The organism is Blautia sp. Marseille-P3087, assembly GCF_900120195.1.
Lineage (GTDB): Bacteria > Bacillota > Clostridia > Lachnospirales > Lachnospiraceae > Blautia_A.
Genome location: NZ_LT635539.1, coordinates 1,682,320 through 1,739,990 on the forward strand (window position 1 = coordinate 1,682,320; position 57,671 = coordinate 1,739,990).

Annotated in this window: 50 protein-coding genes and 1 pseudogene (2 of these 51 only partly in view); 13 read left to right on the top strand and 38 right to left on the bottom strand. The window is 43.3% G+C overall.

The window, feature by feature from the left end:
* The 5 genes from BQ7344_RS08040 to BQ7344_RS08060 all read right to left on the bottom strand — a co-directional run.
* On the bottom strand, positions 1 to 250 hold the 5' portion of the coding sequence (locus BQ7344_RS08040; protein ID WP_072522159.1) for an ACT domain-containing protein. Its footprint begins 203 nt before the window's first position; 250 of the gene's 453 nt are visible here — the first part of the coding sequence; it begins with the start codon at positions 248 to 250; the stop codon falls past the left edge of the window.
* A gap of 169 nt (positions 251 to 419) precedes the next feature.
* Positions 420 to 1,545, bottom strand: a protein-coding gene (gene prfB, locus BQ7344_RS08045; protein ID WP_143143545.1) for a peptide chain release factor 2 whose coding sequence is annotated in 2 segments (ribosomal slippage) — positions 420 to 1,469 and positions 1,471 to 1,545 — 1,125 coding nt in all. Because the reading frame shifts where the segments join, the coding sequence is not laid out codon by codon here.
* Between the two features lie 87 nt (positions 1,546 to 1,632).
* Positions 1,633 to 2,433, bottom strand: coding sequence for an MBL fold metallo-hydrolase (locus BQ7344_RS08050; protein WP_072522161.1), 801 nt, complete (start codon positions 2,431 to 2,433; stop codon positions 1,633 to 1,635).
* A 128-nt stretch (positions 2,434 to 2,561) separates the two neighbouring features.
* Positions 2,562 to 3,410, bottom strand: a complete 849-nt coding sequence (dapF, locus tag BQ7344_RS08055) for a diaminopimelate epimerase (RefSeq protein WP_072522162.1) — start codon at positions 3,408 to 3,410, stop codon at positions 2,562 to 2,564.
* A gap of 151 nt (positions 3,411 to 3,561) precedes the next feature.
* Positions 3,562 to 4,257: a transglutaminase-like domain-containing protein gene (locus BQ7344_RS08060; RefSeq protein WP_072522163.1), complete on the bottom strand. Its 696-nt coding sequence runs from the start codon at positions 4,255 to 4,257 to the stop codon at positions 3,562 to 3,564.
* A gap of 135 nt (positions 4,258 to 4,392) precedes the next feature.
* Here BQ7344_RS08060 and BQ7344_RS08065 point away from each other — a divergent pair, with 135 nt between their 5' ends.
* The 6 genes from BQ7344_RS08065 to BQ7344_RS08090 all read left to right on the top strand — a co-directional run bounded on the left by BQ7344_RS08065 (position 4,393) and on the right by BQ7344_RS08090 (position 9,386).
* The gene (locus BQ7344_RS08065) at positions 4,393 to 5,220 is read left to right on the top strand and encodes a helix-turn-helix domain-containing protein (RefSeq protein ID WP_072522164.1); all 828 of its coding nucleotides are present in this window, start codon (positions 4,393 to 4,395) and stop codon (positions 5,218 to 5,220) included.
* Between the two features lie 110 nt (positions 5,221 to 5,330).
* Positions 5,331 to 6,062, top strand: a complete 732-nt coding sequence (locus BQ7344_RS08070; protein ID WP_072522165.1) for a LytR/AlgR family response regulator transcription factor — start codon at positions 5,331 to 5,333, stop codon at positions 6,060 to 6,062.
* Positions 6,055 to 6,471, top strand: coding sequence for a hypothetical protein (locus BQ7344_RS08075; RefSeq protein WP_072522166.1), 417 nt, complete (start codon positions 6,055 to 6,057; stop codon positions 6,469 to 6,471). Before BQ7344_RS08070 ends, BQ7344_RS08075 begins: the two co-directional genes overlap by 8 nt.
* A gap of 120 nt (positions 6,472 to 6,591) precedes the next feature.
* Positions 6,592 to 7,503: a type IV pilin protein gene (locus BQ7344_RS08080; RefSeq protein ID WP_072522167.1), complete on the top strand. Its 912-nt coding sequence runs from the start codon at positions 6,592 to 6,594 to the stop codon at positions 7,501 to 7,503.
* 244 nt (positions 7,504 to 7,747) lie between these two features.
* On the top strand, positions 7,748 to 8,665 hold the full coding sequence (locus BQ7344_RS08085) for a calcium/sodium antiporter (protein ID WP_072522168.1): 918 nt from the start codon (positions 7,748 to 7,750) through the stop codon (positions 8,663 to 8,665).
* A gap of 181 nt (positions 8,666 to 8,846) precedes the next feature.
* Positions 8,847 to 9,386 carry a nitroreductase family protein gene (locus tag BQ7344_RS08090; protein WP_072522169.1) on the top strand — a complete coding sequence of 180 codons (540 nt, stop codon included), beginning with the start codon at positions 8,847 to 8,849 and terminating at the stop codon, positions 9,384 to 9,386.
* A 358-nt stretch (positions 9,387 to 9,744) separates the two neighbouring features.
* On the opposite strand, the gene secA is transcribed toward BQ7344_RS08090, so the two are convergent.
* Positions 9,745 to 12,321, bottom strand: a complete 2,577-nt coding sequence (gene secA, locus BQ7344_RS08095; RefSeq protein WP_072522170.1) for a preprotein translocase subunit SecA — start codon at positions 12,319 to 12,321, stop codon at positions 9,745 to 9,747.
* A 291-nt stretch (positions 12,322 to 12,612) separates the two neighbouring features.
* Between secA and BQ7344_RS08100 the strand changes: the two genes are divergently transcribed.
* Complete coding sequence (locus tag BQ7344_RS08100) at positions 12,613 to 12,984, top strand: NusG domain II-containing protein (protein ID WP_072522171.1); 372 nt, start codon at positions 12,613 to 12,615, stop codon at positions 12,982 to 12,984.
* Positions 12,985 to 13,070: 86 nt separating this feature from the next.
* Positions 13,071 to 13,556, top strand: coding sequence for a Gx transporter family protein (locus tag BQ7344_RS08105; protein WP_072522172.1), 486 nt, complete (start codon positions 13,071 to 13,073; stop codon positions 13,554 to 13,556).
* Between the two features lie 60 nt (positions 13,557 to 13,616).
* Here the strand turns inward: BQ7344_RS08105 and BQ7344_RS08110 are convergent, their stop codons facing one another.
* From BQ7344_RS08110 to BQ7344_RS08190, 17 genes are all read right to left on the bottom strand, one after another.
* Positions 13,617 to 14,660 (bottom strand): FAD:protein FMN transferase, encoded by a 1,044-nt coding sequence (locus BQ7344_RS08110; RefSeq protein ID WP_072522173.1) that lies wholly within the window; start codon positions 14,658 to 14,660, stop codon positions 13,617 to 13,619.
* Positions 14,650 to 15,444, bottom strand: a complete 795-nt coding sequence (locus BQ7344_RS08115; protein ID WP_072522174.1) for a 4Fe-4S binding protein — start codon at positions 15,442 to 15,444, stop codon at positions 14,650 to 14,652. Before BQ7344_RS08115 ends, BQ7344_RS08110 begins: the two co-directional genes overlap by 11 nt.
* Positions 15,441 to 16,016: an FMN-binding protein gene (locus BQ7344_RS08120; protein ID WP_072522175.1), complete on the bottom strand. Its 576-nt coding sequence runs from the start codon at positions 16,014 to 16,016 to the stop codon at positions 15,441 to 15,443. The genes BQ7344_RS08115 and BQ7344_RS08120 overlap by 4 nt, the downstream gene beginning before the upstream one ends.
* Before the next feature lie 35 nt (positions 16,017 to 16,051).
* Positions 16,052 to 17,872, bottom strand: a complete 1,821-nt coding sequence (locus BQ7344_RS08125; protein WP_143143546.1) for an FMN-binding protein — start codon at positions 17,870 to 17,872, stop codon at positions 16,052 to 16,054.
* A gap of 81 nt (positions 17,873 to 17,953) precedes the next feature.
* Positions 17,954 to 21,799: a penicillin-binding Tp47 domain C-containing protein gene (locus BQ7344_RS08130; RefSeq protein ID WP_072522176.1), complete on the bottom strand. Its 3,846-nt coding sequence runs from the start codon at positions 21,797 to 21,799 to the stop codon at positions 17,954 to 17,956.
* Positions 21,800 to 22,118: 319 nt separating this feature from the next.
* Entirely contained in the window at positions 22,119 to 22,928 is an 810-nt protein-coding gene (locus BQ7344_RS08135) for a DNA-3-methyladenine glycosylase family protein (RefSeq protein ID WP_072522177.1), read from the bottom strand.
* An 18-nt stretch (positions 22,929 to 22,946) separates the two neighbouring features.
* Positions 22,947 to 23,132, bottom strand: coding sequence for a DUF6472 family protein (locus BQ7344_RS08140; RefSeq protein ID WP_072522178.1), 186 nt, complete (start codon positions 23,130 to 23,132; stop codon positions 22,947 to 22,949).
* A gap of 21 nt (positions 23,133 to 23,153) precedes the next feature.
* Entirely contained in the window at positions 23,154 to 23,930 is a 777-nt protein-coding gene (gene rfbF, locus BQ7344_RS08145; protein ID WP_072522179.1) for a glucose-1-phosphate cytidylyltransferase, read from the bottom strand.
* A gap of 144 nt (positions 23,931 to 24,074) precedes the next feature.
* Entirely contained in the window at positions 24,075 to 24,314 is a 240-nt protein-coding gene (locus BQ7344_RS08150; protein ID WP_083585510.1) for an Ig-like domain-containing protein, read from the bottom strand.
* Positions 24,315 to 24,341: 27 nt separating this feature from the next.
* Positions 24,342 to 25,733: a radical SAM protein gene (locus BQ7344_RS08155; protein WP_072522180.1), complete on the bottom strand. Its 1,392-nt coding sequence runs from the start codon at positions 25,731 to 25,733 to the stop codon at positions 24,342 to 24,344.
* Between the two features lie 147 nt (positions 25,734 to 25,880).
* Positions 25,881 to 26,402 carry a nitroreductase gene (locus BQ7344_RS08160; protein ID WP_072522181.1) on the bottom strand — a complete coding sequence of 174 codons (522 nt, stop codon included), beginning with the start codon at positions 26,400 to 26,402 and terminating at the stop codon, positions 25,881 to 25,883.
* Positions 26,403 to 26,421: 19 nt separating this feature from the next.
* Positions 26,422 to 27,189, bottom strand: a complete 768-nt coding sequence (gene hisA, locus BQ7344_RS08165; protein WP_072522182.1) for a phosphoribosylformimino-5-aminoimidazole carboxamide ribotide isomerase — start codon at positions 27,187 to 27,189, stop codon at positions 26,422 to 26,424.
* Between the two features lie 182 nt (positions 27,190 to 27,371).
* Positions 27,372 to 27,818 carry a hypothetical protein gene (locus tag BQ7344_RS08170; protein ID WP_072522183.1) on the bottom strand — a complete coding sequence of 149 codons (447 nt, stop codon included), beginning with the start codon at positions 27,816 to 27,818 and terminating at the stop codon, positions 27,372 to 27,374.
* A gap of 204 nt (positions 27,819 to 28,022) precedes the next feature.
* Positions 28,023 to 28,781: a 4-hydroxy-tetrahydrodipicolinate reductase gene (dapB, locus tag BQ7344_RS08175; RefSeq protein ID WP_072522184.1), complete on the bottom strand. Its 759-nt coding sequence runs from the start codon at positions 28,779 to 28,781 to the stop codon at positions 28,023 to 28,025.
* Between the two features lie 26 nt (positions 28,782 to 28,807).
* The gene (gene dapA / locus BQ7344_RS08180; RefSeq protein ID WP_072522185.1) at positions 28,808 to 29,701 is read right to left on the bottom strand and encodes a 4-hydroxy-tetrahydrodipicolinate synthase; all 894 of its coding nucleotides are present in this window, start codon (positions 29,699 to 29,701) and stop codon (positions 28,808 to 28,810) included.
* Positions 29,702 to 29,738: 37 nt separating this feature from the next.
* Positions 29,739 to 30,248 (bottom strand): cob(I)yrinic acid a,c-diamide adenosyltransferase, encoded by a 510-nt coding sequence (locus BQ7344_RS08185; RefSeq protein WP_072522186.1) that lies wholly within the window; start codon positions 30,246 to 30,248, stop codon positions 29,739 to 29,741.
* 133 nt (positions 30,249 to 30,381) lie between these two features.
* Positions 30,382 to 31,008 carry a single-stranded DNA-binding protein gene (locus tag BQ7344_RS08190; protein ID WP_072522187.1) on the bottom strand — a complete coding sequence of 209 codons (627 nt, stop codon included), beginning with the start codon at positions 31,006 to 31,008 and terminating at the stop codon, positions 30,382 to 30,384.
* A gap of 198 nt (positions 31,009 to 31,206) precedes the next feature.
* Here BQ7344_RS08190 and typA point away from each other — a divergent pair, with 198 nt between their 5' ends.
* A complete protein-coding gene (gene typA, locus BQ7344_RS08195; protein ID WP_015541778.1) occupies positions 31,207 to 33,039 on the top strand; it encodes a translational GTPase TypA in 1,833 nt (610 codons plus the stop codon).
* A gap of 85 nt (positions 33,040 to 33,124) precedes the next feature.
* Here typA and BQ7344_RS08200 read toward each other — a convergent pair whose 3' ends face one another.
* Positions 33,125 to 34,426, bottom strand: coding sequence for an AI-2E family transporter (locus BQ7344_RS08200; protein WP_083585511.1), 1,302 nt, complete (start codon positions 34,424 to 34,426; stop codon positions 33,125 to 33,127).
* A 263-nt stretch (positions 34,427 to 34,689) separates the two neighbouring features.
* A complete protein-coding gene (gene adhE, locus BQ7344_RS08205) occupies positions 34,690 to 37,299 on the bottom strand; it encodes a bifunctional acetaldehyde-CoA/alcohol dehydrogenase (protein WP_072522188.1) in 2,610 nt (869 codons plus the stop codon).
* Between the two features lie 500 nt (positions 37,300 to 37,799).
* On the opposite strand from adhE, the gene BQ7344_RS08210 reads away from it, so the two are divergent.
* A complete protein-coding gene (locus BQ7344_RS08210) occupies positions 37,800 to 38,423 on the top strand; it encodes a GTP pyrophosphokinase (RefSeq protein WP_235816077.1) in 624 nt (207 codons plus the stop codon).
* A gap of 123 nt (positions 38,424 to 38,546) precedes the next feature.
* On the opposite strand, the pseudogene BQ7344_RS16800 reads toward BQ7344_RS08210, so the two are convergent.
* The 6 genes and pseudogenes from BQ7344_RS16800 to BQ7344_RS08240 all read right to left on the bottom strand — a co-directional run.
* Positions 38,547 to 38,774 (bottom strand): annotated as a pseudogene (locus BQ7344_RS16800) (GH36 C-terminal domain-containing protein); the annotation flags it as partial.
* 34 nt (positions 38,775 to 38,808) lie between these two features.
* The gene (locus BQ7344_RS08220) at positions 38,809 to 39,999 is read right to left on the bottom strand and encodes a pyridoxal phosphate-dependent aminotransferase (RefSeq protein WP_072522189.1); all 1,191 of its coding nucleotides are present in this window, start codon (positions 39,997 to 39,999) and stop codon (positions 38,809 to 38,811) included.
* A gap of 19 nt (positions 40,000 to 40,018) precedes the next feature.
* Positions 40,019 to 41,515: a sodium-dependent transporter gene (locus BQ7344_RS08225; RefSeq protein ID WP_072522190.1), complete on the bottom strand. Its 1,497-nt coding sequence runs from the start codon at positions 41,513 to 41,515 to the stop codon at positions 40,019 to 40,021.
* A gap of 143 nt (positions 41,516 to 41,658) precedes the next feature.
* The gene (locus tag BQ7344_RS08230) at positions 41,659 to 42,783 is read right to left on the bottom strand and encodes a substrate-binding domain-containing protein (protein WP_072522191.1); all 1,125 of its coding nucleotides are present in this window, start codon (positions 42,781 to 42,783) and stop codon (positions 41,659 to 41,661) included.
* 141 nt (positions 42,784 to 42,924) lie between these two features.
* Positions 42,925 to 43,626 carry an RluA family pseudouridine synthase gene (locus BQ7344_RS08235; RefSeq protein WP_072522192.1) on the bottom strand — a complete coding sequence of 234 codons (702 nt, stop codon included), beginning with the start codon at positions 43,624 to 43,626 and terminating at the stop codon, positions 42,925 to 42,927.
* Positions 43,627 to 45,013: 1,387 nt separating this feature from the next.
* Positions 45,014 to 47,272, bottom strand: coding sequence for a hydratase (locus tag BQ7344_RS08240; RefSeq protein WP_072522193.1), 2,259 nt, complete (start codon positions 47,270 to 47,272; stop codon positions 45,014 to 45,016).
* 210 nt (positions 47,273 to 47,482) lie between these two features.
* Here BQ7344_RS08240 and BQ7344_RS08245 point away from each other — a divergent pair, with 210 nt between their 5' ends.
* On the top strand, positions 47,483 to 47,749 hold the full coding sequence (locus BQ7344_RS08245) for a hypothetical protein (protein ID WP_072522194.1): 267 nt from the start codon (positions 47,483 to 47,485) through the stop codon (positions 47,747 to 47,749).
* On the opposite strand, the gene BQ7344_RS08250 is transcribed toward BQ7344_RS08245, so the two are convergent.
* From BQ7344_RS08250 to BQ7344_RS08275, 6 genes are all read right to left on the bottom strand, one after another.
* Entirely contained in the window at positions 47,750 to 48,820 is a 1,071-nt protein-coding gene (locus BQ7344_RS08250; protein ID WP_072522195.1) for an acyltransferase, read from the bottom strand.
* 24 nt (positions 48,821 to 48,844) lie between these two features.
* Complete coding sequence (locus tag BQ7344_RS08255) at positions 48,845 to 49,513, bottom strand: hypothetical protein (protein ID WP_235816078.1); 669 nt, start codon at positions 49,511 to 49,513, stop codon at positions 48,845 to 48,847.
* Positions 49,514 to 49,571: 58 nt separating this feature from the next.
* Positions 49,572 to 50,942: a UDP-N-acetylmuramoyl-tripeptide--D-alanyl-D-alanine ligase gene (locus tag BQ7344_RS08260; protein WP_072522197.1), complete on the bottom strand. Its 1,371-nt coding sequence runs from the start codon at positions 50,940 to 50,942 to the stop codon at positions 49,572 to 49,574.
* A 10-nt stretch (positions 50,943 to 50,952) separates the two neighbouring features.
* On the bottom strand, positions 50,953 to 51,987 hold the full coding sequence (locus BQ7344_RS08265; protein WP_072522198.1) for a D-alanine--D-alanine ligase family protein: 1,035 nt from the start codon (positions 51,985 to 51,987) through the stop codon (positions 50,953 to 50,955).
* Positions 51,988 to 52,094: 107 nt separating this feature from the next.
* The gene (locus BQ7344_RS08270; protein ID WP_072522199.1) at positions 52,095 to 53,528 is read right to left on the bottom strand and encodes a L,D-transpeptidase family protein; all 1,434 of its coding nucleotides are present in this window, start codon (positions 53,526 to 53,528) and stop codon (positions 52,095 to 52,097) included.
* A 58-nt stretch (positions 53,529 to 53,586) separates the two neighbouring features.
* Positions 53,587 to 54,876 (bottom strand): aspartate aminotransferase type Ic, encoded by a 1,290-nt coding sequence (locus BQ7344_RS08275; protein ID WP_072522200.1) that lies wholly within the window; start codon positions 54,874 to 54,876, stop codon positions 53,587 to 53,589.
* A gap of 323 nt (positions 54,877 to 55,199) precedes the next feature.
* Here BQ7344_RS08275 and BQ7344_RS08280 point away from each other — a divergent pair, with 323 nt between their 5' ends.
* Together BQ7344_RS08280 and BQ7344_RS08285 are read left to right on the top strand one after the other, a co-directional pair.
* Positions 55,200 to 56,060: a class I SAM-dependent methyltransferase gene (locus tag BQ7344_RS08280; protein WP_072522201.1), complete on the top strand. Its 861-nt coding sequence runs from the start codon at positions 55,200 to 55,202 to the stop codon at positions 56,058 to 56,060.
* A gap of 111 nt (positions 56,061 to 56,171) precedes the next feature.
* Complete coding sequence (locus BQ7344_RS08285) at positions 56,172 to 56,360, top strand: hypothetical protein (protein ID WP_072522202.1); 189 nt, start codon at positions 56,172 to 56,174, stop codon at positions 56,358 to 56,360.
* Positions 56,361 to 56,413: 53 nt separating this feature from the next.
* Here the strand turns inward: BQ7344_RS08285 and BQ7344_RS08290 are convergent, their stop codons facing one another.
* Positions 56,414 to 57,671, bottom strand: the 3' portion of a protein-coding gene (locus tag BQ7344_RS08290; protein ID WP_072522203.1) for a sensor histidine kinase. Its footprint extends 413 nt past the window's final position; only the last 1,258 of its 1,671 coding nucleotides appear in the window; the start codon falls outside the window, past its right edge; its stop codon occupies positions 56,414 to 56,416.

The window sequence follows — 57,671 nt, forward strand, 5'->3', positions numbered from 1 at the left end:
CCGGCTCATCATCCATCTGAATGATAAAGGTTATCGTCTTTCCTCTCGTTTCTTCATGGAAAGGAAAAATATCATCCTTATATTTATAAAAGGAGCTTCGACTGATCCCGGTCTGCTCTGCTGCTTCCTGTACCGTACTTACCTTCTCGGAATCCAGTAATTTCTTTGCCTGTACAACTTTCAGCAATACCTCCGGAACTGCCCGCTCCCTGACTACAAAATACTTTTTCTTCTGTGTTATTTTTTCCATGTCTGATTTCCTGCTCCTGTTGAATCCACATTCTTTACAGTATATACCCTCGCGGAGATATGTCCGTTTATAAGAGACACGTGTTCTCCTACGAGGGATATCTTACCATATTATGCCCGCTTCTGCAATGGCTTTTATGAATCCTGACAGGCTCCAAGGCTGAATTATGTTACTGTTCAGCCGGTTTCTTTGACAGTGCGATCCATTTCAGATATGCGTTGATAAACGGATCGATTTCTCCGTCCATAACAGCATCTACATTACCGGTTTCTTCACCTGTTCTGTGATCCTTCACCATCGTGTAAGGCTGCATTACATAGGATCTGATCTGATTACCCCATCCGATATCTGTCACTTCACCACGGATACCGGAAAGTTTGGCTTCTGCTTCCTGCTGTTTCAGAAGGAACAGCTTTGCTTTCAGCATCTGCATAGCTTTGTCTTTGTTCATATGCTGTGAACGTTCATTCTGGCACTGTACTACGATTCCTGTCGGGAAATGCGTAATACGGATTGCAGATGAAGTCTTGTTGATATGCTGACCACCGGCACCACTGCTTCGATAAGTATCAATGCGAATATCGTCGTCATTAATCTCTACATCCAGGTCTTTCTTGATATCCGGCATAACATCGCAGGATACAAATGAGGTCTGGCGTTTACCGGCTGCATTAAACGGTGAAATACGTACAAGACGATGTACACCCTTTTCGGATTTCAGATAGCCGTAGGCATTTTCACCATTTACCTGGAAAGTAACGGACTTAATGCCTGCTTCATCACCATCCAGATAATCCAGTACTTCCATCGTAAATCCCTTGCTGTCTACCCAGCGGCTGTACATACGATAAAGCATACCACACCAGTCACAGGCCTCTGTACCGCCTGCTCCGGCATTCAGCTTGATGATCGCATTTTCGCTGTCGTATTCTCCGGACAATAATGTCTTAACACGGATGCTGTCAAAGTTTTTCTCAAATTCATCCAGCATCTCCTGAATCTCCGGAATGATCTCCGGATCATTTTCCTCATAGCCCATCTCGATCATGGTTTCCATATCTTCCATCTGGCTTTCCAGACTGTGATAAATCTCCATGTCATCTTTCATGCTTTTGAGTTCTTTCATTTTTTTCTGGGAAACTTCTGCGTCATCCCAGAAATCAGGCGCTTCCATCTCACGCTCTAATTCTTCAACCCGCTGCTCTTTGTTAGCGAGGTCAAAGTGAATCCCTCACTTCCACTAATGGTTCTGTGTATGTTGCAAGAATGCTCTTGAACTGATCTAATTCAACCACAGCTTCACCTTCTTTCTATAATAATCATAGTAACTGTGCAGTGCTTTCTGCTGAACAGTTACCAGAAATACAATAACATAAAATCCATTATAATTCAATCTTTTCGAGGTCTTCCGGCACATACAGATTGCCGCGGAAATACTTCCGTCCTTCTTCTGTATATAATTGTTTACGACATGCAATATTTTTATCCTCGGTATGATAAAGTATCAGATTTTTTACGCCAAGCAGTTCTGCAAGTTCACTGGCATCCTTTGCTGTGGAATGATGTTTTTCATATGGGTGAAATTCATCTGCCTGATCATACAGGCAAAAAGCTTCGTGAAGCAGCCATTTGCTGTTTTCGGCATATTTTTTCTCACATTCATTGTATGGTTCGTCACCGCAACAGGTAAGTTTCTCGCCATTTCCCATATCCATACAGAATCCATATTGTTTGGCCTTTGTGGACTGAATGTCAAAAAATGTCACCTTATGTCCCATGAGAGTACGCTCTTCGCCGTCATTTACCACTACCATATGAAGTCTGTCACCGATAAAGTCTGTCTGTTTCTTTGGATAAAGCTTCTCTGCCATTTCTTTCAGCAGGCTGATCACTTCATCGTGTCCATAGATCCAGGCTTCCCCCTCATACTGTCCCTGTTTCATATTCTGGCAGATCATGCGGATCATCCAGATAATTCCCATCAGATGGTCGACATGCTTGTGTGTCACAAAAATCTCCCGCATGTCCTTCCAGTCGAAACCAGCCTGTTTTAACTGACGAAGCAGAGTGTTTCCACCTCCGCCGTCGACCAGCAGGTGTTTCTCCCCATCCTGCAGTACAAAGCAGGTGTTGTAGCATTCCGTCACCATTGCATTTCCCGTTCCGAGCATTGTTATATTCACGGAAATTCCTCCTGTGCTTGTTGTGTTGTAGTGTCGCGCTAAAAGCCTCCATTATGATATCATAATATAGAAAGAAAAGGAACAGCCAGCGCTGCTCCCTCTTTCCATTTATTTTATATGAAATTTTATTATGAGAAAAAGCTCTCTGCCACGCTCATATCAGCTACATATCCAACACTTCCGGTCATGTAGATCGTGTCATCGTCTTTAATATCGATCTGGATTATGCCGCCCGGCTGATTTACATTGATTCGGCTCTCAGTCAGTCCCAGTCTGTATGCTGCAACAGCTGCTGCACAGCTTCCTGTACCGGAAGCTTTGGTGTATCCGGAACCTCTTTCCCAGATTTCGATGTCCAGATTTCCGCTGTCGATCCGTCTGCAGATCTGGAGATTCATTCTTTCAGGAAATTCATCCGCATTCTCCACATACGGTCCGAGACCTTTTGCAATCTCAGGGCTGACTTCATCCATAAAAATAATGCAGTGCGGATTTCCGATAGTCAGACAGGTTGCCCTGTAATCTTTCTTATTGAAAGTGAAGGTTTCATTAATGACTTCACGGACTTCGCCGGTAACCGGAATTTCTCTGGAAATAAAGGACGCTTTGCCCATGTTTACACGAAATTCTGTCGCACGGCTGTTCAGGCATTCTACCTCAACCGGACCGGACAGCGTTTCAATGCTGAACTTCTGCTCTTTCACATATTCATGATCCATCAGATATTTCGCAAAAATCCGAACACCGTTTCCGCTGATCGCAGCTTCGCTTCCATCGGAATTATAGATATGAACGCCCATTTTTCCGTTGATCTCGACCGGTCCGTAAAGCACACCGTCCGCGCCAAGTCCGAATCCTCTCTGACACAGGAGAGCAATCTTTTTTCCCTGAAGCTGTACACGGTTTTTATTTGGATCGAGTACCAGATAATCATTACCAAGTCCCTGATATTTAATCATTGTAATACTGTTTTCCATGACGAAACCCTCTCTTTCACAATATACGCACCTTTTTCTACAGTATATAGTTTTATTTTTACAATGTATATAGAATAAAATGCTTGTTATATTGCAAAAAATGCGCTCATCTCACATTGAAATGAAAAATCAGCAATCCATACTTTCAATTTCAGAACCATCTTACTCTGGCATTTCTGACAACCATATTATAGACCCTGTCACATCGCAAACGAAATGGATACTGTCTTCTTGTAACAAGGTACAGATTTCTTTCCATATGTGCACGCTGCATACTGCAGTCAATCATTCTCCAGCTTCTCCTGTATTTCACTTCACACCAGCCATGTAAAGAAAGTGACGCATATTTGCCTCTGGCCGTCACGCCTCCCACTGCCACTCGGCTGTCATATCCGAGAACCCGTGCAATACATGCCATGGCAGCCGCATAATAATAGCAGTCTCCGCGGCGTCGACTGAACATATATCTCGCATAAGTAGACAGATTTTTTGCTGTCGGAGCACAGCTCGTCATTCCGAAATACGGATATTTCAACAATGCCTTATAGCAGTCTTTCAAACGTCTCGCGCTGCTGTCACCTGCCCTTGAATTTTTCATCACAAAATCAACAGCCTGGCGAATTTCTTTTGTATTTACTTTTCGTCCGGTCTTGTCCACATAATAATACCCCCGAGCTTTTGAACCAATAATTCTGTTCACAATCAGTTTATTATTCTGATAAACCTTTCCACCCCGGACTGTAATCCTTGATGCCGCCGGAACAGATACTGCCATACCTGTCACAAGCAATACGACTGCAAGCAAAACCGTCAGTATCTTTCTGCTTAATTTTCTTCTCTCTTTCATTTCCATCTCTCCCTGCCAAAAACAATATTTTCTAAATCTCATAATATAATATCACTTTTCTTTTTACAAGAAATTTCCTATAATTATAAAAACAGTTCCACGACAACATCATTATTCTTTCCCGGGAGGATTTCCATGGATTATTCGCAGTACACACTTGAAAAAACAGGTTATCTCAAAGAAGAATTCCGTCTGTTCCACATTAATGACCGCACAGACCGGGAATTTTCTTATCATTATCATGACTTTCACAAGATCATCGTCTTTCTTTCCGGAAAAGTCACCTATCACATCGAGGGAAAAGCCTACCATCTCAAACCACGGGATATCCTTCTGGTCAGTCAGGGCGCGATCCACAAACCGGAAATTGATCCGTCCGTTCCATATGAGCGTTACATTTTCTGGATCCGCGACGACCTTTCCATGCAGGAATTAAATACCTGTTTCCAGAAAGCAACTGACCGCAGTTTTAACCTCGTCCGCGTAGACTCTGCTGTCCAGGAACATCTCCGTGACCTTCTGCGCGAACTTGAAAATTCCATAAAAAATCAGGACTTTGGTGATGAAATACTCAGCAATGCTCTTTTTACGCAGTTTATGGTTTATGTCAACCGTATTTTTCTGCAGACCAGCGCCATCCCTGACCGCAGATCTTATTCTTCTGATTCTCAGGTTGAACAGCTTCTGAAATATATCAACCGTAATCTGACCGAAGATCTCTCGATTGACCGACTCTCTGAGAAGTTTTTTTTCAGCAAATATCATATGATGCGAAAATTCAAAAACGAGACCGGCTACACCATTCACAATTACATTACAAGCAAGCGTCTCCTTCTTGCACGTTCTCTGATAAATGAAGGGACTCCTGTCATGAAAGCCGCGCAGATGAGCGGTTTTAACGACTACACGACCTTTGTACGCTCTTACAAAAAACACTTCGGAAATGCCCCTTCTCATGTCTGATTCTGTCGATGTATCTCGAACGATTTACCCGTCTATATACTTGAAGTCTGCCCGTGTCCAGTATATAATAAACGCTATTCAAAAAACATGAACATTCATGGAGAAAAATTATGATAAGAATTGCAGTTTGCGAAGACGACTATGTCTACACCGAAATAATCCGATCGATTCTGCAGTCATGTGTCACAGTACCTTACGAGGTAAAATTTTTTTCATCCGGTACTGAATTTTTGAATACGCTTACTGATCACGGCTGCCCTTATACGCTTGCAATTACAGATATCGATCTCGGAGCTCAATCCGTCAACGGAATTACCGTTGCCAAAAGAATCAATAAGATAAATGGCGATACACAGATTATTTTTGTCAGTCAGTATCTGGAATTTGCTTCTGACGTTTACGAAACTTCACACCTCTATTTCGTGAACAAGGAAAAACTCCTTGAATACCTGCCCAAAGCCCTGACTGCCGCCCACGAAAAATATGCGCTTCGTGGAGAACAGTACCTTTATTTTCAATCTTCCTATAAAGAATATCAGGTTCCGCAAAACGATGTTCTTTATCTGGAACATATTGCCCGACAAACCTGCATTCATACAGCAACTCATGTTTATTCCGCAAATGAAAAGCTGCAGGATCTTCTGAATCGTATGGGTTCACAGTTCTGCTCCTGTCACAAAAGTTTTGCTGTAAATCTTTACCAGGTCAGGACACTCCATCATACCTGCATCACCCTGCGAAACGGCGTTTCCGTCCCGGTCAGCCGTTCACGCTATCCTCATGTACGGGATGTTTTTGCCCGCCTTACAATGCACAACGGAAAGGAGAATTTCTATGGATAATCTTAAACAAAATATCCGCAAATGGAACCACGACATTCTGACTCATATGATTGGAATCACTTATCTCATGGACATGCAGCGATATCCGGAAGCCGAACGCTACTGCGAGAAAATTCTAAACAGTCTCTCCTCATTTTCAGAGACCTTCCGAACTCGCGCCACATCCCCTGATCCGGATAGTGTAAGTGAATCCCCTGTTCCAACCGATTATCTTCCTGAGGGATTTATAGAATATCAGGAAAAACTTCCGGCAGAAATAACAGCATTCCAGACGCTTCTTCAACAAAAAAAATACCCAGAGGCACATTACAAACTTCATCTTCTTACTACAGAATTTGACAACAGGCGGCCTCAGCCCACACCTGCAGATGATATTATTAAAAATATCGTAGATGAGGTCAGGAACTAGTATATTTCTGCTATTGAAATAAATTCACAATTATTACATTTCTTCCGGATTGCAGTATTGGCAAATAAATGCTATTATAAAATTTACTATTGATTTTTTATGCTTTGAGGTAAATATAAAATGCAAAACCGGAACAAAGGATTTACACTTATAGAACTTATAGTTGTTGTTTCCATTCTTGCAGTTCTTGTCGGGCTGCTCGCCCCGGCTTATACAAAATATATTGAAAGGAGCCGGGAATCTGTTGATCTTGCAAATGTCCGCTCGGCATATGATGAGCTGATGATAGAAGAGGCAACAGAAAATCAGACTACAACAAAAGTTGTACCACTGAAACAGAAAATAGCTGGCTGGCAGTCTATGAACACAGTATCAATTGGCGGTATTTCTCATACTAACGGTGAAGCGGACACCGAGCACTGGATAGGTGATCCGGTTAAGGGAGGAGTATGTGAAGTTTCTCTCACTGAAAACGGTGTTTTGTTTAACTGGAAAGGTGGAAGTGAAAACAGTACAAAAAAATATTTCTTTGATATTAACGAAGATCTGGATGAGCCAATACGGAAAAGCGGGGTCCTTGAACAATTAATTACAGACAAGAATTACTATTTTGAAATTGACTCTCGTTGTCCAAATTCCTCTATGCTTCCCTCCGTGCTTTCTAATATTAAAGAAGACAGTTTATTAAAAAATGGTACCTGGGCATATCTGGGAAGCGCCTCTAATAAATCTAAGAGATATTTATTTTGGACTTCCGTAAATACAGCTACTGTGGGGGCAAATCAAAAAATCCCCGTTATAATGAGTACTGCTGATGGCAGATTTTATGTTTCCGAAACAACAACAGCTGTTCGAAATAATAATGGTTACAAATATGTCACCATCGCAGAACATCTTACTGATTCCAAGCATCAGCAGCTTATCAATGATGGTACAAAATATAATACTCTGAAAGACGCATATGATGCATATGCAAAACTGGTTACTGAAGGTAAATACCAAAATTATAAGGACACACTCCCAAAATCATAATTAATAAAAGAAGCACGTAAAGCTGCAAAATAATAAATTTTATTTGACATATCATCTTCTTTTGCTTACTATAGTATTAGTGAAAGGGAGTAGTTATCATCCTGCATCCAGGGTGAAACAATGATCGTCATCACGCCATAAGGCCGGTTATTGTTGTAATCAACGAGACTTTTATCAATCATTTTTTGATGTGGTAAAGGTCTCTTTTTTTATTCCATACCTTTATCACAGGAAAGGAGATCATATGGAATATCTGTTACTGATTATCGGTTTTGTACTATTAATTAAAGGTGCTGACTTCTTTGTGGATGGAAGTTCTTCGCTTGCCCGATTTCTCAAAATTCCCAGTGTCATCATCGGTCTCACAATTGTTGCCATGGGAACCAGTGCCCCGGAAGCTTCTGTCAGCATCAACGCTGCCCTTGCCGGAAACAACGATATTGCCGTCAGCAATGTTATCGGCTCAAACATTTTTAACGGTCTTGTTGTTATAGGTATTTGTGCATTTATTTCCACATTTAAAACAAACAAAGATATTTTAAAACGGGATATGCCTGTAAATATTCTGATCACACTTATTCTCTGTATTATGATTGCTGACGGAAAGCTCAGCAGAATTGAGGGATTTCTTCTTTTAGCCGGAATGTTTTTTTATATTCTGAATATGATTCATACCGCATTAAAAAAGAGAAATGAATGTTCCGAGGAACAAACTATTCCTCTTTATAAAGCTCTTATTTTTATCATCGGCGGGCTTGCCGCTGTCATTCTGGGAGGTAATCTGGTAGTAAATAATGCAAGCCAAATTGCCGTATCTTTCGGTGTTAGCCAAAATTTTATCGGCCTCACAATTGTTGCAATCGGTACATCGCTGCCAGAGCTTGTAACCTCCATCGTTGCTACACGAAAAGGGGACAGTGCGCTTGCTCTGGGAAATGCAATTGGCTCAAACATATTTAATATTCTTTTTATCCTCGGTATATCAGCAGTGATTTCGCCACTCCACATTCTCTCAGAATCTCTTATTGACTGTATAATTCTCCTCATCAGCGGAATTCTGTTGTTTATTTTTGCTTTTACTAAAAAATCCATGAGCCGGATAGAAGGTATAATCTGTGTACTGGCTTATGTCGGATATACAGCATATCTTTTTATCAGATAATATTTTTGTTTCAGTCTCACATACAACAGAAATTTTGGTTACCGTTCACAGTAACAAATTTTGTAAACTACCACCACATAATTGCAATATTTCAGATAAAATGTCATAATTATGGCATACAGATTTTGCTCTGTATGCCGTTTTTACCCTTTAAATTCTTATATAAGGAGGCCTGAATTTCATGGAATTTCAGAAAGTACTTGAAACAAGAAGATCGGTTCGTAAATACGATCCGAATGTATCTGTCACCAGAGAGCAGATGGAAGAACTGATTCGCGCCGCACAGGAGGCACCATCCTGGAAAAACTCCCAGACCGGTCGTTATTACTGTGTTTTATCCGAAGAGATCGTTAACAAAATCCGCGAGAATTGTCTTCCGGGTGCAAGAAATGCAGAAAAATCCGAACATGCTGCGCTGATCGTTACCACCTTTGTACATAACCGCGCCGGCTTCCAGACCGACGGCACACCAGATAACGAACTCGGAAATGGATGGGGATGCTACGATCTCGGACTGCAGAACGCAAACCTGATTCTCAAAGCCACCGACCTCGGGCTTTCCACCCTGATCATGGGGCTCCGCGAAGCTGACAAACTACGCGAAATCCTCTCCATCCCTGAAACAGAAACCATCGCAGCCGTTATCGCAGTCGGCAAAGCCGCCGAAGAACCGACCCGCAAACCACGCAAATCCCTCGGCGAAATCACGAAATTCTTCTAATATTAAAACACCTGCGCAACATACAGACTCAGCGTGGCTTCCGTTGTTCTGGCTACACATCCGACAGACTGGCGCGTCGCGCGGTTCACCACCGGCGTAAACTATGGAGGCATTACATAAGAAAATAACTGACAACTCTAAATAACCAGCAGCTTTGAACAGGGACAGTCCCGACAGACTCAGCGTGGCTTCCATGGTTCTGACTGCGCTAATTTCTGCCACAGAGTGCACTGTCTGAGCGAAGCGAGTTTGCACGAATGGCAGATAATAAATGCGCGGGAAGAACAGGAAACGCAGCTGGTCTGACGGGGCTGTCCCTGTCTCACAAGCTGCGTTTCTATTTAATACGTTATTTATATCATGCCTTCATCAGTTTACGTCCACAGCACTGTTTGTACTTCTTGCCGCTTCCGCACGGACACGGATCATTCGGATAAACCTTGTCCTCTTTTCTCTGAACCGGTTTCTTAACCGAAGTATCGTCCTTATTAGTTCCTGTAACCTTCGCTACCTGCTCACGCTCGATCTTCTGCTCTACATGAACATGATACAGCATACGAACCGTATCCTCCTGAATAGAGCCGATCATATCATTGAACATCTTGAACGCTCTCGTCTTGTACTCAACAACCGGATCTTTCTGTCCATATCCGACAAGACCAATACCCTGACGAAGAAGTTCCATATCGTCAATATGATCCATCCACTTGCTGTCGATAGATTTCAGGAGAACTACTCGTTCCAGCTCACGAAGCTGCTCTGCTTCCGGGAATTCAGCTTCCTTCATCTCATAAAGCTTCACCGCTTCTTCTTTCAGCTGCTGTTTCACCTCATCTTTTTTCTTACCCTTAATCTTCTCGGTCGTAAGAGGCTCGATCGGGATGATTGAAGTCAGCATAGGATTGAACTCATCCAGATTCCATTCAACAGAATCCACCTCATCAGAGAAGCACATATCTACTGTGCTGTCTACAATATCTGTGATCATCTTGTAGATGGTATCACGCATGTTCTCTCCATCCAGGACCTGACGACGTTCTTTGTAGATAATCTCACGCTGGTCATTGTTAACCTGGTCATAATCCAGAAGATTTTTACGAATACCGAAGTTGTTGAACTCGATCTTCTCCTGTGCTTTCTGGATTGCATTGGAAAGCATTTTATGCTCGATCTGCTCATTCTCGGCAACACCCAGAGAAGTGAAGACCTTCATAAGTCTCTCAGAACCGAACAGACGCATAAGGTCGTCCTCCAGAGAGATGTAGAAACGGGATTCACCCGGGTCTCCCTGACGTCCGGAACGTCCACGGAGCTGATTGTCAATACGTCTGGACTCATGACGCTCTGTACCGATGATCTTCAGACCACCAGCTTCTCTTGCCACATCGTCCAGCTTGATATCAGTACCACGGCCAGCCATGTTGGTTGCGATCGTAACAGCACCAGCCTGACCAGCCTGTGCAACGATCTCAGCCTCAAGCTCATGGAATTTCGCATTCAATACATTGTGCTGAATACCCTCACGGCGAAGCATTCTGCTGAGGAGCTCGGAAGTCTCGATTGTGATCGTACCGACCAGAACCGGCTGCTGTTTCGCATGGGCTTCCTTAACAGCCTCAACAACTGCATTGAATTTTTCTTTCTTTGTCATGTATACGGCATCTTCGAGGTCTTTACGCTGTACAGGTCTGTTGGTCGGAATCTCTACAACGTCCATTCCGTAGATATCACGGAACTCTTTTTCCTCGGTAAGAGCTGTACCGGTCATACCGCCCTTCTTGTCATATTTATTGAAGAAGTTCTGGAATGTAATGGTTGCAAGAGTCTTGCTCTCTCTCTTGACCTTAACATGCTCTTTGGCTTCGATTGCCTGATGAAGTCCGTCAGAATAACGACGTCCCGGCATGATACGTCCGGTAAATTCATCAACGATCAGAATCTCATCATCTTTTACAACATAATCCTGATCTTTGTGCATCAGGTTGTGTGCACGAAGCGCCAGTGTGATGTTGTGCTGGATCTCGAGGTTTTCCGGATCTGCAAGGTTTTCGATATTAAAGAATTTCTCAACCTTCTTGACACCCTGTTCGGTAAGGTTGACAATCTTGTCTTTCTCATTTACAACAAAATCACCGGTCTCGACAACTTCTTCACCCATAATGGCAGCCATCTTTGTCATTTCGTGACTCGCTTCACCACGCTCAAGCTGCTGTGCAAGGATGTCACACACTTCATAGAGCTTTGTGGACTTACCGCTCTGTCCGGAAATGATCAGAGGTGTACGTGCCTCGTCGATCAGGACGGAGTCGATCTCATCGATGATACAGTAGTGCAAATCTCTCTGTACAAGCTGTTCTTTATAGATAACCATGTTATCACGAAGGTAATCAAATCCCAGTTCGTTGTTGGTTACGTAAGTAATGTCACATCCGTATGCTTCACGACGTTCTTCCGGTTTCATATCGTTGAGTACAACACCAACAGTCAGACCAAGAAATTCATGAACCTTACCCATCCACTCAGCATCTCGTTTTGCCAGGTAGTCATTGACGGTTACGATGTGAACACCCTTACCTTCCAGCGCATTCAGATATGCCGGAAGTGTGGAAACAAGTGTCTTACCTTCACCTGTCTTCATCTCGGCGATACGTCCCTGATGAAGGATAATACCACCAATGATCTGTACACGGTAATGCTCCATACCAAGAACTCGCTTCGCGCCTTCACGTACTACAGCGAATGCTTCCGGAAGAAGATCATCCAGTGTCTCGCCCTCGCCCAGACGTTTCTTGAACTCTCTGGTCTTGTCTCTCAGCTGTTCATCTGTTAATTTCTGCATTTCCGGACGAAGAGATTCTGTCTTCTCTACAAGCGGCATAATACGCTTTACTTCATGCTCGCTTCGTGTTCCGAATACTTTTTGAAATAAATTCATATCAAACTCCTGTTTCTATATTTATTCTGATCACTTTTATATACGAAATCATCCGTATTTACCCTATTTAAGAAATCCCTACTATTTTACCACTTTCCACCGTATAAAACAATGAATATTTCTTAAATAAAATGTGTCCACCCCATTACCCGGCATAAAATCTCCGCTCTCTGTTCGTTTCATCTAACTTATCCTTGTCAACCCTCATTCAATATGCTATGATAATCATCGAATCACACGCTGTTTCTTATATAACAGCACTATTTTAACTGAAAGCTGAGGAATTTTTGTTTGAAGAAAAAAGAACTGACTTTCATCATCGGCATCGTTGTTTTTGCCCTGATCCTCTGGGCTGGCATGTACTTTGTCCGACGCGGTCACTATGGGACTGTCCGAATCACGGTAAACGGTGAAGAATACGGCACCTACTCCCTTGCAAAGGATCAGGTGATCCGCATCAATGATACCAATGTATGTGAAATAAAAGACGGAGAAATCCACATGACGGAAGCCAACTGTCCGGATCACCTCTGCATGAAACAAAAAGCTGTCGACAGTACAGGCGGTACAATCGTCTGCCTGCCAAATAAGGTTGTCATAGAAGGCGAAAAAGGAGACTCCTCCGCTGAAGAAGATACCCCTGAATTTGACACTGTCGTCTGAATATAAATACCTGTAACCGACCACCAGATCATAATCGTGGTTCTGCCGGTCAGTTACAGCCAGTCTACTAATAAAGGATGTCACATATGAATCAGAAAAAGCTTTCATATCTCGGCCTTTTTGCCGCAGTTGCTATCATTTTCGGTTATGTAGAATCACTGATTCCTTTTTTTGCAGGAATCCCGGGAATGAAGCTTGGACTTGCCAATCTGGCAGTTCTTTTTATACTGGAGAAATATACATGGAAAGAAGCTGCGCTTGTTTCTATCGTCCGTATCATCGTGATCGGATTTATGTTCGGAAACCTGTTCAGCATTCTCTACAGCCTTGCGGGCGCTGCACTCAGCCTCGCAGTTATGACTTTCATGAAGAACAAATCCGGATTCAGCATCCTCGGCATCAGTGTTGCAGGAGGTGTTTCCCACAACATCGGTCAGCTCATCATCGCAGGTCTTATCACGATGACTTCCGGACTGATCTACTATGCACCGGCACTTTTGATCTCCGGTGTCATTACCGGACTTCTCATCGGAACGCTGACAAACGAGGTACTGAAACGTATCCACTTCTAAACAATAATAAAAATGCAGAGTACTGATATCCACAATCAATACTCTGCATTTCTTTTTGAATTACTGCAACTCCTTAACTGTATAGGTATTCTTCATCAATTCAAAGCGTTCTTTCATCCCGGAAGTCAGGTAAATATTCTTATCCTCATCCACGAACACTGCATCTGCATTATATTTTTCCAGAAGTTTCAATGCATCATCCATTCCCAGTACAAAGCATGCAGTAGAAAGTCCATCCGCAAAAAGTCCGCTGTCACAGATGACTGTGACAGAATCCAGACCGTTCCACACCGGATATCCGGTCTTCGGATCAAGGATGTGATGATAGCGTTTCCCGTCTTCTATGAAATATTTCTCATAGTCTCCAGACGTCGAAAGAAATTCCCCGTCATTCAATGTGATTGCACCGAGATAGTCCCCCTCCGGATCACGCGGATCAGTGAGCGCTACTTTCCAATCAGAACCATCCGGTTTTTCGCCATAAGCCATTACACTGCTGCCGCCGAGATTCAGAATCATTCCTGACACATCCGTCTGTGTTTTCAGAAAGTCCGAAACCACATCACACCCGATTCCCTTTCCGGTTGCACCGAGGTCAAGTGTTGCACCTTTTTCCAGTGTCACTTTATCTCCATCCAAAGAAACTTTACCATAACCTACATCTTTCAGAAGCTCGTCCAGTTCTGACTGTTCCGGCACATGCGGATTCTCTCCGGCAATATCCCACAGACGTATGATCTTGCCTATCGTCGGGTCGAATGCCCCGTCTGAATCCTGTGCAAGCTGAAAAATCTTTTTCAGGTAACCGGCAAGTTCATCGGATACTTCTGCCGTTTCACCGGAAGCTGCATTTAACTTCGCGATCTGCGAATTCTCGTCAGTCCATGAAAGCAGTTCTGTCTCAATTTCGCGGATCTTATCACCGACAGTCGCATTCAGATCCTTACCTGTTGTATACAGTGTCTCTGAGACGACTGTATCCATTGCAAAATCAGTATTCGTATATTTCTGTATATCAGCGTCTGCCATTACCGGCACCGCAGCCAGCATGAAACAGCTCATTCCACAGAGCAGACTGGTCACAAACTTCTTTTTATTTCTCATTTTTCTCCATTTCCCGGACCTTTACCGGCCCAATCTGTATATTTTTACGCGGACAGGTCACTTCGCAGGCATGACAGCAGATACATTCTCCCGAAAAAGGAGTGTCTCCGTCAATCTCCAGATGTGCCGGACAGCGCTTTTTGCAAAGTCCACATTTCGACGGACATTTTTCACAATTTCTGTGAAACAGCGCCGTCGGCAATATCGGCATCATTGCAAAAACAGCTCCCATCGGGCAAAGAAACTGACAGAAAAAACGCTCCTGCGTGCACATCCCGATCAGAATCAGAATAAATAACGCAATCCCGATCTTATAGGAAGCATTCGGAAGTTTTCCTGCGGTCAGCATGGAAAAAACATCCCACGGACTCATGCCCTGAAGATTTGCATACCATCCGTTCAGTATGGAAAGCATCAAAAAGGCCAGAAGAATGTATTTTACTTTCTGAAGCATCCGCACCACTTTTTCCGTATAACCATGACGTCCTTTTTTATGGAAAACCTTCTGCCGGATAAAAAGTGTCAGCTCATACATGGCATCACCAAGTGAACCAAACGCGCAGGCATATCCGCAGAAATGACGTCCAAACAAAATCGTAATTACCAGCAGGACTCCCGTCACATCAAGGAAAGAGTTCCATGTGATCGGCTGGTGCGCAGCAAGCACCTGAAAAATAGATTTGATCCCTGCAAATGCTGTGGAAAAGAGTGCCGGATAAAAGATGAAAAACGCAAGCTGTATCGCAGCCCGGATCAGCCGGACCTTTCTCTGCCTCTTTTTCATTCGTTTTCCGCCTTTCCAAGGGCGTCAACAACAGCGTTGATGATACCGGTAGAACTGAATGTAGCGCCTGATACAGTATCCACATCTGTGCTCTGTGCAGATATGATCGAGCTTATCACACTCTGTGCCTGAGAAAGATATGCAGAATCTTCCCCTGATGCACCTGTCACCTGAATATCGGTGATCTCATCGTCTTTCAGTGTTACCTGAACCTCGATCGCACCGCCGAATCCCTGTGCAGAACCGGTATAAGTACCGTCCTTGTAGAAATTCTCGGAATCATCCGTACTTTCTGCATCTTCACTGTCTGCCGCGCCTTCTTTGACTGCATCGTCTTTTGTGTCAGTCTCTACCTGTGCTTTTGCAGTTTTCTGATTTTGGGCTGCTTCTTCAAGAGCGGCAAGCATTTCTTTTTGCTGTTCTTCAAGTGTATCCACACGTTTCTGTAACTGTGTGATCTCCTGAGTTTCCTGTTCCTGTGTATCTTTTTTCTGCATAGAATTATAGCCTATTACAGACGCCAGAATCAATAGAAGACACAAAACTCTCATACAAAAACTCTGGTATTTCATTCCATCTTCTCCTTTTATAACCTGTATTTCTGCAATTACTGCCTTTTCGCCTGACTCAGTGCATTTCGAAATGCTTGTAAGATTCCGTTTGAAGAATAAGTTGCTCCGCTCACAGCATCCACCCCGTCTGCTGACTGATTATTCAGAATCTGACCGTAAATACCATTCCATGCATCGGTAAAATAATCTGCATCGTCTATCGTATCATAAGAAGCAGCTGTAATTTTTCCGCCGGATATTGTTACATTCACAGTTACACTTCCCACGCCGTAGTTCCCATCGCCACTTCCGCTGTAATTGCCATCCACATATTGTCCTTCCGGTATCGGAGCAGGTGTTTCCGTTGGATTTGGTGTCGGAGTTAAATTTTCTGTCGGAGCAGGTGTTGGCGTAACAGTTGGTGTAGCTGTTGGTGCCGGAGTCGCTGTTGGTTTCGGTGTTGCCGTCGGCTTCGGTGCCGGCGGTTCCGTTGGGGTCGGAGTTGCAGTCGGTACTGCCGTTACCTTCGCACTTTCCAGTGCACTTCTTGCAGCTTCAAGGATTCCGTTTGAGGAAAATGTTGCTCCGCTCACCGTATCAATTCCATCAGCACTCTGTTTTTCCAGAATTGCCGGCTGTAAATACCGCCATGCCTTTCTGAAATAGGACATCGTATCACTGTTGGTGTTATTGACCTCTGTAATTTTTCCATCCTTGATCGTCAGTGTGATTGTTACAAATCCGGAATATCCCCGTGCCCGTCCACTGTAAGTTCCATCCTTATAAAGTTTATTATCAGTATCGGATGAATCTCCTGTATCAGGTTTCACCGGTACAGGTGTTGCCGTTGGAGTCGGTGTCGGAGAAGTCGTTTTCTTTACAGCTGCTTTTTCTAATGCTTTCTGTGTGGCTTCAAGAATGCCATTAGAAGAAAAAGTTGCTCCGCTGACCGTATCTACTCCGTATACTGCCTGTTTTTTCAGAATTGCCGGCCTGATTTTTGCCCAGGCTTTGCCGAAGTATTCTTTCGTATCTGTATTCGTATTTGTAATGACTGTAATTTTTCCGTTTTTAATCGTAAAAGTCACCTTTACCGGACCGTCAAATCCCTCTGCCTGCGCAGTATAAGTACCATCCTTATAGGCAACATCCCCTGTCGGTTTTGAAATCACAACAGGTTTTGTGGTACTTGTATTTGTTTTCTTTTTCTTCGTATTCTTGTCTGTTTCTACAGTGGAAACCTCAGCAGCACCTGCCTTTGAAAGTGCATTCTGAACGGCCTGAATGATTCCGTTTGATGAGTACGTTGCACCGCTGACTGCATCCACATTCGGCGTCTGACCCGCAAGGATTTTGCTGACAACACCTCTTGCCGAAGCAAAATAAGACGGGGTTTCTCCTGATGCATCAAGAATGTCTATCCCTGTGATCTTGCCGTCCGCAACAGTCACCTGTACCGTGACAGTTCCGCCAAATCCTGTACCGCTTCCCTGATAAGTTCCGTCTTTATATCCGCCTTCCGGAACCTCTGTCGTCGGAGTTGTCGTACTTCCCTGACCTTCTGCTGACGTTTTCTTCGATTCATCCGGTAATGCTTTTGCAGCAGCTTTTTTGATACCCCTTTTTTTCTTTTTGTTTTTTGCGGCAGTCGTTGTACTCTTATCAGATAAAGTATTATCGTCAAAATATGCTGCATTTAGCAAACCAGACAATTCTCCGGCATCTTTTATTTCCATACCAGCTGACACTTTCGTAAGTCCCTCAGCCGATTTTCCCTGCACTGCTGTGACAGTCACTGCCGCAATTACAGCTGCAGCCGGAAGGAGTTTGAGCAGATTTTTTTTGTCATGTATATTTTTTCTGTCTTTTTTGTTCATGCTGTCTCCTGTCTGTTTAACGTACAAAGGCAGGGGCTGTCCGGAAACGGCCCCCGTCTTTGCTTTTTCCTGAATATGATCTTATTTTACAGTTACTTTGAATCTTGCTATCATGCCATTGCATTTGACAGTGATTGTTGCCGTACCTCTTCTGATGCCTTTTACAACACCCCTGGAAGTTACGGTTGCAATACGCTTGTTACTGCTTGTATAAGTAACTTTTCCGCTCGGAACCGCACTTACTCTGATCCTGGTTGTTTTACCTCTCCTGACAGTTGCTGCAGTTCTTGCAAGTTTCAGAGAAGCATTTCTTACTCTGACAGTTACGACTTTTTTATATTTACCAACCTGAACTGTAATTCTGGCGTTTCCGGCTTTTCTTGCTCTTACAACGCCTCTTGAATCTACAGTTGCAATACGTCTGTCACTTGTTGTAAATTTTGCATTTCCGGATACACCGATTTTTGTTACAGTAATTTTTGTTGCTGTCTGACCTTTGGTGTAAATGGTAGAAGCTGCTGCTTTTACTGCAATTCCCGGATTCTTGACAGTTACTTTGCAGGTTACTTTGCATTTTCCGGCTGTAGCTGTGATCACTGCTGTTCCGGCTTTTTTTGCTGTTACAACACCTTTGGAATCTACGGTTGCAACATTTTTGTTGTTTGTTGCATATTTTACTGTTCCACCAAGTGCAGATGTCGCTTTAAGTGTGTATTTTGCCGGTGTTCCGCCTGCATATACAGTAACTGCTGTTTTGTTGATAGTCATTGCATTTTTTACAGTTACTTTATATGTTGCTGTCTTCCCGCCCAGAGTTGCTGTAATGTTGGCTGTGCCTGCTGCTTTGGCTGTTACAACACCTTTGGAATCTACGGTTGCAACTTTTGTGTTGCTGGATTTCCATGTTACAGTACCTTCCAGGTTTGTAGTTGCTTTAAGAGTTGTAGATGTTTTGTCCTGTGTATAAAGTGTTCCTGATGTTGCATTGAGTTTGAGTTCTGCTTTTACAAGACCGTCGATTGCTTCTCTTAAGTGACCAATCTGCTCTTCAATTCCATACTGGGTCTGGTTTGCGATATTAGCCAGCATGTCTTCGCATTCTTCCAGCTCGTTTACAAGAGTATCCCAGCTGTCCGGTGTGTAGTCTGCCTCTTTAAGTGCTTTTGCTTCCGCAATAATATTTTTTAGTGGTGTGGAATCTGCATCGCCTGCCGGTTTTGCAATATTTTCGTCTGTTGCCTGAAACCTAAATGTATAATCGCTGTATCCCAGACCGTAAACGGTTACTTCCCAGTATCCTGTTCCGTCAGTATCTGCCGGAAGTTTGCAGCGTACAGAATCTGTCAGGCCAAGCTGAATACCGTGGAATTTGTGCATCCAGTTGTCTGCCGCAAATTTTGTACCATAGCTCTGAAGTGCATTGCTGTATGTATCGTCATCACCATAATATGTCCATTTTACAGCCTGCATTGCACCACCGAGACCGCCATAGTTGCCTGTAAGGTCTACACGGAGGAATTCACCGTAGCTACCGCTTCCCGGCTTCATTTTAGTCGTAATGCCATCTGTTGTTTTCAGCGCTTCTCCCTTAAGGCCGGAAGTTGTTCCGTTTGCTCTTGCGCTGAATGTAAAGGTATCTCCGTCCTTTGTTGCTGTCTTAAGTCCGTTGGTATTTGCATTGACTTCTGCTGTTTCTTCATAAGCACTAAGGTTATTTTCAGCATAACCACCAAACAGTTTTTCGCCGTTTTCTACTACTTTAAATGCCTTCTTGAATGCATCATAATCTGCTGTTTTTACTTTTACCGGAATATATTTCAGGCCGGTTACTTTATACTCAGTGACATCTATACCGTTTATTTTTCCTTTGCTGCAGGAAACAGTGCTTCCGTCTGTAAGAATCATTGTTGTTTTGTCTTTCCATCCGGCAAGTGCATAGGTCTTTCCGTTCGCATCGTAAACAGTTGCCATTGTCTGGAAACTTCCTCTGTGGAGACCATGGTTTGCAGTTGCTCTTGTGACAGCATCAAAACCGCCCATATCGCTTTCACCACGTCTGTCTTTGTCCTCAGAAGCTGAAGTATTTGTTGCTTCGTATACACCTTCAGATGCCCAGTACTGTTCCCATGTAAGTCCTGCGTATACGTATTTGTATTCACCGGAATCCTGTGTAACGGTACCTGTAACATCATTAAATCCGGATGATGTCAGCTCTACATTGTAGCTTCCGCCATCACCTTTTGCAAATACTGCCGTATTATTAACCTTTGCATCAAAGTTGACTGCACCTGTTTTCTCATCAAAAACTGTTTTGGCAATTTCACTGATGTTTGCTTTTTTTCCACCCAGTGCCTGTCCGTCGATTTTAATGGAAGTGATGTTTTTGATGTAATCTTTTGCTTCGTATATAGTGTCTCCATTCGGATCAATTTTTACCAGCTTATTGTCCTGAATGGCAAACTGAACTTTTGTTTCGTCAGCACTTAACACAATCGGAACTGTAATGTCTTCATACGGTGCTTCTGACTGATCTGTAAAAGTAAGAGTATAAGTTCCTACTCCGGTCGTACTATTACTCCATGTATCACCATTTACTGTTAACATCTTTTTATCTTCATCGTATGTATATCCTGCATAAGCACCCTGTTCAAGCTCATTGCCGTCGTATTTTACAGAAGAAAGTTTATAACTGGAAGTCTCCGGAACTTGATATGTCATCTGGACATTAGTTCTTCCATATCCTCTCTGATATGCAACTTTTTCCTCCGGTCCGGTGATTCCCTGACCGTCTGCAAGTTTGTATTTGCAGAGAAGATTTGTCGGAATAACAATATCCGCACCATCTTTTACAAGATAAGTGATTTTTTTAATTGTCTTTCCTTCCAGTCCCTGGCTGCGTTTTGCATCAATTGTGTTACCATGTGGTTCCACAAAACCGTCTTTTACTGCAAAAGCAATTTTGCCGGTTTTAAGCCACAGGTTCTGGGAATGTTCCATTCCATATTTTTCACCGTCAGATGTTTCAAAGATAACACCCATCATGTTTGCTGTTTTTGGCTGATCTGGATTTTCATCTCCGAACTCTACGATGACCTCATAATTTCCCCATGCAGATGATGTTGAAATGGAAGAATTGATCTTAAGTTCTTTTGTCTCTGTCTTCATTGCAGTAAGTGTTCCGTTACCGTTCAGGACTTTATATTCGCCGGATTCCGGAGCAGTTTCACTTACATTCTGAAGATTTCCGATAATAGTAAGGAGCTGGTTGGAGCAACTCTTGCCCTCTTCAACTGCTTTCAGCGCATCATTATAAAGACTTTTCGGAACTGCAATATTTACATCCCTGATACCCTCAAGAGTCACACTTCCGTTTTCTGTGTTTTCTGTATAGTAGGAAGTCTCATATTTTTTAGATTTATTGTTTGTGCAGCTTGTAACTGCATCATACATACCTTCCTCGCGATAACCTGCTTCTGTCACAGGATCTGCTGCATCCAGCTGCATTTCTGTATTCTGCTGTACATCATTCATTTCACCATAAAAGAAATCGGCATACGGAATGTTTGCTGTACCATATACAAATTCACTTTCAGCAGGAGTTTCTTCACCATCTGCCGCAAAAGCATCTGCCTCACCCTCTGCGCCAAAAACATCTTCTGCCCCGGAAGTTTCTTCTGTCGTATCAGCTTCTGTGTCCTCTGTATTTTCTTCGGCATCCTCGATTGTAATATCTGCCTCATCTTCTGCCGCATCAACTTCTGTGTCCTCTATCTCCACATCCGTTGCTTCGTCTTCTGCTCTTTCGTCCAGAACTACTTCTTCATCAGAGAATTCTGCTGCAAAAGCTGCAGACGGCATACCAGTCATCGCTACTGTCGCACTGAGGACAACCGGTGCAATTTTCTTTAACAAATTATTGTTAGCCATGTTCTTCCTCCTCTTTCTTTTCCGTTAGTTTCTTCTAACCTATATTTTTATATCATAAATCAAAGTTCGTGTCTATATTATCGTTAGGTTTTTCTAACTCGAAACCGACTTTTTTTCTCAATAATTTTGTTATTGATAATATTTATCATATAAAAGCAGTACAAAATACACTTGTTGCTTTTATTTGCATCTGGTCGCATCCTCGCGGAGCGTTTTTACGTTATTGGAACATTACGAAGTAATTTCCTATAACGCAAAAAAGAGACCTGCCGTTCCCTTCTAACAGGGAATGAAACAGGTCTCTGTATCTCACCATTTTTCAGTTTTTATTCAGTTCGTAATAAAAAATATACTGCTGCATGATACCTCTCATGCCATGATACCGACGGTTCGGGAAACCTCTCCTGTAATGCTCATCAAGTACCTGGCGGATATGGGTATCAACCGGAAATGCATCCATATGATGCAGTGCAAAAAGACAAATGCAGTCTGCTACCTTTTCCCCCACGCCGCTCAGTTTCATAAGCTCCTGCTTCGCACGGCGATAATAACGGAATCGGTAGATTCGCTCCAGCGAAATCTCTCCGTCCAGAATACTTCGAGTCGTCTCCGCAATATAACGTGCCCGGTATCCCATTCCCAGTTTACGTAAATCTTCTTCAGATACGCCCGCAAGCTGCTCCGGGGTCGGAAATGCGTAATATTCCTTTTCGCCGGAGATTTTTTTCTCTCCATATGCTTCGCACAGCCGCTCTACACATCCCCTGATCCGGGAGATATTATTCTGCTGTGAGATCAGAAATGTAATGATCATTTCCCACAGATCCTGCTGAAGAATACGGATGCCGTTTCCACACTCTGCAGCTGCCATCAGATAAGCATCTCTTGGATTTATCTTTGCTATATAGCTGCTGTAATCCGCATCAATGTCAAAGTATGGCACCCAGTAGCAGATAAACTCCATGTCACTGCAGTAAAAATTTACGATACTGCCTTCCTGTGCCATTTTCAGGTACTTGTCTCCTGCGATCAGTTCATAAGTATTTTCTTCTGTCTCATACATCCGAAAGCACTGCCCGGACTGACAGATTTCCTTCAGGCTGAAATTATCCAGCTCTACTGTAATCATTTGTTTTCTCCGTTTCCCTTACATCTGATGGCGCACTACCCGGTACTCATCTCCGTTTCGGTAATACGGACATTCCTTATATTCTGTGCTGACGAAACGATAGTATTCATCTTCGTCCAGGTTTACATCACAATAATAGCTCTCACTGTCCTCATCGTACACATAATTCGCACAGTAATCGCAGCTCGTTGCCTTTCCGCTCAAAAGTCTTCCTCCAGCCAAATATTATTTCCAGATCTTCCATGGGGCTTCGCCACTCTGCCAGAGTTCTTCCAGCATATTTTTCTCGCGAAGCGTATCCATGCACTGCCAGAAACCTTTATGCTTGTATGCATTCAGCTCTCCCATTCGTGCCGCTTCTACAAGAGGTCCTTTTTCAAAGACAGTCTCATCGCCATCGATCAGATCGATGATTCCCGGCTCCAGCACCATAAATCCGGCATTGATCCAGCCACCGTCTTCTTTTTTCTTTTCTCTGAAGTTTGTAATGGTTCCGTCTTTTTCAATATCAAGGATACCGAAACGTCCACCCGGCTGTGCCGCCGTGAGCGTCGCCATTTTTCCGTGTGATCTGTGATATTCCAGAAGTTCTTTAATGTTGATATCAGCCACACCATCACCGTAAGTCATCATGAATGTGTCTTCTTCGAGATATTCACGGACACGTTTGATACGACCGCCGGTCATCGTGTTCAATCCTGTATCAACAATAGTCACCTTCCAGGGCTCCAGCACATTATTGTGCACGATCATCTTATTTTCCTGTGTGAAGTCAAAGGTGATGTTGCTGTTGTGAAGATAATAGTCTGCAAACCATTCTTTAATGACATGCTGCTTATATCCGCAGCAGATTACAAACTCATTAAATCCATAAGCGGAATACATCTTCATAATATGCCAGAGAATCGGTTTCTCCCCGATTTCTATCATAGGCTTTGGTTTCAGATGGCTTTCCTCACTGATTCTGGTGCCGAATCCACCTGCTAAAATCACAACCTTCATATATTCTCTCCAATCCGTTCGTTACATTGTAATCAATACTGTTATTCTAATACAAAGCAGGCAAAAAAGAAAGACCAACGTTAGCAGAAGCAAAAGAAAGCCCCCACAGCTTCCGCCATGAGGGTTTCCTTTCATTAATTTTGTTTATCTTACTGTGATCCTGATGTTGTATTTCTTGTTTCCGGACCTCACAGTAATGATAGCTCTGCCTTTATTCTTTGCTTTGATCACACCAGATCTGCTGACAGTTACAATCTTCTTGTGGGAAGTATACCATGTAACCTTCTGTAAACTTGTCACCGGTGTAAGTGTAGCTTTGAGTTTCAGTCTCTGTCCGCGTTTCAGTGTTGCACTCTTGCCCTGAATCTTTCCGGTTGCTGTGATGGAACTACATTATTTCATATTTGTTTATTATTTATTGGCTTCTTTTGCTGCTTTTTCAGCCTTTTCTTCTGACCAGAGTTTCTCAGCTACCGGAGCCCATTCTTCTGCGTAATGTACACATTTACCACAAAGATGCTCTGCTGTCTCATTAGATTGAAGGTCTGTGGAGTGTGCACCGGATTCTTTTACGATACGCTGCAGAATCTCTGGATTCTCCAGCATCGGGCACGGACGGAGCATATTGTCATTGAACGGCTGGTTGTCATGATAAGCCATGAACAGCGGCTGTTTCAGAATCTCAAGGATCGTGTTCTCATGAATATTTCCGTTAGAATAGTGGATAAATACGCATGGTTCTGCATCACCGTTTGCATTGATATGGAAGTAGTTTCTTCCTCCGGCGATACATCCGCCTACAAACTCACCGTCATTCTGGAAGTCCATAGTGAAGATTCCAGGACCGTGTTCCATGTTACGGATCTCTCTTACACGGTTCTTTACATAAATTCTCTGTTCCGGATTCAGAAGCAGATCAACAGATGCTGCATTTCCAACAGGCATGTAATGGAAGTACAGTGCGTAACGGCATCCTTTTTCTACAAGCATCTGAATGAAGTCTTCGCTTGTAACGCTCTTGTAGTTGGCACTTGTGTAGCAGATAGATGTACCGAATACAAGACCGTGCTCTTTCAGAAGATCCATTGCATGCATAACTTTATTGTATACACCTTCACCACGACGCATATCGTTGACATCCGGCTCACCCTCAACGCTTAATGCAAGGAACAGGTTGCCGACTTCCTGCATCTGTTTGCAGAGTGCTTCATCAACAAGTGTACCATTTGTGTAAGCAAAAAATACACAGTCGTTATGTTTTCTGCAGAGTTCGATGATATCTTTCTTTCTTACCATCGGTTCTCCACCTGTCATCATATAGAAGTAGACACCGAGTTCTTTACCCTGTGTTACGATGGAATCCATATCATCAAAGGAAAGATTCAGCTTGTTTCCGTATTCTGCTGCCCAGCATCCTGTACAATGCAGGTTACATGCACTGGTAGGATCCATCAGAATGATCCACGGGATGTTGCATTTATGTATTTCTCTCATCTCGTGAATGGTCTTTGTTCCATTATAAAAGGCTTCAAATCCAAGGTTCATCAATGTTGTCTTCAGAACGTTCGGATGAAGATCCTGAACCATAGATGTGATATAACGGTTCAATGTATATTCCGGATTACAGGCAACTTTTCTCAGGTAATCCCAGTTTACGCCCTTTCCGAAATCTTTTAAATACTTCTCAGCAGTATCGATCAGTTTTTCATATGCCGCTTCAGGATTCTTGTGCACCTGAGCGACTGCATAATCAGCAACCCCTGCAAAAACTTTCTTTGCTGCTGCATGTTTAAGTTTGTTCATTGGTATTTCCTCCATCTCTGGCAATCATTATTTTTATTGTTTACATTATATTCAGATTCTGCTTCTGTTTTCAATGGACAAAAAAGGGTCAGTGGTAAATTTCCCCACTGACCGCTGCTGCTCAAAACAGTTATTTTAGTATTTCTATTATTTTACATAATATACATAGGAATCTTTTCTCGGTGCGGCTTTTGGCTCCGGACCGTCCGCATAGCCGAGCACACAGTGACCGATTCCCTCGTAGTCGCCCTCAATTCCAAGTGATTTCAGGATTTCTTTGCCTTCTTCACTTTCAAACTCTTCTTTTGCTCTGTGGATCCAGCAGCTTCCAACTCCCTGCGCTTCTGCTTCCAGCATCAGATTTCCCATAACAAGGCTTCCATCATAAAGATATGTAGGTCTGCTCTTGTCTGCAAGTACAATCAGCACGACCGGCGCGCCATAGAAAGGATCACTGTTTACGCCCATGATCTTTGCATTCATTGCAGAAAGTTTATCGCGGAGTTCTTTGTTTGTTACCGCAACGATGATCGGGGACTGTTTGCCCATTCCGGTTGCCGCATAGGTTCCCGCTTCGATGATCTTTTCAAGTTTGTCCTGCGGAACCATATCACTCTTGTATTTGCGGATACTTCTTCTGCTTTTGATTGTTTCCAGTACATCATTCATGATAAATACCTCCTGAATTTTATAAATTTATTAGTGTTTCAAAGGGAATTGTCCCCCCGAAAAGATCCAGTGCACTTCCGACCGTCACATCCAGCCGGTCTTTGCCGTATTTTCTGAGAAGTTCAATATCGTACATACTTCCCACGCCGCCTGCGTAAGTGACCGGGCGGTCTGTATATCCAGAAAGCAGTTCGGCAAGCTCTGTCTCAATTCCGTTTGCTTTACCCTCAACATCCACCGCATGAACAAGAAACTCTGCACAGTGGCTTCCCAGTTCTTTCATTGTTTCAAGCGTTACAGGCACGTCGGTAAATTTCTGCCAGCGATCTGTCACAATAAAATACTGTCCGTCCTTTTTTCGGCAGCTCAAATCCAGTACAAGATGCTCTGGCCCGACTGCATCTTCCATCTTCTGTAAGTTTTCCCAGGAAAGGCTGCCATCTTTAAATACATAGGAAGTTACGATCACATGGCTTGCTCCCGCTTCAAGATAGTCTGCTGCATTGTCCGGACACACACCACCGCCAATCTGCAGTTCCTTCGGATAAGCTTTAAGAGCTTTCATTGCCTGCGCCCTTGTAGCCCCATAATACTCGGAGCCGACACTGTTCAATAAAATCACATGTCCGCCTTTCAAACCGGCTTTCTTATATAATTTAGCATAAAAAGCCGCATCCTGCTCTGCAACAAAGTTCTCTTTTGCCTGATCTCCGGCATCTTTAAGACTTCCGCCGATGATCTGTTTGACCTTACCGTTATGTATATCAATGCATGGACGAAATTTCATAATTCAATACTCCCTGTCCGGCAGAAACAGGCTCCGGATTCCTTTTGGAACCCGGGCTTCCCGTTTATCTGCGTATTTCATTTCTCTGATGCTATGATAATATGAAATCCATTTTCATGCAAGTATTTTTACTTTATCAAATTACTATGATGAATTATTTTCGCTCATAACGTTGCGGATTACTACTCTCTTCCGTCCACAACATCGCCCACTGCGTTACCGACATCTTCTACAGCATCTCCAACGCCATCTCCGACTGCACGGACTCCGTCACCCAGATCCTGAGACACACTTCCATCCTCAACAGTTGTTCCGTCCGTTTTATTATCTGTTGTTCCGACACCCTCCGTACCTTCGGATACAGTATCTCCATTGTCTATTGCAGCATCATCTGTCATCTTTTCATTTTCTGACGCATTATTGTCTGCATTATTTTTGTTATCGTTGTTGTTTTTATCGTTTTTATCCGCATTCTGATTTTCATCTTCCGTAGTCGTATCGGTGTTGCCGCTATTCTCGTTCGTAGTATCGACCTCATCAGCTGCCATATCATTGTTTCCGCAGGCCGTAAACACACTGAGTGCCATGATAAGTAATACTCCTGTCAGGATCTGTCTTATTTTTTTCATCTCCGTTTTCTCCTTTACCGTGATTTTTGCTTGTATCTATAATATTTACAGAATGGCAAAATCCTACACTGGAAAAAAATGGTGTTTCAAAGTAAACTTTTAAAGCTTTTATATAAAACAAGAAAGATATCAGACAAAAAATCCCCGGTTTCTGTATCACTTGCGATACAGAATCCGGGGGTATTCATGTCAAAATAAAATATATCAGCCTTCGATCACATCTGCCATATCATAGCGTCCTGCCGGTTTGCCGGCAAGGTATTTCGCCGCTTCAATTGCACCCTTGCCGAAGATAGCTTTCGAATATGCGGTATGCTTAAACTCGATCACTTCATCCGTACCGGCAAAGATCACTTCATGTTCTCCGACGATCGTGCCGCCACGTACTGCAGAAATACCGATTTCTTTATCGTCTCTCTGCTGACGTCTCTGGCTTCTGTCATATACATAATGATACTGGTTATCCATTGCTTCATTCAGACTGTCTGCCAGTGCCAGAGCTGTTCCGCTCGGTGCATCCAGTTTCAGGCGATGATGCTTCTCAACGATTTCCATATCAAATCCTGCAGTTGCAAGAACCTTCGCAGCATCCTGAATCAGCTTCATCAGAGTATTGATACCAAGAGACATATTTGCTGATTTGAGAACCGGAATCTTCTTCGCGGTCTCTTCTACTTTTGCAAGCTGTTCTTCTGACAGACCTGTCGTACAGAGCACTACCGGAAGACTACGCTCTACACAGTAATCAAGGAGCGCATCTGCTGCTTTTGCAGAAGAAAAATCGATCAGAACATCTGCTTCTGTCTTACATTCGTGAATATCTGTAAATACTGGATAGCTGGTGTTTCCTTTGTCTGTGACATCGATTCCTGCCACGATCTCAGCATTTGTGTCTTTTTCTACGAGGTCTGAGATCACCTGTCCCATATGACCACAGCATCCGTGCATGATGATTTTTACCATAATTTATTGTCCTCCTGCGTATGTCTTTATGCCAGTTTGATACCGAAATCTTTCATTGCTTTAATCAGAGTTTCTTTGTTACTTTCTTCCATCTCGCAGAGTGGCATACGAAGAGGTCCTACATTCATTCCCATAAGGTTGAGTGCAGTCTTGACCGGAATCGGATTGACTTCGCAGAACAATGCATTGATCAGCGGAATTGCATTGATCTGGATCTTAGCAGCACCTGCAACATCACCTTCCATGAATTTCATGACCATATCATGTGTTTCCTTCGGAGCAACGTTGGAAAGCACGGAAATAACACCAAGTCCGCCAAGTGAAAGGATCGGCAGTACCTGATCATCGTTTCCGGAATACAGTTCAAGGTCTGCACCTGCAAGAGATACGGTCTTGGCGATCTGAGAAAGATCTCCGCTTGCAGCCTTCAGACCAACGATATTCTTGACATTCTTAACGAGTGTAGCTACTGTTGCCGGCTGGATATTGCATCCTGTACGGCTCGGTACGTTGTACATGATGATCGGTGTCTCCGGAACTGCATTTGCGATTGCAGTATAGTGAGCGATCAGCCCCTTCTGTGTAGCTTTATTATAATAAGGAGTTACGACAAGCAGTGCATCTGCACCATAAGACGCAGCTTCTTTTGACATCATGATCGCAGTCTCTGTACAGTTGGAACCTGTTCCTGCAATGACCGGCACACGTTTGTTTACCTTATCAATTGCGAATTTGATTGTCTTTAAATGCTCCCCGTGAGTCATCGTTGAAGATTCGCCTGTAGTACCGCAGATAATGATTGCGTCTGTGCTGTTTGCAATCTGATACTCAAGCAGTTCTTCAAGTTTATCGTAGTTCACCTTTCCGTCATCATACATAGGTGTAACGATTGCAACACCTGCACCTTTAAAAATTGCCATTAGAACTCCTCCTTCATTCTTCTGTAATTTATTGTATTCATTCGCCGTCAAGCGGATGAGTTTCTTCCGTATTTAATGTAGTGATCACATCTACGTAAGGTCTTAATTTCTCCGGAAAGTTCCAGCCCGTCATTACGATGTGCATAGATTCATCCTTCTGCTTCAGCATATCAATGATCCCATCCACTGTCGCAATCCCACAGTCCAGAAGTCCAAGAATCTCATCCAGTAACAGAAAATCACATTCCTGCGTCGCAATTACCTTACGTGCAAAATTAAGACCATTTAAAATGTTTGACTTCTCTTCAGCCTTTTCTTCCTCTGTCAGGTCTTCATAACAGCAGTCTCTCTTCTCAAAGCGAAAAATCTTGAAGTCCAGATTGTCCACATCCTGCAGAAAATCAAGTGAATGTGTCTCTCTTCCTTTCAGAAACTGGATCACGATCACGCTTTTTCCCTGCGTTGCCACACGGAGGCTCTGACCGATTGCCAGTGCAGTCTTGCCCTTACCGTTTCCGCAGTACACTTCTGTTAATTCTTTTTCCATAATACTTCCTCTTAATGTTGATAAACACCGCCCATAAGGGCGGCACTCATATAATTCGCATTATTGGTTTTATCTTACCGCAGTTCAGCCAAAAAAGCAATACCTGAACTTCTCTGTCCAGTCTTATCCCTTCTTAATCAATATACTCCAGTTTGCTTACAGATACTTCATAGGCGATCCGCCTCTCTGTCTGATTTTCCCCGGTACGTTTCATGTATTCGCGGCTCTGGATTCTTCCCCACAGAAGTACATGTCCTCCTACTGTGAAAGCCGAAGCATATCGCGCATTTCTGCCCCAGCAGATACATGGTATGTAATCCGACTTGCCATACGGACGGTTGACTGCAAGAAGCATATCCGCAATCTCTCTTCCGAGAGGGGTCCTTCTGTATACAGGCGGCTTGCAGATATAGCCATCCAGAAAGATCTGGTTCAGCGGAACCGTTTCCTCGTCCTCTTCCACAAATTTCAGTTCTCTTGCAAATACCGAAAGGACAAGCCGGTTATGTTTCTCTTCATGACGGTTGTACGAACGAAACTGTCCCTGAATCTCAATATACTCACCGGTGTAATCCTGCGTTACATCCAGAAGCCTCTCGGAAACCATGACCGGAATCCGGTCCTCGGAATCACTCAGTCTGCGTACAAGGATTTCCATTGTATAAAAGCCCTCGCCAAAAACCTGATGACTGAATGTAAAGCCTGTATCAATTTTCCCCATGATTGATACCTGATTGTTTTCGATGATTTTGTCTGCCATAATGTTGTTCTCCTTCCTCTTTGGGTATTTTGTCTATACTAGACTATGAACACCCATGAAGGTTTAGAACCAAAACTTTAAAATAAAAAATTTTTTCAGGATTTCCTTGTAATCTGCGAAAAATGTGGTAAACTGAAATATCGTACTATGCAAAAAACACATTAATATAGAAGTAATTAAAGAAAGGATTTCGATTTTATGAATACCAAACGCGAAGACGTACGCAACGTTGCCATCATTGCACATGTCGATCATGGTAAAACTACTCTGGTAGACCAGTTACTGAAACAGAGCGGTGTATTCCGTGAAAATCAGGAAGTTCAGGAACGTGTCATGGACTCCAATGACATCGAGCGTGAACGTGGAATTACTATTTTATCTAAAAATACTGCTGTCCATTACAAAGGAGTCAAAATCAACATCATCGACACACCTGGACATGCTGATTTCGGTGGTGAGGTAGAGCGTGTTCTGAAAATGGTCGATGGCGTTATTCTTCTCGTAGATGCATTCGAGGGTGCTATGCCTCAGACCAAATTTGTTCTCCGTAAAGCACTGGAGCTTGACCTTCACGTCATCGTCTGCATCAACAAGATCGACCGTCCGGAAGCACGTCCGGAAGAAGTTATTGATGAAGTTCTGGAACTTCTCATGGATCTGGAAGCCTCTGATGAGCAGCTTGACTGCCCGTTCCTGTATGCATCTGCAAAAGCAGGCCATGCAGTTCTTGACCTTGCAGATACACCGGAAAACATGGCTCCGCTGTTTGAGACCATTCTGAAATATATCCCTGCACCGGAAGGTGATCCGGACGCTGACACACAGGTGCTGATCAGCACCATCGACTACAACGAATATGTCGGACGTATCGGTGTCGGTAAAGTAGAAAACGGTAAGATTGCTGTCAACCAGGAGCTTACTCTTCTGAACCATCATGACCTTGACAAACGCAAAAAAGTCAAGATCAGCAAACTTTATGAATTTGACGGACTGAACAAAATCGAAGTAAAAGAAGCATCCATCGGTTCCATCGTAGCTGTATCCGGTATCGAAGATATCCATATCGGTGATACCCTCTGCGGCGGCGACAATCCGGAAGCAATCCCGTTCCAGAAGATCTCCGAACCTACTCTTTCCATGAACTTCATGGTAAATGACAGCCCTCTTGCAGGACAGGAAGGTAAATACATCACTTCCCGCCATCTTCGTGACCGTCTGTATCGTGAGCTGAATACAGATGTCAGCCTTCGTGTAGAAGACACAGAGACTACCGAGTGCTTCAAAGTTTCCGGTCGTGGAGAACTTCATCTTTCCGTCCTGATTGAGAACATGCGCCGTGAAGGTTATGAATTTGCAGTAAGCAAGCCGGAAGTTCTGTATCATATCGATGAACGCGGTAAGAAGCTTGAACCAATGGAAATTGCTTATGTCGATGTTCCGGAAGAATTTTCCGGTACAGTTATCCAGAAGTTAAGTGAACGTAAAGGTGAACTTCAGGGAATGAGTACTGCCAGCGATGGCTCCGTACGTCTTGAGTTCCATATCCCGTCCCGTGGTCTGATCGGTTTCCGTGGTGAGTTCCTTACCTCTACCAAGGGTACCGGTATCCTGAATACCACATTTGACGGATATGCACCATACAAGGGAGATTTCCAGTATCGTAAGCAGGGATCTCTGATCGCATTCGAATCCGGTGAGGCAGTTGCTTACGGTCTGTTCTCCGCTCAGGATCGTGGCACACTCTTTGTAGGGCCTGGAGAAAAAGTATACAGCGGTATGGTTATCGGACAGAATGGTAAGGCCGAAGACATCGAGCTGAATGTCTGCAAAACCAAGCATCTGACTAATACACGTTCTTCCTCCGCTGATGAAGCTCTGAAGCTGACACCTCCGAGAGTTCTCAGTCTGGAGCAGGCAATTGAATTCATCGATCAGGATGAACTTCTTGAGGTAACACCGGAAAGTCTCCGTATCCGTAAGAGAATCCTTGATCCAAGAGAAAGAAAACGTGCTGCTTTCCGTAAACAGTAATTTCTCTGAGCAAAATCAAAAACAGTATTTTAGGGCGCATAAAACCCCATGAGCAATCTGCCCATGGGGTTTCCTTTTGTATATCTTATTTATTATTTACATTTTTATTAATGTACTCATTAATCTGTTTATTGATTTTATCACTGACAGAAGGCTTTGATTTCTTCTTCGTCTCTTCTTTTTTCTCATGAAATTCTTTATTGTATTCCTGCAGTATGTCTTCCCGCTGATTTCGTTCCAGTCCACGTGCAGTAAGCTTACGTACAATATCATAAATGACACCAAAGAGCGGAACCGCGATCACCATACCGACAATTCCCCATAGACCTCCGAATAAAAGGATGGAAAACAATACCCAGAAACTGGATACACCCGTTGTATTTCCGAGAATCTTCGGTCCGATGATATTCCCATCAATCTGCTGCAGAATCACAATAAATATCAGGAAATACAGAGCATCCCACGGATGAGTTCCCAGAAGCAGTAATAATGCGCATGGGATTGCACCGATAAACGGCCCGAAAAACGGAATGATGTTCGTCACTCCGATCACAACACTGATAAATGCAGCGGATTCAAATCCCAGCAGAGTTGTTCCCGCAAAGCAGATCAGACCGATGATTGCAGAGTCAATAATCTTTCCGACAAAAAATCCATTAAACATCTTATCTGTATAACGAACCTCTTCTTCGATGATCTTTGCCCATTTATTCGGGAAAACACCATAAAGCAGAAGCTTCGCCTGTGCGCCAAAAAGCTTACGGCTTGCAAGAAGATATACTGCGATCAGAAATCCAAGGAACATATTCTTGAATACGCTCAAAACCTCGATCAACTGTACAGTAATATTGTTGACAATTCCCTGAATCGTCTGCATCATACTGGAATTGGCACTCAGGATATCATTCAGTCCACTTTCCATCTGAGATGAAAAATGATTAAAATAATTCTGCAATTCCGGCTGATCTTTCAATAGTTGATCGATCATACGGTTCGCATAGGAAACTCGTGCCGGAAGGATACGGATAAGCCTCACTGTACTGTCCCATACCTGCGGAAGGATCAGAATGATCAACAATACCACAACCGTTACAGCAAGAATAACCGCAATTGCAATAGACAGAAATTTCAGCCCCTTTTTCTTTTTCTCTGTCGCATTCGGAAACCATTTCAGAAAGCGTTCATCCATCCGGTTGCACATCGGTGCAAGGATATAGGCGATCAGTGCGCCGTACAGGAACGGTTTCAAAATGTTGAATACAACCTGGATACCTGCCGCAATATTTGCACTTTGATTCAGGATATATGCTGTTGCAAATCCAAATGCCAGAACGGCAGCGCCTGTGATACCAAGTTTCACGTATTTTGTGTTTTCATTATGTTTCAATAATCACGCCTCCTGAAGCTATTGCTTCTTTTTCTTATATATAACCAGAAAAGCGTTACTATATAAGTTCTGTTTCTATGTTAACATTGTCATTGGTGTTTATTGTAACACCCATATCCTGCCACTTGCAATACATAGATTCTTAATTTTGTTACAATATTTCTCCTGTTGTTAAAACAACAGCCCCGGCATCACGTTCCTGTAACGCCGGGGCTGTCGCTGCTTATAATATTTTTATGGAAGAAAACGAAGGCTTATCCTGCTTATTTACCGTAGTATGCTTTCAGGTAGATTTCTTTCAACTCTGCAATCAGTGGATATCTCGGGTTTGCGCCGGTGCACTGGTCGTTGAAGGCCTGTTCGCTCATCTCATCCAGAGTCTCCAGGAAATATTTTTCATCTACGTTGTAATCTTTGATCGTAGGTTTGATCTCAATGATTTTTTTGAGTTCTTCCAGTTTCTCCAGAAGTTTTTCAAATACTTCATTGTCGTCTTTTCCTGTCAGTCCTACGAAGCGGCCGATCTCTGCGTAACGTGCCAGTGTCTTCGGATACTGATACTGCGGGAAAGTACCCATCTTGGTCGGAACTTCTGCTGCATTATAACGCATAACATCTGTAAGTACCAGAGCATTTGCGATTCCGTGAGGAATGTGGTGAAAAGCACCCAGTTTGTGAGCCAGAGAGTGGTTTACTCCGAGAAATGCATTTGCAAAGGCCATACCTGCCATACAGGAAGCGTTTGCCATATGGTCTCTTGCCTCTACATCATTACCGTCTCTGTATGCTCTCGGCAGATAATCAAATACAAGTTTGATGGCACGAAGTGCAAGTCCGTCTGTGTAGTCAGATGCCATCATAGAAACATATGCTTCGATCGCATGTGTCATAACATCGATACCGGAAGCACTTGTCAGTCCTTTCGGTGCACTCATCATGTTATCTGTATCAACGATTGCCATATCAGGCATCAGCTCGTAATCAGCCAGCGGCCATTTTATTCCTGTTTCTTTATCTGTGATAATGGCAAAAGGTGTTACCTCAGAACCGGTACCGGAAGATGTCGGTACGGCGATGAAGTACGCTTTTTTACCCATTTTCGGGAATGTGTAAATTCTCTTACGGATATCCATGAAATCCATTGCCATATCATCAAAATCTGCATCCGGATTTTCATAAAGCACCCACATGATCTTACCGGCATCCATTGCAGATCCACCACCCATAGCGATGATGCAGTCCGGCTCGAATGCACGCATTGCTGCAGCACCGGCTCTTGCAGAAGCGAGAGACGGATCCGGTTCTACATCAGAGAAGCAGGTATGCACGATGCCCATTTCATCAAGTTTGTCTTCTATTTTCTTTGTATAACCGTTCTTGTAAAGGAAGGAGTCTGTAACGATGAAGCAGCGTTTCTTGCCCATTACGTTTTTCAGCTCATCCAGAGCAACCGGCAGGCAGCCTTTTTTGAAGTAAACTTTTTCCGGGGTTCTCATCCAGAGCATGTTCTCTCTCCTCTCAGCAACAGTTTTGATATTGATCAGGTGTTTTACACCAACATTTTCGGATACGGAGTTTCCTCCCCAGGAACCGCAGCCCAGTGTCAGGGACGGAACAAGTTTGAAGTTATAAAGGTCTCCAATACCACCCTGAGAAGAAGGAGTGTTGATCAGGATACGGCAGGTCTTCATGGCTGCTGCATGTTTTGCCATTTTTTCTTTCTCATTTACATTGATGTAAAGGGAAGATGTATGTCCGTATCCGCCGTCAGCTACGAGCTGTTCTGCTTTTGCAATTGCTTCATCAAATGTTTTTGCTTTGTACATGGCAAGTACCGGAGACAGTTTCTCATGCGCAAATTCTTCACTGATGTCTACAGATTCTACTTCACCGATCAGGATCTTGGTTTCTGCAGGAACTTTTATACCTGCCATCTCAGCGATCGTAGCTGCTTTCTGTCCAACGATCTTTGCATTCAGTGCGCCGTTGATCAGAATTGTTTTTCTTACTTTTTCGATTTCGTCTTTCTTAAGGAAATAGCATCCTCTGTACTGGAACTCTTCTTTTACTGCTTTATATACACCTTCCAGAACTGTTACAGACTGTTCGGATGCACAGATCATACCATTGTCAAATGTTTTGGAGTGGATGATGGAGTTTACTGCAAGACGGATATCGGCAGTATCATCAATGATAACCGGTGTGTTTCCGGCTCCAACACCAAGTGCCGGTTTTCCGGAGGAATATGCTGCCTTAACCATTCCAGGACCGCCTGTTGCAAGGATGATGTCTGCTTCTTTCATTACCATGTTGGTAAGTTCCAGACTCGGTACGTCGATCCATCCGATGATGCCTTCCGGTGCGCCTGCTTTCACTGCTGCTTCAAGCACAACTTTGGCAGCTTCGATAGTGCTTCCTTTTGCACGCGGATGTGGGCTGATGATGATTGCATTTCTTGTCTTCAGCGCGATCAGAGTTTTGAAGATTGCGGTGGAAGTCGGGTTTGTAGTCGGGATAACTGCTGCGATCAGTCCGATCGGTTCTGCAATTTTCTTGATTCCGTAAACCGGATCTTCTTCGATCACACCACAGGTCTTTGTGTTTTTGTATGCATTGTAGATGTATTCAGATGCATAGTGATTTTTGATGACTTTATCTTCAACAATACCCATTCCTGTTTCTTCTACAGTTGCTTTTGCAAGCGGGATACGCGCTTTGTCAGCAGCCGTTGCAGCAGCTTTGAAGATCTTGTCTACCTGCTCCTGTGTGTAAGTGGCGAAAAGTTTCTGTGCTTCTTTCATCGCAGCGATCTTTGCTTCCAGTGCTTCCGGAGTGTCAATGATTGCCGGGATGTGGGTTTCTTTCTTTGCCATTTCTGAATCCTCCTGTTTTTCCTCTTATGATATGATCCTTATAATTTAGTCCGATAAACAATTCTGTTAATTGATTAACGTTAATTATTTATCAATGATTGATATGTGCTTATTATACGGATTTGTTAATCATTTGTCAATCTGTAATTTGTTAAAATTTTAACCGAATTCTTTCATGTATCTTCTCTGTTTTTCTATAGATTCTACAAATTGACTTCTTCTGCGCATCTCTGCAATCCTGCCGGAGTCTATATCCGATGCCCATAGTCATTTTTGTCATATTTTTCCATCTGCTTTCATACATTAATTGATGGGAAACGAAAATAAGGAATCTGTGATTTTCCATCACTTTTCTTATTTTACGTTGATTTAACACAAAACACTTACAGATTTATTACAGAAGGAGTATTTTCATGGGAACCTGCAATACATTACGAACGACTGAAACTTACACGACTGAAAATTTTACTTTGATACAGTTAGAGGAAGAAAGACAGAAATTGAAGAAAAAAGAACTTTTAAAAAACATGCTGACTGACGGGGAATTCAGCATCAAAGGACAATGTGCCATCAACCTTATGATGACCAAACTGGAAATTATCAATACTTTTTTACTGATGAAATATAACCGGAGCTTTATCCAGATGACGACGGGAAGGCTCAAAAGCTATGACAGCGTCTGCAAAAAAATGCAGAAAAAGGAACTGGATCTGAACTTCGCTCAGGCGTTGGAAAAAATCAATGACCTGATCGGCGTGCGTGCCGTTTGTTCTTATGTAGATGATATTTATAAAGTCGCGGAACTGATCGAGAAACAACAGGATATCCGTATCATCAAGACAAAGGACTATATCAAAGAGCCAAAGAAATCCGGCTATCAGAGTCTGCATCTGATTCTTGAGGTCGCTATGCCATTCCAGAATGAAAGCCAGTGGATCAAAGTCGAACTGCAGCTTCGCACAGCCGCCATGGATTACTGGGCAAATCTCGATCATCAGCTTCGCTATAAAAGAGGTCAGAAACAGGCCGCTGTCATCAACGAGGAATTACAGAGATGTGCTTCTGTAATCTCCGAACTGGACCAGAAAATGCTGGATATCCGCAAAAAAATCGATAGAATCTGATCAGCAGACGCACCACCGTCAACTTCGCTTGCATACTTTGGTATACAGAAAACGCAGGGGCATCGACATCATCGTCAGCTCCTGCGTCTGTTTTATTTCTGCCTGCATGGCAGTTTTTTTGCTTTATTCTGCAACGAAATGATACAGTCTGCTCTGGAAATCCCCTCTGAAATCTCTCATCAAAAATCCCATCTTCATCAACATTTCACCATTGTACACTTCGTCTGTACCTTCCAGACGGTAAGCTTTGTCCGGATCAAATCCATCAAGGTAAATTCTTCGGCTATGTACATTGGCCTGTCCAAGTACCTGTACATACGTTACCAGTATCTCGGAACGGTCTTTTGCCGCCGACGCCCATCCGCCATGAGTTTCCTCCCTTAATTTAGTTCAGGCCGAATTCTGCTGCAAGCTTCTTAAATTCCGGCAGGGAATTCTGAATTGTGTCATAGGATACACAATATGCCAGTCTTACATAGCCCGGGCAGGAAAAAGAACTTCCCGGTACCATCAGAATATTGTATTTCTTTCCGGCTTCACAGAACTGCTTTTCGTCTGCGACCGGAGATTTTACGAACAGGTAAAAAGCTCCCTGCGGTTTGATACACTCGAAACCACATTCTTTCAGTCCATTGTAAAGTGCCAGACGGTTGCGGTCATAAGCAGCCACATCTACCTCTGCGTCCACGCATTTCTGGATGACTTTCTGCATCAGAGATGGTGCATTGACACTTCCGAGTACACGGTTGGCGATCGCTGCTGCCGTGATCACGGTCGCACTGTCCTCAAGCTCATCCGGGATAACCAGATAACCGATACGCTCGCCCGGAAGGGACAGAGATTTGCTGTAGGAATATCCTACAACTGTATTCTTATAGTATTTTGTCAGATAAGGAACTTCCACACCATCGTATGCCAGTTCTCTGTATGGCTCATCAGAGATCAGATAGATGACGGAACCAAATTCCTCCTGTTTCTTCTCAAGGATTGCAGCAAGCTCTTTAATCGTCTCTTCGGAATAAACAACACCCGTAGGATTATGTGGTGTATTTACGATCACAGCCCGGGTGTTGGCGTTGAGCTTTTCTTCCAGTTCTTTCAGATTCGGCTGGAAAGTCTCGGTATTCGGAGAGATTTCCACAAGCTTGCCGTCATAGTTACGTACATATGCACCATATTCCAGGAAATACGGTGCAAAAACGATCACTTCCTCACCCGGATTCAGGATCGTCTTGAGGATGACATTCAGACCGCTGGCAGCTCCAACGGTCATGATCAGATTATGTGCAGAAAAAGTGGTTCCGAAGCGGCGGTTCAGAGACTGCGCAATGGTCTCTCTGACATCCTCAAAACCAGCATTGTTCATATATCCGTGAAGGACTGTCGGTTCTTCGTTATTTACGAGATCAATGATTGCCTCACGTACACAGTCCGGTGCCGGAACACTCGGATTTCCAAGACTGAAATCATATACTTTGTCTGCGCCGTATTTTGCACGGAGACGATTTCCTTCCTCGAACATCATGCGGATCGCTGAGTTGTTCTGGACAAAAGGTTTCATTTTTTCTGCTATCATAATTGTGCCTCCTCTAATTTTATTTCTTTTTGCTGTGCCCGAAGGAAATCCATCCGATAAGAACAAGCATTGCAAGACCGATGATCATCCACGGAACCAGATAATTCATTCCTTTCGGCTGGAACATATCATAGTATCCTTTCAGATAAATAACCGCAACAACTGCCGGAATCACCCAGAGCATGTAGTTTCTAATAAATTTCGGAAATTTCAGTCCTGATCCTGTGTTGGCTTCTTTGATAAAATTGTCCCATCCCCATCCATTCTTCGATGCACAGAAAATGACGAAAACTACAGAACCAAGCGGCAGGATATTATTGGAAATGATAAAGTCCTCAAGATCCATGATGTTGGTTCCTTCACCGAGAATCTGGATACCGGACCATGGTCCGAATCCGAGGATTGCCGGCATGGAAAGAATGATGATCAGTACAATATTAAACACAACTGCCTTGTTACGCTTCCATCCCCACAGATCCATTGCAAAGGACAGGATATTCTCAAATACAGCAATGACCGTAGACAGTGCCGCAAAAGACATAAACAGGAAGAACAAAGCTCCCCAGAGTCTTCCGCCTGCCATCTGGTTAAACACGTTTGGCAGTGTGATAAATACAAGTCCCGGACCTGCCCCCGGCTCTACACCAAATGCAAAACATGCCGGAATGATGATCAATCCAGCCATCAACGCTACAAATGTATCAAGGATCAGAATATTGACACTTTCGCCTGCAAGCGTACATTCCTTACCCATGTAGCTTCCGAAGATTTCCATCGCACCGATACCAATGCTTAATGTGAAGAATGCCTGAGAAAGTGCACCGAAGATCACATTTCCGAGACCTGCCGCACGGATGTTGTCAAGGTTTGGCACCAGATAAAATTTCACACCTTCCATTGCACCGTCAAGTGTCACAGAATGAACTGCCAGCACAACGATCAGTGCAAAAAGACAGATCATCATCACCTTCGTGATGCGCTCGATTCCGTTCTTAAGTCCAAGTGAACATACTCCAAATGCAAGAAGAACTGCTGCGATCATCCAGCCGGTCATAGTACCTGTCGATGTCATCAGATTGGAAAAGAACCCACTGACCTCATCAGAAGATGCTCCACTCAGCTTACCGGTTGCCATAACATAACAGTAATACATCATCCAGCCGGCGACCATGGTATAAAACATCATCAGCATATAGTTACCGATCATTCCCATATAACTGTATTTATGGAAATTGGAACCCTCCGGCTCCAGTTTGTGAAATGCTCTCGCTGTACTTAATCTGCTGCTTCGTCCTACAGCAAACTCGCTTACAAGGATCGGCAGACCCAGCAGCACCAGAAATACCAGATAGATCAGGATAAAAGCTGCCCCGCCATATTTTCCTGTCATATATGGAAACTTCCATACGTTTCCAAGCCCTACGGCACATCCTGCGGAAACCAGAATAAAACCAAGTCTTGATCCAAATGTTTCTCTTTCTTTCAAAAAATTTCCTCCTCTGTTTTGCCATAACATACTTTGATCGAAGTTGCTTTTTATTTCAATTCAATCTTTTTCATTATAACACAGGGACAGTCCAATGTGAACTGTCCCTGTCGGATATCAGGATTAACTTTTCTCTTACATATCATATCACGTCATCCTGCGTATATTCTCTTTTATTTGCTGTACAGATAATTGCCGTTTGACGCATCATCAATATTAGACGCGTCAATCCATTTCGGCTCAAGCAGAACATTTTTTTCTACAGAAGCCGCCTGTGCCGGATCTGTAGACATAGCCTGTGCTGCAGCTATGATCGTCTGATAGCCGATATCATATGGATCCTGTGATACGGTTCCAAGCTCCTGTCCATCCGAGATTGCCTTCTGCTGTACGCTTGTCGCATCTACACCGACCATAACCGGTACATTCTCTCCTTTATCCAGTCCGAGATACATATCCGCAACATCTTCATTGGTACAGAATACTCCGTCCAGATCCGGGTAACGTTTCAGCACATCTGCCATTGCCTCTGACATATCTTTGACCTTATCGGTATATAACTCACTTACAATTGAGATTCCCTCGTAATCTGCCAACGCTTCCTTAAATCCCTCGACACGTTTCTGTGAGCTCTCTGTTTTTTCCTGTGCAGAAAATACTGCAATCTTACCGTTTTCTCCGATTGCATCCACAAGTTTTTCTGCCGCAAGTTTTCCTGCATATGCATTATCTGTACCACGGAACGCTGCCACCAGCTCATCGTCACTGACATTGGAATCAAAAACTACAACCGGAATGCCATTCTCACTGGACGCCTCAAGCTGTGCCTGACAGGATTCAATATCTCCGGCTGACATGCACAAGACGGTAGGATTCTCTGCAATTACCGCATCGAGCGTATTAACCTGAGTTTCAATATCCTGCTCATCCGAAGGCCCCTCGAAAGTCATAGAAATTTCATCATCGGATGAAAACTCATAGGCTTTATTAATATCCTTAACTGCATCTTCCATTCCCTTACGGACAAGTTTCCAATATTCTCCATCTGTAGCCTTGCTCACAACTGCAATTCTGCTGCCTGCACCAAGTGTGATTGAAGTATCAATAGCAGCGACTCTGTCCTCCTCTGTAGTATCTGACTCTTCTATAATCTCTTTCTGGTCTTTATCACTTTCAGACAGTTCATCTTCGGCCTGCACATCTGAAATAAAATTACCAAAGCCGCCCATCTTACCACTCTCGCCTGCCGCTACGACTGCACCGGCAAGAAAAAGCACCGCAATAGCTGCTTTTTTCATTGTATTTTCCTCTTTTCTACTATAAATTTTACATCAATGCGATTCTTTTCTACATTATACACATTTTCATTTTTCCGTCTATAGATTTCATAGTTTTTTCATTTTTTCGAAGAAAATACGGCAATTTCACTATATTCTGATTCAGATATTTGGGAAATCTGCAAAACATTCTCCTTTCGGAGTTACCTGAAATTCCAACTTCTTTCCTGTGACCGGATGTCGGAACACAAGATGACAGGAACACAGTCCCAGCGGAAGTCCTGAAGAATCCTCCGGATTATATTTTCGATCTCCGAGAAGCGACATTCCGGCATGTGCCATCTGTACCCTGATCTGATGATGGCGGCCTGTTCCCAGCTGTATCCTGACCAAAATTCTTTTACCGGTCGAAGTCCGCTCATCTGAAACTTCATTAAGTACTTCATAATCCAGAACTGCTTTTTTTGCCCTATCGGTTTTTGATGTAACTACTGCAGATGTATTTGTTTTTCCGTCTTTCTTCAGATAATCCTCCAGATGTCCCTGCACATTCTCCGGTTTCTGATCTGTTACGGCAAGATACTCCTTCGTAACGCTTCCTGATGTAATCTGACCTGTCAGCCCGGCAGCCGCCCTTTTATTTTTTGCAAAAACAAGCACCCCTTCCACCGGCTGATCCAGACGATGAACAATCCCCAGATATGGCATTGTCCCTGTTTTTTTTGATGCCAGATAATTTTTCAGAGTACTTTCCATATCCGGCATCCCGATTCTCGCACTCTGTACGGCAATACCTGCCACTTTGTGACAGACAATAATATCTCTATCCTCATATAAAATCATATCTTCTATATTATTCCACATAAAAAAAGCTCTCCTTTAGCGCTTACCGCACTTTCTATGGAGAGTATAACGTAAAAATCATCTTTACACAACAGTAAGACGGTCATCACTTTTTCTTATAATTTACTTCTCATAATCTAAAATGATGACCGTCTTAACAATCTTCGCTATTCAATTTTAATTAACCTCTTTGTTCTTTCAAAACTTATCGTCTTGTTTACTAATTGAAATCTTTGATACCTCTTTTAGTATACTTCATTCAATTATCTGTATTTAGTTTTTATATTTATTAATTATCTTTTTATCTGATATTGTGTCTTTTGGTTTCTTGTAATTTCCTGCTCACAAACGAGATGATTTTTATCATTCGGTTCATTTAGAAAGTTGATAGAGTTTAAATTATAATTTACGGATTATAATTTAATTTAGAAATATGAAAGTATCTTTTCCTTCTGATTAGAGCAACTCCAAACTTAACTTCTTAAATTTCGAACTGTTTTCATCGGGAATAAGACCCCATTAATTTCTGATGTAATATCTTTTGTGAGAAGATATTCTTCTGATGCAAAGCTTCGATTCATATAACTCACATCATCTGGATCTCAACTTTTAAAAATGTTTCTTTACACATTTCTAAAATTCTTTGTATCAGGTTCGTGACAGTTATTCAATATGAGTGATCGATTCTATATACCTGTAATACGTTTTGTATGATTCATTACTTTCGGAAAGTCCTGTTCACCAGGTAATATTTTAAATATTTCTTTCGAGTGTTCTGTAATGATCGTTATAAATAATGGATAATTTATGTATCAGGTCTTTCTTGCAGGAAACTCAATCTCTGTCACTTCTCATATTGATATGATGTGTGGCTAGTGTCCCAACGGTATCACCTTACCCTTTCTTTTTGATTTCATTCCTTTCATGTAACGTTTATTTATACTATGAATTGAATGATTTTTTATTTTGTTTGATTTATTTTTCTCTTGTTTTCTTTTGATGTCATTATAATATCACCGTCCACCGCATTTGTCAACGCTTTTTTATATTTTTCTCATAATTATTATTTATTTCATTATTTGTAGTATATTTATATTGTGTATTTTTCGTATTATATATTGTTTTCTGACAATTTATCCTGCTCCGTCTTTTCCTTCTCGTCCCCATACCGGTCACCCTTCTTTCCCCATACTAATAAACAGACAGAACACCATTCATACAGAAACCGCAAATACTTATGAGTACTGCGTTATGCGATACATGCTTAGCTTCTACCACCAAGCTCGCTGTCTGAGCGTAAGCGAGTTCGAGCGACTGGCAGATTATAAGCGCATGTATCACATAGCAGACGCAATGGTATTTGCGGAGCTGTATGGATGGTGTCCTGTCGTCTTTATAGCAATATATATTATCCTCTGTTGTAATTGATCAGACAGCCTTTCAGGATGATCTCACGCTCATCGTCAGTCAGTTCACCCAGAGTTACCTGGAACTCTTTCAGTCCGTCTTCTTTTACTACATAACCTGTGATACTGTCCGCTTTGTCTGCAACAGCTCCTCGAACCTCAGGGAAGAACAGGTAGTCCCCGTTCTCAAACGGAAGATCTCCCTGCGGGATCAGGAACGGAAGCATACCCCAGTTGATCAGGTTGGAGCGATAACGCTTCGTTGCATATTCGTTGGCGATATTTGCCCATCCGCCAAGAACCTTTTGACAGGAAGCTGCCTGCTCACGTGCAGAACCATCACCAGGTTTTACTGCAAAAATCGTACTTCCGATACCGATGTTCTCATTGCTGATACCTGCAAACTGTTTCTTAATGGTTTCCATAACAGGCTTCAGTTCTGGGACTGTCTCTGCCGGACATTCTCCTGCCTCCAGAGCTTTCTGTGCTTTCTGGATTTCCTTTGCACGTCCAACGTATGCCGGATCTTTACGGGACAGAGTAAACTCAGCCAGTCCGAGCGGATTGGAACGGAAGGAGGAAGTTTCACCTGACGGGATCAGCTCATCCGTTGTTGTAACCGGATCATGGATCTCAGATACAACTTTCAGCACAAGATTATCTGCCAGTGCAGGCATCTTCGGCCAGTCTTTGATGTTTGGTCCAAACTGGATCTCCACGCTCGGATCCGCAACACCCTTGCTGTCAAAAATACGATTCTCATAAATCGTCTTGTCGAAGAAGTATTTCTGATGTGTGTAGTTTCCGTTAAATTCTTCTGCTGAAGTCAGGAAACCTTTATTTGCTGCTGTTGCTGCGATAGATCTTGCATCCATGAGAGCAACAGAAGAAATCTGTCCGTTCTGAACTTTAGATCCTTCACGGTTCGGGAAGTTTCTGGTCGTATGACGGATACTGAATGCATTATTTGCCGGTGTATCGCCTGCGCCAAAGCATGGTCCGCAGAATGCAGTCTTAACAACAGCACCTGTAGCAAGGAGATCTGCAAGGACACCGTTTCTTGCAAGTTCCATATAGATCGGAGTACTTGCCGGATATACGCTGAGTGTAAATGCATCTGATCCGATGCTTGCGCCACGAAGAATGTCAGCTGCTGCACAAATATTTTCGAAACCACCGCCTGCACATCCTGCGATGATTCCCTGCTCTACATAAAGCTTTCCGTCGATCACTTTGTCTTTCAGAGTATATGGAACTTTGCCATCAAGGCTGATCTGTGCTTTTTTCTCAACATCATCCAGAATGTCGTAAAGATTTGCTTTCAGTTCATCGATGGTATAGGTGTTGCTCGGATGGAACGGCATTGCGATCATTGGTTTGATTTCGCTTAAATCAACTTCTACGCAGCCGTCATAATAAGCCACTTTACCCGGTTTCAGTTCTTTGTAATCTTCTTTTCTGCCATGGATCTCATAGAATTCTTCAATCTTTTCATCTGTCTGCCAGATAGAGGAAAGACATGTAGTCTCTGTTGTCATAACGTCCACACCGATACGGAAATCAGCGCTCAGTCCTGCAACACCAGGTCCTACGAATTCCATAACTTTATTCTTAACATAGCCGTTTGCGAATACTTTGCCGATGATTGCAAGTGCAACGTCCTGCGGGCCTACTCCCGGACGTGGTTCACCTTTCAGATAGATTGCCACAACGCCTGGCATATTAATATCATATGTCTGGGAAAGAAGCTGTTTTACAAGTTCTCCGCCGCCTTCGCCCATAGCCATGGTACCAAGTGCACCATAACGGGTATGGCTGTCTGAACCAAGAATCATCTTGCCACCCCCTGCCAGCATTTCGCGTGCAAACTGGTGGATAACAGCCTGATGAGGAGGTACATAAACTCCGCCATATTTCTTCGCACAGGTAAGTCCAAACATATGATCATCTTCATTGATCGTACCGCCTACTGCACAAAGAGAGTTATGACAGTTTGTCAGTACATAGGGAACCGGGAATTTCTCGAGTCCTGATGCACGTGCTGTTTGAATAATACCAACAAAGGTGATATCATGAGATGTCAGCTTATCAAATTTAATCTGAAGCTTTTCCATATTTCCGGATGTATTATGTGCATCCAGAATTCTGTATGCCATTGTATTTCCGGCTGCTTCTTCTCTGGATACCGGCTGGTTCATACTGCCTTCTTCAACGATGTCATGACCGTTCACCAGATAAATGCCACTGTCGTATAACTTCATTAACAACTCCTCCATTCATAAAAAATATGCATCCTGTATTTTGTGACGATGCAAAATGTATTTCCATTAAGCTTACTGTTCACTCCGCTCACAGTAATCATTATACTTTATCTCACTAAAATCTGCAATGAATTTTCTTTACATATTTCTTTACTTATCTGCAAAGAATGGCTATACTGATTTAGAAAATATTTCTGACAGGAGGCAGCTATGTTTCGTTTATGGGGAAAAATGTGGGAAAATAACCACTTAATAAGAGATATTGTAATAGATGATGATTCTGAAGATACCAGAACTCATAAGATTTTTCGTGCACTACAGGAAATCTGCTATGAATTTGACCTGGAGAACCCGATCTGGCTTGACAACAATATTGCTGATTTTAAGCGCCACTCCAGAGCCAGGTTTAACCAGGACAGTTTTATAGAAAATATTTCGTTTGATTATCTTGAGATTCAGGTAATTGAAGAAGACTGATCATACGATCCACTTCTTCAATACCGGAATTTTCTTTATGATCACTACCGCCCCAAAGCTCAGGGTAAAGATCAGTGCGATCACGATCGGTATTGCTATAAATGTATTACTGATCATCATACTGTCAATACCTGCTTTGTGGAGAAGTGATCTCACCAGCACATGGATAAGAAAAATTCCGAATGTGCAGCTTCCAACAAAGCAGATTCGTTTTTCCTGCTTGTCATTCCATTTTATCTTTGAAACATAATTTTTGAAAAACAAAAATACAGAAATGCCCCAGAAAAAAGCAGCCAGGGTATAATTCTCATAAAAATCCTGTATATCTGTTCCCTTCTGCTGTGACCTGATATAACAAAACAGGATGCCCATACTGATTGAAACGATTCCCAGTATGTAGATCAGTTTTTCAAGTTTTTTAGATACTCCGTACTGATACAGATAGTGTCCTGCGATATAATATCCTACAAATCCGGTAACCATCTGCGGCTGTACCGTATTCAAAACATTCATCACATGTTCTTTGCAAGGTATCGGAAAAACCTTAACCGTATATGGCAGGATCTTAAAAATCAAATACAGGAGGATCATATATTCTTCCCATTGTTTCCCGTTCTTACTGTTGACGATTTCCCACAGCATTGGCGTGATGATAAGAAGCCCGATCAGCATCGGCAAATACCACAGATGAAAATAGGGATCTGATATCATAACCAGAAAGCGCTTGAAAAAAGCAACTGACCCGAATTTCAGACCTTCATCCGTCAGACTTCGGTAAAGCGCATAAAACACCTGCCAGAATATATATGCAACAGCAATCGGAAGAATACTGTGTGTCCACAATTTCTTAAGATTCCATGTCCGTTTACGATCAAGATACAGACCTCCGCTGATCATTACAAAGCAGGCAACTGCATATCGGTTGATTCCATGATAAAAATTAGATACTGCCCATACGGATGTATTGACCGGCATGTCATGAAAATGTTGCGAAGCAACATGAATACCGATGACGCCGATGCACGCACAAATGCGCAGCAGCTCTATCCATATAATTCTTCTTTTGTTCATTTGTACCTCCAGATTTCTCTGTGTTTATTCCATAAATTCCCGTATGATCTCCCGCATGATCTCTTCCTCCTCAGGGCTCAGCATCTTGCTGAAATGACTGCCCGTTGCCGCAGTCTGCCGGATACTGGAAGCAATCCGCTCAACCATTTCTTCCCTGAGGATCGGGTCTGTTTTCTGAGAGGTCTGCTGCGGTTCGTACTTACGGGCTGTGGGGGGATTTTCCTTTCGGGAACGTGCCTGAAGGATATAATCCGCGAGAGAATTTGTCACCAGTTCTTCCCTGTATGAAAAATCCAGCGCCTGCCGCAAGATCAGAAGTGCAACCGGAACCGCTGTGCCGATATATAGATACTGCAGTGAAAGTCCCTGTTCCGATCCGAGTTTCGTAACAAAAAAAAGCGACAACCCCAGGCAAACCGTAGATAACAATGAAGGAATCCAGACCAGAAGATTCATTCTGTTCAGAAGCTTATCCCTTGTTTTCCACAGATTCAGCCACTTTTCTCTCAGGTTCGTTGTCGCTTTTGTCTTTCGCATGGTTCTTCTGTAGGTAAGGTGTACTGCCAGCATACCCACTCCTCCTGCTGTTCCGAGAACAGCCATCAGATAAAGCAGAATATGCAGGTCCATGATTCGTTCCAGCATAAGCCCTCCTTGTTTTACAGTCTGTGAACAGTTATCCGATAAACTCATTCTACACCTCTTAAGGCCTGTATGGAACAAAAATCGTTCGTCAAATTCCTGCAGAATTTTACATTTTTTCCAGTGCGTCTACCACTTCTTCAAACTTCATAAAATGAGACGCTTTTACGAGAATCGTATCTCCCTTACGGACATACCCTTCAAGATTCTTAAGAAGAGATTCCCGGTCTTTTTCATAATGAACTTCAAAATTCGGATCTGCTGTGCGCGCAGCGTCTGCCATATGTACAGAAAGTTCTCCCACACAGATGCAGACATCAATGCCACATTTTGCAGCATGCTCTCCGACTTCTTTATGCAGAGAAATCTCATTCTCGCCAAGTTCTCCCATATCTCCGAGAATCGCCACTCTTCGTCCCTCTCCATCATGAAGTACATCCAGAGAAGCTTTCATGGACATCGGATTGGCATTATAACAGTCATCTACAACCAGAAAATTCTCTGTCTCGATCATCTTGAAACGACCACGGATTGTCTCCAGGCTTTCAATACCTCTTTTAATTTCTTCGATCGTAAGTCCGTAGATTCTGCCTACAGCCGCTGCTGCAAGCGCATTATAGACCATATGGATGCCCGGTGTCGGCACCAGTACATCAAAAGCATCTTCGTCCATATGAATACGACAGGAAACACCTTTCAGCCCCCTGCTCACGATCTGGTCTGCATAAACATCACGCTTCGCATCCAAACCGAAAAATACCGGTTTCACACCATGATAGCCATCAACCGTTGCCAGCTTATCATCATCCCCGTTCAGTACAATATGGCCGTTCGGTTGCATGGACTGGAAAATTTCCGTCTTTGCTTTGAGAACACCGTCTCTGTCTCCAAGATTTTCGAGATGACAGGTTCCGATATTTGTGATCACACAGGTATCCGGTTTCGCTATCCGGGTAAGTCGTGTCATTTCTCCAAAATCACTGATTCCCATTTCCAGAACGGCGATCTGATCGTCTTCTCTCAGACGGAATACGGTCAGTGGCAGTCCAAGTTCGTTATTAAAGTTTCCCTGTGTTTTCAGGGTACGATATTTTTCTTTCAGTACAGATGCAATCACTTCTTTCGTACTGGTCTTACCAACACTTCCGGTGATTCCGACTACCGGAATCTGAAGCTGCTGTAAATAAAATTCTGCGATATCTTTTACTGCCTGCAGAGAAGATGCAACCTGAATATACGGGTAAGTTGCATCTGGCAGCTCTCTCTCTGAAAGTGTCGCAAGTGCCCCTTTCGCCATAACATCCGGGATAAAACGATGTGCATCCACGCGTTCTCCAACAATCGGCACAAACAGACAGTCTTTCTCAATCTTACGGCTGTCTGTGGTAATTGCAGAAATTTCACGGTCGCGAAGCGCATCATCGCCATGCCAGGTTCCACTGCACACCTCTGTAAGATTTCTTAAGGTAAGATTTTTCATTTATTTTTCCTCATTCGTACTTTTTCATTGAGACTCTGATCAGTTCTTCACACAGAGTCGGATAATCCATACCGAGCACTGCTGCCTCCTGCGGAATCAGACTGGTAGGTGTCATTCCCGGAAGAGTGTTTGCCTCGAGGCAGTAGATCTTTTCATCTTTTGTTACAATGAAATCAAGACGACCATAGCTTTCCATTTCAAGTGCGTGATAGCCTTCTACCGCATATTCCTGAAGACGTCTGGTCAGTTCTTCGGAAATCGGTGCCGGACAGGTTTCTTTCACTGCGCCCGGTTTGTATTTATTCTCATAATCATAGAATCCCTGAACCGGAACGATCTGTACAACCGGATATGCTTTGCCGTCCACAACAGCAACCGTATACTCAGTACCTTCGACAAATTCTTCTACGACAACTTCATTTTCATAGGTAAATGCTCCATCCAGAGCTTTCGTATAATCAGCCTGATTATCTACGATATAAACACCAATGCTGGAACCGCCACAACATGTCTTGACTACAACAGGGAAATCCATGCCAAGCTCCTGCGGTGTCTCCACGCGGTCTTTTTTCTTCATGGCTTTGCCGCCCGGTGTCGGTACACCGCGCATCTGGAACATGGCTTTCGTAACACCTTTATCCATTGCCATCGCACTGCTGAGATAGCCTGTTCCGGTATACGTAATTCCCATCAGGTCAAATACAGCCTGCAGTCTTCCGTCCTCGCCGTTGGATCCATGCAGTCCGAGGAAAACAAAATCCGCTTTCTTACAAAGTTCCAGAACATTCGGTCCGAAAAATTCTTTCCTGCTTTTTTTTAACTCTTCGATGCGCGTATTAAAACTCTTGATGTAGGAAACTGCCTGCTCTACATCATAGCTTTCCGGAAAAGGATCTGCCCAGTCTACATTCTCCAGTCCGCAAAAAACATCGACCAGAATTGCCTGATGATTTTTCTGACGCAGCGCACCGCAGATTCCTGTGCCGGATACGATCGATACATCCCTTTCTGTACTTGTTCCCCCTGCTAATACAACAATTTTCATATTATCACCTCTCCTGAAACGCAAAAACCGCTGCAAAGATCCCTCTCAGAATCCCTGCAGCTCCTTTGCTGTACTGGTTACACTGTTTTGTCTTTTCACAGTTATGATCACTTATATATGACAACCGGTATTCCAGCTTCTACTGTCTGATAAATTAACTGCGCCTGCTCTTCAGGTACCGCTATACAGCCCTCTGTGGATGATTTCGGCTCTGAAAATACGCTGGTTCCACTATTCTCATCGTCACTTCCGAAAGCTGCGATATCCGCATCATCTGAAAAATCATATCCGTTTACATCCAGACCTGCTTTTCCATATATGCCTGTTTTGTCTGTAAATGGCATCCAGAAATCTACTGTTTCACCATCTCTACCGCCTGGTACTGCAGAAGATTCTTTTTCTCCCAGTGCATATACACCGGTCAGCGTACTGCTGTCTGCCACCAGCCCGGTATCCACCACCGGACTTCCACTCTGATATAATACCATTCTTTGGGCACTCAGGTCAATTTCAATATAAGAATATCCTATATCATTTATCTTTCTGCTGGCAGCTTCCTGCTCGTAGATCGGTTCACGCACCTCAGTTTTTTTCTCTGTGATGTCTTTGTACAGTGCATCGGCTTCTTTTTGCTGGTCGATCACCCATCCGTAATTTCCACCGGATACAGTGATATCTCTGTTATCATACGTAGAAAATGCCCGTTCTGTACCTGCCGTATCATATTTACCGGCAAGATCTGCCACATAAGCAGCTACTGCATCCTTACTCACGACCAGATTATCATTTTCATCTCTGTCAAGCATGCCCTTTATCACAGAGCGATTCACCGTCTCCTTGCGGTCACTGAAATCATAAGTCACCACAACATCGGTCAGATCATTCATCTGCTCACAGTCCTTAGTAAGATCCGATGCATAGGCTGTCGGGTTGATATAACAACCGTCAGCTTCCAGCTCTGCAACTGTACGACCTGTCCTGACCGCATTAGAAATGTCTTCCATCAGCTTTTCATAATCAATCTTTGTACCTTCAATCTCAGGAACGACTTCGAAACTATCCTCCAGCTCTCTGATATAGGCATCCTCCGGCTCTATATTATTCTGAAGGCACTTCAGGCTGTCGATCTTCTTCTTAAACAGATCTTCGTCATACGATACCGAAGCCGGCAATTCATAAGTCTGCTGCTGGCTGAATGCAAGGAACCAGATAAAACGATTCTGGTCATGCAAAAGCTTCCTGACACTGCCATCTGATGTATATTGAAGGTTGATTTCTTCTGCTGTGATTCCCTCCTGACCGTCTCCTCTTGTACGCACCGCAAGTGCATAGACTGCAGTCTTTTGTTTCAGAAGATTTTCGGTCTCGTCCTCAGTCATGTAAGAACAATTAAAACCATTCACCTGTGACCCAGGAAGAAAATGCCCGGTAAAATAATATACACCAAAAAAGTAGGCGCCTGCGGTAAGCAGGAGCAGTACAATGATTAAACCGATCAGTAGTTTTCTTCCTTTGTCCATACTCTTGTTTTTTTCCGTCATGGCGCCTCCTTAACGTTCGCGGCTATGAAATTTTATTATTGCTGTTCAAGTCAGAATTTTATTCTGCCAGAAGTTTCTCTACGCTGGCAAGTTTTACGCAGACAACGAAAACCTTCGCAGCCTTTTCCAGCTCGTCAATTGGTGGGAAAGACGGAGCAATACGGATATTGCTGTCCTTTGGATCTTTACCATATGGATAGGTAGCTCCTGCTCCGGTCATTACGACACCGGCTTCTTTTGCCATTGCTACAATTCTTTTCGCGCATCCCTCCATGGATTCGAAAGAAATGAAGTAGCCTCCCTTCGGAGTTGTCCATTCTCCGATTCCGAATCCGCCGAGTTCTTTCTCGAGAGTTGCCTCTACCATCTCAAATTTCGGACGGAGGATTGCTGCATGCCTGCTCATGTGTGCATGAACACCGTCAAGATTCTTGAAGAATTTTACATGACGGAGCTGATTCAGTTTATCATGTCCGATGGTCTGTACTGTAATATATTTACGAATATCATCAAGGTTTGCTTTTGATGCAGCTAATGCAGCGATACCGGAACCCGGGAAGCTGATCTTGGAAGTTGAAGTAAATTTGTAAACCATATCCGGATTGCCGGCTTTTGCGCACTCATCCAGAATCTCAAGCAGGAAATCCTGTTCTTTCTCGTCATCATAAAGATGATGTACACTGTACGCATTGTCCCAGTAGATACGGAAATCCGGTGCTGCCGGTTTCAGACGTGCAAAACGTTTTACGGTTTCTTCAGAATAAGTATATCCCTGCGGATTAGAGTATTTCGGTACACACCAGATACCTTTGATTGCCGGATCTTCGCTTACAAGTTTCTCAACCATATCCATATCCGGGCCTTCCGGTGACATCGGCACATTGATCATCTCGATACCGAAAAATTCTGTAATCTTGAAGTGGCGGTCATATCCCGGAACCGGACAGAGAAATTTTACTTTATCCAGTTTACACCATGGAGTATTTCCCATAACACCATGAGTCATAGAACGTGATACAGTATCAAACATAACATTCAGACTGGAGTTTCCGTAAATAATAATGTGTTCCGGATCTACTTCGGAAATCTCTCCGAGAAGACGTTTGGCTTCCGGAATACCATCCATGACACCATAGTTACGGCAGTCAACACCAGTCTCACATCTCAGGTCTGTACTGCTTGACAGAACATCCATCATATCCATGGAAATATTCAGCTGATCAACTGACGGCTTACCACGTGACATATCAAGGGCCAGTCCCTGTGCCTTAATTTCTGCATACTGCTGATCCAGCTCTTTCTTGAGAGCCTGAAGCTGTTCTTTACTCATCTCACTGTATTTCTGCATATTCGTCCTCCTCGTGCCGCTTCCAGAATCCTGTCCCGGCAAAAATTCTTTCATCTTAAATAGCTTTTTGATCTTAAATTATTATCTCGTATATTTTAGTATTGTAAAGTACTGCTTGTCAAGCCCCGCCACCTCTCTATTTGTAAAAAATTTTTTCAAATCAAAGTGATAAAGTGCGAATTTGAACGAATTTCCGCAAAATGTATCGTCTGTATACCCGAAACTACATAGTTTTACTTGCGGAATCGTCACGATTCACCTATACTGATGAGATAGAGATATTTTACTATATAAATAAGACTATAAGAAAGGTTATCATATATATGTGGATTGCAAATGACTGGAAAGAATACGAAGTAATTGACACTTCCTGCGGCGAGAAACTGGAGCGCTGGGGTAAATACACGCTGGTCCGTCCGGACCCGCAGGTTATCTGGGATACCCCGAAGGTAAGCCGTGGATGGAAAAACATGAATGCCCACTACCACAGAAGCAAAAAAGGCGGCGGGGAATGGGAATTCTTTGATCTGCCACAGCAGTGGGATCTTCATTACAAAGATCTGACCTTCCATCTGAAACCATTCAGTTTCAAACATACCGGACTTTTTCCGGAACAGGCAGTCAACTGGGACTGGTTCGGAGATAAGATCCGTAACGCAGGCCGTCCGGTCAAAGTTCTGAATCTTTTTGCCTATACAGGCGGTGCGACTCTGGCTGCTGCCGCTGCCGGCGCACATGTTACACATGTTGATGCCTCCAAAGGTATGGTCAACTGGGCAAAAGAAAATGCGGCTGCATCCGGACTCTCCGAAGCACCGATCCGCTGGCTCGTTGATGACTGTGTAAAATTTGTAGAACGTGAGATCCGACGTGGAAATCACTACGATGCGATCATCATGGATCCACCTTCTTACGGCCGTGGACCAAAAGGTGAGATCTGGAAGATCGAAGATGCAATTCATCCGCTCATCAAGCTGTGCGTAAAGCTTTTAAGCCCGAATCCACTGTTTTTCCTGATCAACTCCTATACAACGGGACTTGCACCGGCTGTGCTGACCTACATGCTTTCAACAGAACTTAAGGACTTCGACGGACATGTTGATTCTCAGGAAATCGGACTTCCTGTAACATCCAACGGACTGGTACTTCCATGTGGTGCTTCCGGACGCTGGGAAGCAAAATAGAATATTTTAATTCTTCTGAAAATTAATAATTTTTCTCATTATTTTCTTGAATCTGTTGATATACAGAGATATAATACAGTTATCAAAAACGTATCAGGAGAGGTGAAAATAATGACGGAAGAACGCCCAAACGATACTCTTCCCTACACCTGTACTCCGGCCTATGACCGCAGCAACTGTGGGAATTGTGTCTGCGCCACCTGTTATGAACAGGAATTCTGCAACCGCTGCAGCTCCTGTGAGAATCTTTCCCGTAAGAAAGAATCCTGCAACAGTTATGAAGGCGCATATTGCTACTAACCAAAAAAGATACTGAACGCTTTTTTAATTGCGTCAGTATCTTTTTTATGTTCTTAAATTGTTTTCCGTTTTTTCGGGAAGGTCATGGTAATCTCGGTTCCTCTGCCGATCTCGCTGACCAGATCCAGGGTTCCTCCCAGGAAACCTACACCATGTTTTACAATAGAAAGACCGAGGCCGGTACCTCCGATTTCTTTGGAGTGGCTCTTGTCCACGCGATAGAATCTTTCAAATACGCGCTTCTGATCTTCTGCCGGGATTCCTATACCGTTATCTTTGACTCGAATCTCTACCTGTTTGCCCAGATCACGCAGATGAATGCTTACTGTACCGTCCTCTTTATTATATTTGATTCCATTATCGCAGAGATTATAAATGATTTCATCCAGAATCGGATGCACGCTGTACAGCATCGTTTTATCCCCGTCAATATAAAAATGAACGTTTTTCTTATCAGCAATCTCTTTCAGTCTGCCACACACATCTCTGACAACCTGACACACATCCAGCTCTTCCCAGTCATACGGAGTTTCTCCCTCATCAAGCTGAGATACACGGATCGTATCCTCTATCAACGCGATCAGGCGCTGGGCTTCATCATAAATTCTGCCTGCAAATTTCTGTACATCTTCCTGTCTGACCATACCATTTCGGATAATCTCTGCAAAGCCGGATACTGCAGTCAGAGGCGTCATCAGCTCATGTGAAACATTTGCTGAAAATTCTCTGCGCAGCTGTTCGCGTTCCACCTTTTCTGTTTCGTTGATCAGCAGAAGTACTGCACCTACCACCCGTTGTTCTCTGGTAACAGGGTTCGCGATCATCTGAACGACTTCGCCGCCCAGACGCAGACGTACACTTCCGTGTTCTCCACGCAGAACCTGTTCGATCATAAGACGGAATTCTTCACCACGGTTCAGCGAATAAACGCATTCCCCAATCTTTGGTGTCTGCATTTGAAACATTTTCCATGCACTGGAATTTCCCGACAGGATCATTGTATAACTGTCGATCACAAGGAGCCCTTCCTGCATATTTTCTGTAATGATCGTAAACTCTTCCTGATTTCGTCTGGCTGCTTCCAGCTGACTTCTGATCTGTCCGTTCTGCTTATATATCTTACTTAAAAGAGGTCCTACTTCTTCATAGATCTGATTTTCCTCCGGATGCTCAAGATCTACATTATTGATCGGCTCCACAATTTTATTTGCCATATGCATAGACACAAGACCGGCCAGTATCAGCATCACGACTGCAATACCGATCATCGGCGGTACCATCTCCATAAGAAGCACCCATACCGAGTACTGC

What these genes read in the sequence shown, in the direction of transcription:
- dapF (WP_072522162.1), bottom strand. Translation starts at nt 3,410, where the DNA reads ATGGAAAACAGTATTACAATGATTAAATATCAGGGACTTGGTAATGAT.
- BQ7344_RS08060 (WP_072522163.1), bottom strand. Translation starts at nt 4,257, where the DNA reads ATGAAAGAGAGAAGAAAATTAAGCAGAAAGATACTGACGGTTTTGCTT.
- BQ7344_RS08065 (WP_072522164.1), top strand. Translation starts at nt 4,393, where the DNA reads ATGGATTATTCGCAGTACACACTTGAAAAAACAGGTTATCTCAAAGAA.
- BQ7344_RS08070 (WP_072522165.1), top strand. Translation starts at nt 5,331, where the DNA reads ATGATAAGAATTGCAGTTTGCGAAGACGACTATGTCTACACCGAAATA.
- BQ7344_RS08075 (WP_072522166.1), top strand. Translation starts at nt 6,055, where the DNA reads ATGGATAATCTTAAACAAAATATCCGCAAATGGAACCACGACATTCTG.
- BQ7344_RS08080 (WP_072522167.1), top strand. Translation starts at nt 6,592, where the DNA reads ATGCAAAACCGGAACAAAGGATTTACACTTATAGAACTTATAGTTGTT.
- BQ7344_RS08085 (WP_072522168.1), top strand. Translation starts at nt 7,748, where the DNA reads ATGGAATATCTGTTACTGATTATCGGTTTTGTACTATTAATTAAAGGT.
- BQ7344_RS08090 (WP_072522169.1), top strand. Translation starts at nt 8,847, where the DNA reads ATGGAATTTCAGAAAGTACTTGAAACAAGAAGATCGGTTCGTAAATAC.
- secA (WP_072522170.1), bottom strand. Translation starts at nt 12,321, where the DNA reads ATGAATTTATTTCAAAAAGTATTCGGAACACGAAGCGAGCATGAAGTA.
- BQ7344_RS08105 (WP_072522172.1), top strand. Translation starts at nt 13,071, where the DNA reads ATGAATCAGAAAAAGCTTTCATATCTCGGCCTTTTTGCCGCAGTTGCT.
- BQ7344_RS08110 (WP_072522173.1), bottom strand. Translation starts at nt 14,660, where the DNA reads ATGAGAAATAAAAAGAAGTTTGTGACCAGTCTGCTCTGTGGAATGAGC.
- BQ7344_RS08115 (WP_072522174.1), bottom strand. Translation starts at nt 15,444, where the DNA reads ATGAAAAAGAGGCAGAGAAAGGTCCGGCTGATCCGGGCTGCGATACAG.
- BQ7344_RS08120 (WP_072522175.1), bottom strand. Translation starts at nt 16,016, where the DNA reads ATGAAATACCAGAGTTTTTGTATGAGAGTTTTGTGTCTTCTATTGATT.
- BQ7344_RS08125 (WP_143143546.1), bottom strand. Translation starts at nt 17,872, where the DNA reads ATGAACAAAAAAGACAGAAAAAATATACATGACAAAAAAAATCTGCTC.
- BQ7344_RS08130 (WP_072522176.1), bottom strand. Translation starts at nt 21,799, where the DNA reads ATGGCTAACAATAATTTGTTAAAGAAAATTGCACCGGTTGTCCTCAGT.
- BQ7344_RS08135 (WP_072522177.1), bottom strand. Translation starts at nt 22,928, where the DNA reads ATGATTACAGTAGAGCTGGATAATTTCAGCCTGAAGGAAATCTGTCAG.
- rfbF (WP_072522179.1), bottom strand. Translation starts at nt 23,930, where the DNA reads ATGAAGGTTGTGATTTTAGCAGGTGGATTCGGCACCAGAATCAGTGAG.
- BQ7344_RS08155 (WP_072522180.1), bottom strand. Translation starts at nt 25,733, where the DNA reads ATGAACAAACTTAAACATGCAGCAGCAAAGAAAGTTTTTGCAGGGGTT.
- BQ7344_RS08160 (WP_072522181.1), bottom strand. Translation starts at nt 26,402, where the DNA reads ATGAATGATGTACTGGAAACAATCAAAAGCAGAAGAAGTATCCGCAAA.
- hisA (WP_072522182.1), bottom strand. Translation starts at nt 27,189, where the DNA reads ATGAAATTTCGTCCATGCATTGATATACATAACGGTAAGGTCAAACAG.
- BQ7344_RS08170 (WP_072522183.1), bottom strand. Translation starts at nt 27,818, where the DNA reads ATGAAAAAAATAAGACAGATCCTGACAGGAGTATTACTTATCATGGCA.
- dapB (WP_072522184.1), bottom strand. Translation starts at nt 28,781, where the DNA reads ATGGTAAAAATCATCATGCACGGATGCTGTGGTCATATGGGACAGGTG.
- dapA (WP_072522185.1), bottom strand. Translation starts at nt 29,701, where the DNA reads ATGGCAATTTTTAAAGGTGCAGGTGTTGCAATCGTTACACCTATGTAT.
- BQ7344_RS08185 (WP_072522186.1), bottom strand. Translation starts at nt 30,248, where the DNA reads ATGGAAAAAGAATTAACAGAAGTGTACTGCGGAAACGGTAAGGGCAAG.
- BQ7344_RS08190 (WP_072522187.1), bottom strand. Translation starts at nt 31,008, where the DNA reads ATGGCAGACAAAATCATCGAAAACAATCAGGTATCAATCATGGGGAAA.
- typA (WP_015541778.1), top strand. Translation starts at nt 31,207, where the DNA reads ATGAATACCAAACGCGAAGACGTACGCAACGTTGCCATCATTGCACAT.
- adhE (WP_072522188.1), bottom strand. Translation starts at nt 37,299, where the DNA reads ATGGCAAAGAAAGAAACCCACATCCCGGCAATCATTGACACTCCGGAA.
- BQ7344_RS08220 (WP_072522189.1), bottom strand. Translation starts at nt 39,999, where the DNA reads ATGATAGCAGAAAAAATGAAACCTTTTGTCCAGAACAACTCAGCGATC.
- BQ7344_RS08225 (WP_072522190.1), bottom strand. Translation starts at nt 41,515, where the DNA reads ATGTTATGGCAAAACAGAGGAGGAAATTTTTTGAAAGAAAGAGAAACA.
- BQ7344_RS08230 (WP_072522191.1), bottom strand. Translation starts at nt 42,783, where the DNA reads ATGAAAAAAGCAGCTATTGCGGTGCTTTTTCTTGCCGGTGCAGTCGTA.
- BQ7344_RS08235 (WP_072522192.1), bottom strand. Translation starts at nt 43,626, where the DNA reads ATGTGGAATAATATAGAAGATATGATTTTATATGAGGATAGAGATATT.
- BQ7344_RS08240 (WP_072522193.1), bottom strand. Translation starts at nt 47,272, where the DNA reads ATGAAGTTATACGACAGTGGCATTTATCTGGTGAACGGTCATGACATC.
- BQ7344_RS08245 (WP_072522194.1), top strand. Translation starts at nt 47,483, where the DNA reads ATGTTTCGTTTATGGGGAAAAATGTGGGAAAATAACCACTTAATAAGA.
- BQ7344_RS08250 (WP_072522195.1), bottom strand. Translation starts at nt 48,820, where the DNA reads ATGAACAAAAGAAGAATTATATGGATAGAGCTGCTGCGCATTTGTGCG.
- BQ7344_RS08255 (WP_235816078.1), bottom strand. Translation starts at nt 49,513, where the DNA reads ATGAGTTTATCGGATAACTGTTCACAGACTGTAAAACAAGGAGGGCTT.
- BQ7344_RS08260 (WP_072522197.1), bottom strand. Translation starts at nt 50,942, where the DNA reads ATGAAAAATCTTACCTTAAGAAATCTTACAGAGGTGTGCAGTGGAACC.
- BQ7344_RS08265 (WP_072522198.1), bottom strand. Translation starts at nt 51,987, where the DNA reads ATGAAAATTGTTGTATTAGCAGGGGGAACAAGTACAGAAAGGGATGTA.
- BQ7344_RS08270 (WP_072522199.1), bottom strand. Translation starts at nt 53,528, where the DNA reads ATGACGGAAAAAAACAAGAGTATGGACAAAGGAAGAAAACTACTGATC.
- BQ7344_RS08275 (WP_072522200.1), bottom strand. Translation starts at nt 54,876, where the DNA reads ATGCAGAAATACAGTGAGATGAGTAAAGAACAGCTTCAGGCTCTCAAG.
- BQ7344_RS08280 (WP_072522201.1), top strand. Translation starts at nt 55,200, where the DNA reads ATGTGGATTGCAAATGACTGGAAAGAATACGAAGTAATTGACACTTCC.
- BQ7344_RS08285 (WP_072522202.1), top strand. Translation starts at nt 56,172, where the DNA reads ATGACGGAAGAACGCCCAAACGATACTCTTCCCTACACCTGTACTCCG.